General features: G+C 67.8%; 36 protein-coding genes (1 of these 36 running past the window's edge). 5 read left to right on the top strand and 31 right to left on the bottom strand.

The window, feature by feature from the left end:
- From BM199_RS27725 to BM199_RS27635, 19 genes are all read right to left on the bottom strand, one after another.
- Window positions 1–602: acyltransferase family protein (locus BM199_RS27725; protein WP_143101936.1), on the bottom strand; the 602-nt coding region annotated here is incomplete at its 3' end.
- A 123-nt stretch (window positions 603–725) separates the two neighbouring features.
- A complete protein-coding gene (locus BM199_RS27720) occupies window positions 726–1,910 on the bottom strand; it encodes a TetR/AcrR family transcriptional regulator (protein ID WP_177242816.1) in 1,185 nt (394 codons plus the stop codon).
- Window positions 1,911–2,034: 124 nt separating this feature from the next.
- Complete coding sequence (locus BM199_RS27715; RefSeq protein WP_245788801.1) at window positions 2,035–2,931, bottom strand: sugar phosphate isomerase/epimerase family protein; 897 nt, start codon at window positions 2,929–2,931, stop codon at window positions 2,035–2,037.
- The gene (locus BM199_RS27710; protein ID WP_091677554.1) at window positions 2,931–3,950 is read right to left on the bottom strand and encodes a sugar phosphate isomerase/epimerase family protein; all 1,020 of its coding nucleotides are present in this window, start codon (window positions 3,948–3,950) and stop codon (window positions 2,931–2,933) included. Before BM199_RS27710 ends, BM199_RS27715 begins: the two co-directional genes overlap by 1 nt.
- A complete protein-coding gene (locus BM199_RS27705; RefSeq protein ID WP_091677552.1) occupies window positions 3,947–5,374 on the bottom strand; it encodes an alkaline phosphatase family protein in 1,428 nt (475 codons plus the stop codon). Before BM199_RS27705 ends, BM199_RS27710 begins: the two co-directional genes overlap by 4 nt.
- Window positions 5,371–6,501 (bottom strand): metabolite traffic protein EboE, encoded by a 1,131-nt coding sequence (gene eboE, locus BM199_RS27700; protein ID WP_091677599.1) that lies wholly within the window; start codon window positions 6,499–6,501, stop codon window positions 5,371–5,373. The genes BM199_RS27705 and eboE overlap by 4 nt, the downstream gene beginning before the upstream one ends.
- 2 nt (window positions 6,502–6,503) lie before the next feature.
- A complete protein-coding gene (locus BM199_RS27695; RefSeq protein WP_091677550.1) occupies window positions 6,504–7,418 on the bottom strand; it encodes a TatD family hydrolase in 915 nt (304 codons plus the stop codon).
- Between the two features lie 85 nt (window positions 7,419–7,503).
- A complete protein-coding gene (locus BM199_RS27690) occupies window positions 7,504–8,979 on the bottom strand; it encodes an EboA domain-containing protein (protein ID WP_091677547.1) in 1,476 nt (491 codons plus the stop codon).
- Between the two features lie 61 nt (window positions 8,980–9,040).
- Window positions 9,041–9,931 (bottom strand): SCO3242 family prenyltransferase, encoded by an 891-nt coding sequence (locus BM199_RS27685; RefSeq protein WP_245788799.1) that lies wholly within the window; start codon window positions 9,929–9,931, stop codon window positions 9,041–9,043.
- Window positions 9,928–11,085: an inositol-3-phosphate synthase gene (locus BM199_RS27680; RefSeq protein WP_091677543.1), complete on the bottom strand. Its 1,158-nt coding sequence runs from the start codon at window positions 11,083–11,085 to the stop codon at window positions 9,928–9,930. Before BM199_RS27680 ends, BM199_RS27685 begins: the two co-directional genes overlap by 4 nt.
- Before the next feature lie 136 nt (window positions 11,086–11,221).
- Window positions 11,222–15,859: a ThuA domain-containing protein gene (locus BM199_RS27675; protein WP_091677540.1), complete on the bottom strand. Its 4,638-nt coding sequence runs from the start codon at window positions 15,857–15,859 to the stop codon at window positions 11,222–11,224.
- Window positions 15,860–15,979: 120 nt separating this feature from the next.
- Window positions 15,980–17,134, bottom strand: coding sequence for a Gfo/Idh/MocA family protein (locus BM199_RS27670; RefSeq protein WP_245788797.1), 1,155 nt, complete (start codon window positions 17,132–17,134; stop codon window positions 15,980–15,982).
- Between the two features lie 60 nt (window positions 17,135–17,194).
- The gene (locus BM199_RS27665; RefSeq protein ID WP_091677538.1) at window positions 17,195–18,256 is read right to left on the bottom strand and encodes a substrate-binding domain-containing protein; all 1,062 of its coding nucleotides are present in this window, start codon (window positions 18,254–18,256) and stop codon (window positions 17,195–17,197) included.
- The gene (locus tag BM199_RS27660) at window positions 18,253–19,320 is read right to left on the bottom strand and encodes an ABC transporter permease (RefSeq protein WP_091677535.1); all 1,068 of its coding nucleotides are present in this window, start codon (window positions 19,318–19,320) and stop codon (window positions 18,253–18,255) included. The genes BM199_RS27665 and BM199_RS27660 overlap by 4 nt, the downstream gene beginning before the upstream one ends.
- Window positions 19,317–20,804 (bottom strand): sugar ABC transporter ATP-binding protein, encoded by a 1,488-nt coding sequence (locus BM199_RS27655; protein WP_091677593.1) that lies wholly within the window; start codon window positions 20,802–20,804, stop codon window positions 19,317–19,319. The genes BM199_RS27660 and BM199_RS27655 overlap by 4 nt, the downstream gene beginning before the upstream one ends.
- A 237-nt stretch (window positions 20,805–21,041) precedes the next feature.
- Window positions 21,042–22,487 (bottom strand): glycosyltransferase family 39 protein, encoded by a 1,446-nt coding sequence (locus BM199_RS27650; RefSeq protein WP_091677590.1) that lies wholly within the window; start codon window positions 22,485–22,487, stop codon window positions 21,042–21,044.
- A 233-nt stretch (window positions 22,488–22,720) separates the two neighbouring features.
- Window positions 22,721–23,131 (bottom strand): hypothetical protein, encoded by a 411-nt coding sequence (locus tag BM199_RS27645; protein ID WP_177242815.1) that lies wholly within the window; start codon window positions 23,129–23,131, stop codon window positions 22,721–22,723.
- Window positions 23,132–23,148: 17 nt separating this feature from the next.
- Window positions 23,149–23,577, bottom strand: coding sequence for a hypothetical protein (locus tag BM199_RS27640; protein ID WP_091677532.1), 429 nt, complete (start codon window positions 23,575–23,577; stop codon window positions 23,149–23,151).
- Between the two features lie 149 nt (window positions 23,578–23,726).
- Window positions 23,727–24,713, bottom strand: coding sequence for a hypothetical protein (locus BM199_RS27635; RefSeq protein ID WP_091677529.1), 987 nt, complete (start codon window positions 24,711–24,713; stop codon window positions 23,727–23,729).
- A 251-nt stretch (window positions 24,714–24,964) separates the two neighbouring features.
- On the opposite strand from BM199_RS27635, the gene BM199_RS27630 reads away from it, so the two are divergent.
- The gene (locus tag BM199_RS27630; protein WP_218160451.1) at window positions 24,965–26,203 is read left to right on the top strand and encodes a M23 family metallopeptidase; all 1,239 of its coding nucleotides are present in this window, start codon (window positions 24,965–24,967) and stop codon (window positions 26,201–26,203) included.
- Between the two features lie 107 nt (window positions 26,204–26,310).
- Entirely contained in the window at window positions 26,311–27,069 is a 759-nt protein-coding gene (locus BM199_RS27625) for an aminoglycoside adenylyltransferase family protein (RefSeq protein WP_091677527.1), read from the top strand.
- Window positions 27,070–27,097: 28 nt separating this feature from the next.
- On the opposite strand, the gene BM199_RS35030 is transcribed toward BM199_RS27625, so the two are convergent.
- A complete protein-coding gene (locus BM199_RS35030; protein ID WP_143101935.1) occupies window positions 27,098–28,474 on the bottom strand; it encodes an HNH endonuclease signature motif containing protein in 1,377 nt (458 codons plus the stop codon).
- Window positions 28,475–28,646: 172 nt separating this feature from the next.
- On the opposite strand from BM199_RS35030, the gene BM199_RS27615 reads away from it, so the two are divergent.
- Window positions 28,647–29,030, top strand: coding sequence for a VOC family protein (locus BM199_RS27615; protein WP_091677521.1), 384 nt, complete (start codon window positions 28,647–28,649; stop codon window positions 29,028–29,030).
- A 78-nt stretch (window positions 29,031–29,108) separates the two neighbouring features.
- On the opposite strand, the gene lpdA is transcribed toward BM199_RS27615, so the two are convergent.
- From lpdA to BM199_RS27565, 11 genes are all read right to left on the bottom strand, one after another.
- A complete protein-coding gene (gene lpdA / locus BM199_RS27610) occupies window positions 29,109–30,509 on the bottom strand; it encodes a dihydrolipoyl dehydrogenase (RefSeq protein WP_091677519.1) in 1,401 nt (466 codons plus the stop codon).
- 30 nt (window positions 30,510–30,539) lie between these two features.
- Complete coding sequence (locus BM199_RS27605) at window positions 30,540–31,340, bottom strand: lysophospholipid acyltransferase family protein (RefSeq protein WP_091677516.1); 801 nt, start codon at window positions 31,338–31,340, stop codon at window positions 30,540–30,542.
- Between the two features lie 39 nt (window positions 31,341–31,379).
- On the bottom strand, window positions 31,380–31,553 hold the full coding sequence (locus tag BM199_RS34030) for a hypothetical protein (protein WP_177242814.1): 174 nt from the start codon (window positions 31,551–31,553) through the stop codon (window positions 31,380–31,382).
- Between the two features lie 143 nt (window positions 31,554–31,696).
- On the bottom strand, window positions 31,697–32,104 hold the full coding sequence (locus BM199_RS27600; protein ID WP_091677514.1) for a nitroreductase family deazaflavin-dependent oxidoreductase: 408 nt from the start codon (window positions 32,102–32,104) through the stop codon (window positions 31,697–31,699).
- 47 nt (window positions 32,105–32,151) lie between these two features.
- Window positions 32,152–33,126 (bottom strand): threonine ammonia-lyase, encoded by a 975-nt coding sequence (locus BM199_RS27595; RefSeq protein WP_091677512.1) that lies wholly within the window; start codon window positions 33,124–33,126, stop codon window positions 32,152–32,154.
- 103 nt (window positions 33,127–33,229) lie between these two features.
- Entirely contained in the window at window positions 33,230–34,102 is an 873-nt protein-coding gene (locus tag BM199_RS27590; RefSeq protein WP_091677509.1) for a sugar phosphate isomerase/epimerase family protein, read from the bottom strand.
- Window positions 34,099–37,290: a ThuA domain-containing protein gene (locus BM199_RS27585; protein WP_091677507.1), complete on the bottom strand. Its 3,192-nt coding sequence runs from the start codon at window positions 37,288–37,290 to the stop codon at window positions 34,099–34,101. The genes BM199_RS27590 and BM199_RS27585 overlap by 4 nt, the downstream gene beginning before the upstream one ends.
- Before the next feature lie 11 nt (window positions 37,291–37,301).
- Window positions 37,302–38,294 carry a hypothetical protein gene (locus BM199_RS27580; RefSeq protein WP_091677505.1) on the bottom strand — a complete coding sequence of 331 codons (993 nt, stop codon included), beginning with the start codon at window positions 38,292–38,294 and terminating at the stop codon, window positions 37,302–37,304.
- 107 nt (window positions 38,295–38,401) lie between these two features.
- Window positions 38,402–39,235, bottom strand: a complete 834-nt coding sequence (locus BM199_RS27575; RefSeq protein ID WP_091677502.1) for an ABC transporter ATP-binding protein — start codon at window positions 39,233–39,235, stop codon at window positions 38,402–38,404.
- 3 nt (window positions 39,236–39,238) lie between these two features.
- Window positions 39,239–40,258: an ABC transporter substrate-binding protein gene (locus tag BM199_RS27570; RefSeq protein WP_091677500.1), complete on the bottom strand. Its 1,020-nt coding sequence runs from the start codon at window positions 40,256–40,258 to the stop codon at window positions 39,239–39,241.
- 15 nt (window positions 40,259–40,273) lie between these two features.
- Window positions 40,274–41,152, bottom strand: a complete 879-nt coding sequence (locus BM199_RS27565; protein ID WP_091677497.1) for an ABC transporter permease — start codon at window positions 41,150–41,152, stop codon at window positions 40,274–40,276.
- 212 nt (window positions 41,153–41,364) lie between these two features.
- On the opposite strand from BM199_RS27565, the gene BM199_RS27560 reads away from it, so the two are divergent.
- The gene (locus BM199_RS27560; protein WP_091677494.1) at window positions 41,365–42,444 is read left to right on the top strand and encodes a LacI family DNA-binding transcriptional regulator; all 1,080 of its coding nucleotides are present in this window, start codon (window positions 41,365–41,367) and stop codon (window positions 42,442–42,444) included.
- A protein-coding gene (locus BM199_RS27555; protein WP_245788795.1) for a mandelate racemase/muconate lactonizing enzyme family protein crosses the window boundary here: on the top strand, window positions 42,441–43,069 show its 5' portion. Its footprint extends 550 nt past the window's final position; 629 of the gene's 1,179 nt are visible here — the first part of the coding sequence; its start codon is at window positions 42,441–42,443; the stop codon falls past the right edge of the window. The genes BM199_RS27560 and BM199_RS27555 overlap by 4 nt, the downstream gene beginning before the upstream one ends.

Raw genomic sequence — 43,069 nt, 5'->3', positions numbered from 1 at the left:
CCCAACGACCCGACGAACAACACCGCCAGAACCACACCCACCGACCGATGCAGCCCCCACCCAGCCCGCCGCGCCACCAACACCACCACCGCGATCAACACCGGCCACACCACATAAAACTGACCCTGAATCGACAACGACCAGAAATGCTGCACCACACTCGCCCCCGTGTGCTGCGCGAAATAATCCACCGAGTTCGCCACCAGCTGCCAGTTCTCCACATACAACGCCGACGCGAACACCTCACGAATCGTCTGAAACCACCGTGTCTCCGGCAGAAACAACCAACTCGCCACCATCACCACGAACAACACCGTCAACGCCGCCGGGAACAACCGCTTGATCATCCGCGCCCACAACGGCCCGAACTCAATCCGCCCCCGCACCGACACCCGCACCAACTGACCCGTGATCAAAAACCCCGAAATCACAAAAAACACATCCACACCACCGGAAATCCGGCCAAACCACACGTGATACACCACCACCAACAACGCAGCCAACGCCCGCAACCCCTGCAACTCAGGCCGAAAACGCCGAGGCTCTGGTGATGCGGCGCCTGAGCGTGCAGCCGCGGGCATGTCGGCTCGAAGCTGGTTCATCCGTGCGGGTCCTCCGGTAACGCGTGCGGGGGCGCCACCGAAGTGGCGCCCCAACGATGCCATCGCTGGTTCGAAGGGAACCGCACGGGTGGCGGAAAGATCCCCACCACGTCCCCGATGGGCCTACCGGATCCCGCCGAACAGGATCTCCAGCACGAGGTGGGTGGCGCGCGCCACATCCGGGTGGCCTCGGCGGCCCCTGGCGATGTCGGTGACGACGTTCAGTGCGGCGTGTACCCGGAAGCGGACCAGTGCCGAAGAGTCCACTGTGCGGCACTCCCCCGCGAGCCGCACCCACGTGTCGACGTGCCTGCGCTGGGTGTCGCGCAGCCTGTGCCGGTCCGCCGCGGGAAGGTTGGTGTTCTCCGACACGTACACGGCGGCCATATCGGACTGCTCCAGGATGAGCCGCACGTAGGCGGTGACCAGAGCGCGCAGCGCGGTCTCGGCGTCGCCCGCAGCGCCGAGCGCGTCGGCTGTCGCGACGCTGAGCCGCTCCGCCGCCCGGTAGAAGACCGCGGTCAGCAGGTCGGTCTTGCTCGCGAAGTGCCGGTAGACGCTGGACGCGTTGATCCCCGCGGCCGCGCCGATGTCCTCCACGCTCACCCCGTGGTAACCGTGCAGGTGGAACAACCGGACGGCCTCCGCGAGCAGTCGCTCCCGGCGGGGCATCATCGGCCCCGCACTTCGCTCGCGCGGCGCTCCTGCGCCACCCACGTGCGGCAGTCCCCGCAGCTCCAGCACCTCGATGGCGATGGCGTGCACGACGAGTTCGGCCTTACCCCTGGCCAGTTTCGCTCGATGCGTCGAAGGGCTGACCAGAACACTCAGCGCCGCGGCGGTGAGGTACCCGGCGTCGGACCGGCTCAGCTCGGGCCGCACCTGGATCAGCAGGTCACGCAGGCGGCGCGCGCCCTGCTGCATCTGCTCGGTCACACGCAGCCTGTCCGGCTCACTCAGGTGCCGCCCCTCCCACTGGTAGAGCCGTCCTAGTGACCGGCGCTCCACACCCTGTCTGGCCAGACCCCGCACGACCGCGTCCAGGGCCTCAGCGGGCGACCCGGCCGCGTCGCCATGACTGGTGGCGAGCGTGAACGAGTCGCACAGCTCGCTGACGGCATGCGCGAGGATGGCCTGCTTGTTGCGGAAGTGCCGATAGATGGCCGGACCGGTGATCCCCACCTCGTCGGCGATGTCGTCGACGCCGACGTTGTGATAGCCCCTGCTGCAGAACAGTTCGGCCGCGGTGACCACGATCTGCGCCTTGCGGTTCCTCGGCCTGCGCAGCACGGCGGTTCTGGGTGTCACCGGCAGGAGTTTAACGAGATCGCGTTCCGTGTACCCGTGATGGCGTTCCGTGTACCTGTGATCGCGGCCTGCGCACACGGCGAAGCGGCGCGGCGGGAACCCGCCGCGCCGCCGTGGCCCGTGCTCAGAAGCGCAGGTCGGTCAGGTAGTCGTACCCGACCTCGGCCGTCCGCAGTGCGTTCGTGGGCTGGTCGTGCTCCACGATGAAGTGGCTCACGTGGCCCCTGCGGGTGTCCCGGAAAATCCTGCCGAAGTCGATGGTCCCGGTGCCGAGGTCCGCGAAGCCACCCTCCGGCTTGCGGTCCTTCACGTGGAACTGCCGCACCCTGCCGAACTCGCGGTAGTACTGCTCCACCGGGTCGATTCCGCCGTCGACCAGCCAGTACAGGTCGTACTCGAAGTGGACGTTGTGCCTGCTGGTGACCTGGGAGATCACGTCGAACGGGCGTACGCCGTCGATCTTCCGGAACTCGTGGGCGTGGTTGTGGTAGCCGTACTTGATCCCGGCCTTGCGGAATGCCTTGCCCGCCTTGTCGAGCCGATCAGCGAAGTCCCTCCACTCGCCGATGCTGTCGTAGTTCGCCCACGCACAGTCGGCGTAGTGATAGCCGAGGACCTTGGCGTCGGCGATCAGCGCGTCGACGTCCGCGCCGTCGAAACCGACGTGCGCCGATACCGCCCGCAGACCGTAGCGGTCCAGCAACCCACGGAACTCCCGCACGGAACGACCGTACGTACCGGCCAACTCCACGTTGCGATAGCCGATGTCCGCCAGCGCCTCGAGGGTGCCCTCGAGGTCGGCCTGCAGGTCGTTCCTGAGGGTGTAGAGCTGGATGCCGATCCGCTCCTCCGGCACGCGCCTGCCCCTCGACCAGCCGTTCGCGGCCGCGGTTCCGGCCTGCGCGGTTCCGGCCAGCCCGCCGGTCAGCGCTCCTGCCGCCCCGATCGCCGCCGCGGCACCCACCGCGCCTCGCAGCATCGACCTGCGGGACATGGGCCTCTCGTCGCGCTCTTCACTCATCACTGAGTCCCTTCCTTGGATTGGTTGCTGAACGCGGCATCGAACGCCGCCGCCGGCTTGTCGAAGTTGAGGTTGCGGATGTATCCCACCGCCTCGGCAGCGCCGCGCAGCCGGTCCATCCCCGCGTCCTCCCACTCCACCGAGATCGGGCCGGTGTAACCGATGGAGTTGAGCGCCCTGAACGCGCTCTCCCAGTCGACGTCACCGTGCCCTGTGGACACGAAGTCCCAGCCCCTGCGGGCGTCCGCCCATGCCAGATGGGATCCGAGCCTGCCGTTACGGCCGTCGAAGCGCTTCTTCGTGTCCTTGCAGTCGACGTGGTAGATCCGGTCGGCGAAATCCAGGATGAACCCGACCGGATCGAGGTCCTGCCAGACGAAGTGCGAAGGGTCCCAGTTGAGTCCGAAGGCGGGCCGGTGCTCGACCGCGTCCAGCGTGCGCTGCGTCGTCCAGTAGTCGTACGCGATCTCCGAGGGGTGCACCTCGTGCGCGAACCGCACTCCCTCCTCGTCGAACACGTCGAGGATCGGGTTCCACCTGCGGGCGAAGTCCGCGTAGCCGTCGTCGATGACCTCCTGCGACACCGGCGGGAACATCGCGACGTATTTCCAGATCTTCGAACCGGTGAACCCGACCACGGTGTCCACACCAAACTTGGCCGCCGCGCGAGCGGTGTCGGCGAGCTCGGCGGCCGCCCGCTGCCGGACTCCCTCCGGCTCACCGTCACCCCAGATGCGGCCGGGCAGGATGTTGCGGTGACGGTCGTCGATCGGGTCGTCACAGACAGCCTGGCCCACCAGGTGATTGGAGATCGTCCAGGCGTTCAGGCCGTAGGACTCCAGCAGCTTCCGGCGATCACGAACGTAGTTCTCCTCGGCCAGCGCCCTGTCCACCTCGAAGTGGTCCCCGGAGCAGGCGATCTCCAGCCCGTCGTATCCCCACTCGGCGGCCAGCCTGCACACCTCCTCGAACGGGAGGTCGGCCCACTGGCCGGTGAACAGCGTGATCGGTCGGCTCATCGTGACTTTCCCTTCGCCTGCGTCGTGATTCCTTGCAGTTGCAGCAGAAGATCGCGCACCTCGGTCGCGCCGATCCGCCCGCTTTTCTCCACATTGGACGGTATGGTCGAGTCGGAACAGAGCAGCACCGGCCCGTCGTCGGCGGTGTCGGGCAGCCGCCCGTGTGTGCCACGCACATACCGGGCGTCGGTCGGCACGACCTTCATCGAATAGCGCAACCCGGCCATCTTCCGGACCAGGTTCAGTCCCGCTTTCGCCTTGGCCAGCGGATCCGCCGGATCGAAGAACAACTCGGCCGGGTCGAAGCCGGGCTTGCGGTGGATCTCCACTCCCCTGGCGAAGTCGGGAGCGCGATCGTCGTCGAGCCAGTAGTAGTAGGTGAACCAGGCGTCCGGTTCGGCCACCGCCACCAGTTCACCGGCGCGATCGTGATCGAGCCCGTAGCGCTTCTGGCCGTCGCGGTCGAGCACCTCGTCGACGCCGGGCAACGCCGCCACCAGGTCGCGCACCCGGTCCCTGTCCGCCTCGTCGGCGACGTAGATGTGCGCGATCTGGTGATCGGCCACCGCGAAGGCACGCGAGGTCCACGGGTCCAGGTACTCCATGCCGGCCTGTGTGTAGACCTCGAGCAGGCCCTCCTCGCGCAACGCCCGGTTGACGTCCACCGGAGTACGGGCCGGGGTGATGCCGTACTCCGACAGCGCCACCACAGTCGCTCCCGCACGTTCGGCGTCGCCGAGCAGCGGAGCGATCTCGGCGTCCACCGCCCGCGCCGCGGTGACAGCCTGCGGCGAGTCCGGACCGAACCGCTGCAGGTCGTAGTCCAGGTGGGGCAGGTAGACCAGCTGCAGGTCCGGCCGCTCGTCCCAGAAGATCCGCCGGGCGGCCTCGACGATCCAACGGCTGGACTCGATTGACGCGGTCGGCCCCCAGTAGTGGAAGAGCGGGAACGGCCCGAGTTCGGCAGTCAGCTGATCGTGCAGCTCCGGTGGACGGGCGTAACAGTCGGGCGATTTGCGGCCGTCGGCGTGATAGATCGGCCGGGGTGTGATGGTGAAGTCGGTGGTCGCGCCCATGGCGTACCACCAGCAGATGTTGGCCGCGGTGTAGCCGGGCCGGGCGGCCCGCGCCGTCTCCCACACCTTCTCGCCACCGACCAGGCGGTTGTGCTGCCGCCAGAGGTACACCTCGCCGAGGTCGCGGAAGTACCAGCCGTTGCCGACGATGCCGTGGTCGGCGGGCATCAGCCCGGTGAGAAAGGTCGACTGCGCGCTGCACGTCACCGCGGGCAGCACCGTGCCCAACTCGGCCTGCCAGCCCCCGGTCGCCAGCTTGGCGAGGTTGGGCATGTACCGCAACAGTTTCGGGGTGAGCCCGACGACGTCGATCACCAACAGCTTGTTCGCCGTGTTACTGACGCTCACTGGTAAACCTCCTGGTCTGCGAGCGAGGTCCGCGCCCAGCGCAACTCGTCCGCGATCCCGGTGACGAGATCCTCCGGCCGCCACCGCCTGCTGCCGCGCGGCAGCACGTTCCACGTGTAGGTCTCGACCTCGATGTGCGGAAGCCCGTCCGGCTCATGGGCCCGCAGTGCGCTCACCGCCGAGGTGAGCACCTCGGTGGTCGAGGTGAGCGGCGGTTCCGGATCGGCGTGCAGCGGCACATGGAAATGCACTCGCCACGGCCCCTGCGCGGGCAACGTTTCCAGCGCCTCCGGCAGGTCGTCCGCGGCCAGCACCGCGCCCGACGGCGTCAGCTCGCGCACCTGGTGCAGGTAGCGGGGCTCGGCGAACCGGGCGAGGGCGGCCCGCGCCTCCTGCGTACCCGGCTCGGCCACGTGCAGCGCTGCCGACGCCTGCACCTTCACCACCCGCAGGCCGCTGCGATAGATCTGGTCCACCGCCTCGACCGGGTCGGCGAACGACACGGCGAGGTGGCAGGTGTCCAGGCAGAGACCGATGTGCTCCGGCTCGACCCGGTCCGCCAGCCAACCCACCGCATCCGCGACGGTGTCCAGCACGCATCCCGGTTCTGGTTCCACGGCCAGCCGAATGGGTTGCTCGTGCCGTGCCAGCGCGGTGCGCAGCACCCTGGTCACCTCGTCCAGCGCGATGCCGGAACGGAGGTCGTGCGAGCTGCTCCACGGCTCCCGCCAGGCCAACGGCAGGGTCGAGATGCTGCCGTACTCCGCGTCCTCCGGCAGCAGGTCAGCGAGCACCGTGATGCAGTCGAGCGTGTATCGCAGCCTGCGCACGTCGGTCCATTGTGGAACATACACCTTGTGTTTGACCACGTCGTCGTGGAATCCCTGATACGGGAAGGCGTTCATCGTCTGGACAACCAGCCCACGGGTGCGGAGTTCTTCCGCGAGCCGCAGGCGTGCGCTCCTGTCCTCGGCGAGCCCGGAGGCGACCTCCGCCGCCAGCCAGAGCCCGATCCCGAGCCGGTCGACGCCCAGTTCCTCGCGTACCGGAACGGCGTAGGTGTCGAGCTGGTCGAGAATCCCAGCCAGGTCCTCGGCGGGGTGGACGTTGGTGCAGTAGGACAACAAGGTCATGACATCGCCGAGCCCGCTGAATCCGCCGCGTCCGGCCGCGCCCCGCGCAACACCGAGTTTCCGGCGAACGTCTCCCCGGTCGGTTCCGCCTGCCCGGTGTCGTCCAGCATCAGCTTTCCACTCTGGCCGTAGAACTCCACCGGGTTCTGCCACAGCACCTTGTCCACATCGGCCACGGAGAACCCGCCCGCCAGCATCGCGTCGCCGGTCCTGGCTGTCTTCAGCGGGTCGGACCGGCCCCAGTCGGCGGCGGAGTTCACCAGCACCCGGGAGGTGCCGTAATTCCTGAGGATGGCGACCATCCGGTGCTCGTCCATCTTCGTGTCCGGATAGATCGAGAACCCCATCCAGCAGCCGGACTCCGCGACCGGACCGACGGTGACCTCGTTGAGGTGGTCCACCACCACCATCTCCGGGGCGATGCCGGACGCGCGCACCACGTCCAGGGTCCGGCGTGTCCCCGCGAGCTTGTCCCGGTGCGGGGTGTGCACCAGCACCGGGAGTTCGTGCTCGACCGCCATCGCGAGCTGCCGGGTGAACGCGTCCTCCTCGGCCGGAGTCATCGAGTCGTAGCCGACCTCGCCGACCGCCACCACCCCGTCCTTGGCCAGGTACCTCGGCAACACGTCGAGGACCTCGGTACATCGGGGATCGTTGGCCTCCTTCGGGTTCAGCGCCATGGTGCAGTGGTGCCTGATGCCGAACTGCGCGGCGCGGAACCGCTCCCAGCCGATCAACCCGTCGAAGTAGTCGGTGAACGACCCGACGTTGGTACGCGGTTGGCCGAGCCAGAACGCGGGCTCCACCAGCGCCCGCACGCCTGCCGCGTACATCTGCTCGTAGTCGGTGGTGGTCCGCGACGTCATATGGATATGCGGGTCAAAGATACGGCGCTGGTGCTGCTCAGTCATCGTCCTGCCTCCTGTGTCTTTGAGAGAACACGCGATCGCGAACACACCGTGTTCCCGGCGGCCGGCCCCAGTCGGATTCCGCCGTTCATCGTCCTGCCTCCTGGAGAATCCGTACGGCGTCGGCGGGCACGTCCCGCCCCGCCGCTTCGCGCTCGGCCGCGTAGTCGGCCACCATCCGCACCAGTTCACCGTCGGCGCGTTCGGCGAGTCCCGAGACCGCGGCCAGCGGCACGCCGACGAACAGGCATTTCAGCACCCCGTGCCGCCATGCGTGTGCGTCGAGACACCGGGCGGCGAACGGTCCGAGCGCCGCGGCCACCAACCGGAGATCATTGGTCCGCAACGCGTCCTCGACCAACGCCCGCCCCGCGTCGGCCACCGTGTCCGGCAGCAGGTGCAGTGCTCGCAGGACGCCCCTGCGCTCGGCCGCGTCGCCGTAGCGGTACAGCGCGGTGACCTCGCCGGGCAAGCGGTCCGGCGACAACGACTCGCCGAGCACGGCGAGCAGGCGGGCCCTGGCCAGATCGTCGACCGTACCGTGCACGAGCCCGTCGGGGTCGAGTTCCGGCCGCAGTGCCGACCGGCCGACCTTGCGGCCGACCGCGGGGAACAGCCGGCCCACCGCCGACGGATCGGCCCGGACGGCCTGCTCCGCCTCGACCAGCCAAGGATGGTCCACTTCGGACGCCGTAGCCACGGGTGTGCCGGCGGCGGTCGCCAAGGCGGGCAGTGCCGCGCGCAGCGCCTCGATGCTGCGCCGGGCCACTTCTGGTGCGGCGTGACTGTGCCGGGGGAGTTCCACAGCAGCCACCCCCGTGTAGCCGACCTCCATCAGCGCGGCAAGCGTGCCGGCCAGGTCCAACTGCCCCGTGCCGAACTCGAGGTGTTCGTGCACGCCGGGCATCATGTCGTCCAGCTGGACGTTCACCAGCAGTGGCGCCGCCTCCCGGATGCAGTCCGCCGCACTGGCCGGTTCGATCGCGACACAGTGGCCGACGTCGAGGGTGATGCCCAGCTGCTCGGGCTCACCGAGTTCCCTGCGTAGGCGTAGTGCGTCGGCAAGGTGGGCGACGAAGTGCCCCGGTTCCGGTTCGAGCCCGAGGCGCACACCACGCGTGGCCGCCTCGGCGACCACGCTGTCCACTCCGGACAACAGCCGCTGCCAGGCAGTCGTGGCGTCGAGACCCGCGGGCAGTGCTCCCGACCAGAAGGAGACGCACTCCGCGCCGAGCTCGCCCGCGATCAGCACCGCTCGGCGGAGGAAGTCCAGCCGTGGCCCTGGCTCGTCGGAGAGCAGGGTTGGGTGATGCTTGCGGTAGGGATCGAGCAGGTAGCGCGCTCCGGTCTCCACCACCACCCGCAGGCCCAGCCGGCCGAGGCGGTCGCCGACCCGCCGCAACTGGGCGGACAGGTCCGCTGCGAACGGGTCGAGATGGCAGTGGTCCAGTGTCAGCGCAACGCTGGTGTAGCCGAGATCGGCGAGCACGTCGAGCGCGTCGTCGAGTCTGTGATTGGCGAAACCGTTGGTGCCGTAGCCAAGATCGAGCGGGAGACCGTTCACTGCCACCTCCTGGAATGCACGTTCCACTCACGTCGTTTCACGCACGTCGCTGTCTTGCCGGTCAGGTGGGACTCACTCGCCGGGCCAGCTTCCTGGCCACCGGTAGCGCACTCGCCAGCAGCACGGCCGAGCGCACGGAACCGTGCCTGGCCGCGAGGCTCGCCTGCAACGGGACCATGCCGTGGATTCCGGCCACGGTCGCCGTCCGGATCCGGGCTGCCGTCGGATGTTGCGCCGCGGCGAACTGGGCACGGCCGACGGTCGCCGCGAAACCGCCACCGAACACGGCGCCGATCATTCGGTCGCGCCAGGACCTGCTGCGCCCCGTGAGCGCCAGTGCGGTCGAGAAGGCCGTACCGGCGACCGCCGCACTCGCCGTGTCCGACGAGCCGCCCCGCACCTCGCCCGCCGAAACGGCCGTCACCCCCATGGTGTGCACGCCGAACGCCGCTGCCGTGGGCAACGCCGAGCGCAGGGAACCACCTGAAGCGCCGAGCAGGACGTCCAGCATCCTGCAGGTGGCCATCCCCAGCGGGCCCGCACCAGTGCCCTTGAGCCTGGTGTCGTACGCGAGCACCGCGGCGGCAAGCGGGAACGCCAGTTTGAGGCCGCGCTGCCCGCCGCCGAGCCCGGACAGTCCGAGCCCGGCAGCGGTCAGCACACCCCCAGTGGTGAGCGCCGCGCGCGCACTCACCCGGCCGGAAGGGATCGGGCGCTCCGGACGCTCGATCGCATCCAGTTCCCGGTCGGCCCAGTCGTTGAACGCCATTCCCGCCCAGTAGAAGGAAGCCGACGCCAGCGGCAACAGCAGTCGTCTGCCCCGTAGCGGGTTACGTCCCGCTGCCGCACCGGCGACGGTGTCACCGAGCACCGTGAGGGCGGCGGGCGCCCGGACGAGTTGCACGTAGGCGGAAACAGCGGACTTTCTCGTCGTAGCCGGTGTTGTACTCACAGAGCCATCGCCCACTTCCGCAACGCGGCGGCCTGCTCGGCCAGTCGATGCTCGTCGCTGCCCACCGGGTCCTTGAAGAAGAACGCCAGTGACCCGAGCGGACCGCTCTGCCCAGCGGCGTGCGCCGCCGCCGTGAACCGGGCCAGGTCCAGCACCAGCGGTGCGGCAAGGGACGAATCGTAGCCCGTCCAGGTGAACTGCAGGCTCATCCTGGTACCGAGGAAGCCTTCGAAGGACACGTTGTCCCAGGCGATCTTCTGCTCGCCGAGGTCGGGCACGTTGTCGATGTGCAGCGGGGCCGTCACAGCTCCCCCGAGCAGTGTCTCGAGTCCGCGTCCCTTGGAGACCAGCTTGCTGCCCGCGTGTTCGGCGTCGGCGAGCGTGAGGCCGTCGCCGCCACCGAGCAGGTTGGTGCCCGCCCATGACCGGACCGCCAGGGCGCGGGTGGTGAACATCGGGGCGAGTGCGCTGCGCACGAGCGTCTCACCGGTCTTGCCGTCCGAGCCGGCGTACGGCAGGCCGAGTTCGGTCGCCAACCGCTCCAGCGCGGGCAGCCGGACACCGGTGGACGGCGTGAAGTCGACATAGGGACATCCGGAGCGCAAGGCGGCGTACGCGGCAACCGAACTCGGCGGCAGCACCGTCCGTCCCGGCACCGACATCGCCGCCTCCAGTGCTTCCAGCGTGTTGTGCTCCGGCAGTTCGGGAAACACGGGTTCGGTCGAGGAGACGTTGACCACGACCACGCGGCGCAGACCACGCCGCTGTGCGAATTCGGTGATGTCCGCGGACAACGCACGCGCGGCGTCCGCCTGCGAACCGGGATGTGTCGCGGGGTGGTATCCGGCCCGCAGTTCGTTGTCTATTTCGGACAGCCCGGAGCGGACGGCTTGGAAGACACGATGCGGGATGACCCCGGACTCGCTGAGCAGCTCGGCCCGCTTCTCCAGTGGGGTCTGCACGATGTCGTGCCCGCCGATGTGCAGCTCGTCCCAGCCGGGGAGGTCCATGTCCTCGAACGGAGCGGTGGCACTCACACATCCGGTGGGTGCGACGACGCCTGCGCGCAGCGCGAGCAGACCCGTGATCGCCGTGGTGGCCACCGAACCTCTGGCACCTACCAGCCACAGTCCGGTGGGTCCGAACTCTGCCATGAACTACCTTGCCTTCCCGAGTCACCGGGCCGTGAACTCCACTCGCCGCCGGTGGCGAGTGGGTGGGTGGGCACCCGCGAAAACCGCGGGCGCCCACCCTGGTCCGACTCACTTTTCAGCTGAACCAGCCGGGTGGCTAGTCCGATGTACTGGCCTCGGCCAGCCTGACACCTCCCTCGATGTCGCCAACGACCGCCTCGGCGTCCCGTACCAGCGCGGTCCTGACGACCTCGTCGCCGACCAGTGCCTCGTCGGCCGCGAGCTCCGCGAAGGAGTTCAGGTAGCGGACGGCCTTGCCGTCCTTGCCTTTCGCCTCGGCCTTACGAGCCTTCGACAGTTCCTTCGACAACTGCTTGTAGGCCGTCAGGGACAACCGATCGCTCGCCCGGAACCGGTCGACCAGCTGGCCGATCTCCCGCAGCGAAGTGGTCGAGGCGAACGACACCGACTGCTCGACGCGGTTGCCCGCCCGGTCCTCGGCTGCCACCGAAAGGGTGTGCACACCGAGCGGCAGCTGGTGCAGCGGCAGGAGCGCGCCGGACGTGATCGCATCCCCGTCCAGCGTCGCAGACTGACTCGCCACTCCGGACGTACCGTCCGTCGCGCTCCACGAGATCACCAGGTCGGTGGCGTCGCCGTATACCGTGCCCTCGGCGACACCGGCGACCATCAGCGTCGGCTTGGTGGCGTCGATCTTGACTGTCGCCGCCTTGTCCGGCTCGATGTTTCCGGCCTTGTCCACCGCACGATAGAGCAGGGTGTGCTCACCGTCGCCGGTGAGCACCACCGGCTCGGTGTACGTGGACCACGCACCGCCGTCCAGGCTCCACTCGATCCGGTCGACTCCTGAGGCGTCGACCATGCCGCCGGAGTCGGTCGCCTCCAGCACCACCGGCACCTCACCCGCGTGCCAGTCGCCCTGCCCCGGCTCCGGGAAACTCGCCTCGGTCACGGGTGCGACTCCGTCGAGCTCGGCGATCTGGATGTTGCGGAACGAGACGTCATCGGAGCCACCGTGGTTCTGGATTCCGATGAAGCCCTGGGTCAGATCCCGATCCGGGTGCGTGCTGACGAACTCGTTGACCACCGTGCCGTTGAGCACCACCTTGATCGTCTGGCCCTGGACCACGATCTCATAGGAGTTCCACTCCCCTGGCGGCTTCAGCGCCGCGTCACGGGCCTCGATGTCGGCCGACTGGAAGCTGTACACCGATCCCGTTGTCCGGTCCGGTGCGTCGGTGGCATCGATCTGGATCTCGTAGCCCTGGTTGACGGCGACCCACGGGTCGTCACCCGGGTCCGGGAACCCGACGAAGATCCCGGAGTTGTCGTCCCCGGCCATCTTCCAGTCCAGCTTCAGGCTGTACGCGCCGAACTCCTGCTCGTACAGGTACAGGCCCATGCCACCGACCGAGCGAATCGTGCAGTCGCTCTGGTGCTCGAACGACCCGGGACCTGCCTGGCGCCAGCCGTCCATGCTCGCCTCGGTGCCGTCGAAGAGCATGCTGTAGCCCTCCTCCGGTGTCGCGGGCTCACACGTCTGTGTGTCGGGCTGGGCCACGCCCGGCCCTTGGACATTGAGGACATCCACATCGAACAGGCCGCCCGTTCCGGTTCCCTTGAACACCAGGTACAGCGGCTTGGTGCCACCCGGGTCAGAGATGGGGGCGGGGGCGATGTCGGTGTAGTTGTCCCAGCCACCGGTGCTGTCCACCTGCACGGTCTGCACCAGCGGACCGTCGAGCGAACCGGAGCGGACCTCGATCGTTCCACCCGCACCACCGGAGGACACGCGGTAGCCGATCGCTTCGACGCCGGTCAGGTTCACCGGATCGAACTTGATCCAGTCGCCGTCGTCGATGTAACCGACCCGCTTGCCGCCGCTGGCCTCGGCCGCGGCGACGACCTCGATGCCGCTTTGCTCGGTGAAGAACTCGGCCTGCTTCGTCTTCGGCTGCAAGATGGTCTCGTCCGAACCCTCCAGTGCGGGAACGTCGCCCGCTCCGTTGTCGGTGTAGTAGGCGTTGATCACACCGAAGATGTCCGCGTCGAGGCCGTGGCCCTCGTCGGCAGGCGTCCTGATGACACCCGCACAGCCGGTGGCCCGACTCAACGGGTGCCCGTGGTCGTTGTGACCGAGGATGTACTCCACGGTCACCCTGGAGCAGTCGATCTCCCCGTCCTCGGGATCGGTCACCGTGACCGTGAACGGCACGCTGTCCCCGAAGCCGAAGAACCCGCCGTCGACCGGTGTCTCGAGCGTCACCGTTGGAGCGGTGTTGCCCGCGGTGATCACCACGCTGACCGACCCGGTCAGCCCGCTCTCATCGGTGACCGACAACTGCGCGTTGTACTGCCCCGGCTCGTTGTAGATGTGCGACACCGGTCCCGCCTCGGCGGAGTCGGTGGTGCCGTCACCGTCGAAGTCCCACGCGTACGTCAGGGCGCCACCGTCTTCGTCCGCGGTGCCTGCCGGGTCGAAGTTCACCTCGAGCGGAGCCGGACCCGATGTCCTGTCCGTGGCGACCTTGGCCACGGGAGTCCGGTTGCCCTTGGTGTGGTCGATCCGGTAGACGGCCGAGTCCTCCGAGCCGCCGAAGTACCCGCTGCCGTAGTCCAGCACGTACAGCGATCCGTCCGGTCCGAACTCGAGATTCATCGGCCTGGTCAGGTCCATCGACTCGAAGAACGTCTCGATCGCCCCCCGCTCACCGTCGGGGCCGGCTTCGATCGTCTTGATCCAGCTTCGCTCCCACTCGTAGGCAAAGGTCTTGCCGTCGTAGTACTCCGGGAACTTCGTCGGCGAGTCGAGGTCCGGGTCATAGTTGTAAACCGGCCCGCCCATCGGTGATTCGCTCCCGGTGCCGAACTCGGGCACCGATCCACCGTCGTAGGGAATCCATGCCGGCTGTGCGGGAGGAAGATCCACGAGACCGGTGTTGTGCCTGCTCTCGTTCTTCGGCGCCGCGCAGTCGAAGGCCGGGCCCGATTCGCCGGTGGCGAAGTCGTAGTCGCGGTACGCCAGGTTGTCCCCGACACAGAGCGGCCAGCCGAAGTTGCCCGCCTCCTTGATCAGGTTGAACTCGACCGTCCCACCCGGACCGCGCTCGGGGTTGGCCGCTCCCGCGTCGGGCCCGTAGTCGCCGAGGTAGACCCAGCCGGTCTCCTTGTCGACCGCGAAGCGGAACGGGTTGCGGAAGCCCATCGCATAGATTTCCGGAAGAGTCTTCTCCGTGCCGGGTGCGAACAGGTTGCCATCGGGAATGGTGTAACTGCCGTCCTCCTGCACGGTGATGCGCAGCAGTTTGCCCCGCAGGTCGTTGGTGTTGCCGGAGGTACGGCGGGCGTCGAACACCGGGTTGCGGTCGGCGCGCTCGTCGATCGGCGTGTAGCCGTCAGATGCGAACGGGTTGCTGTCGTCCCCTGTGGACAGCAACAGGTTGCCCTGCGCGTCGAAGTCGATCTCGCCACCGGCGTGGCAGCAGATGCCTCGATCGGCGGGCACCCGCAGGATCTGCTGTTCGCTCGCGAGATCCAGGTTGCCGTCCTCGGTCAGCTTGTAGCGGGACAACTGGTTGTGTCCCTTGAACGGCGCGAAATCCGCCTCGGTCCCGTTCTCCGGCGCCGCGCCGGCCGGTGTGTCCAGCGGCGGCGCGTAGTAGAGGTAGACCCAGTTGTTCTCCGCGAAGTCCGGATCGATCGCGATGCCCTGCAGCCCGTCCTCGTCGTGGTTGTACACGTCGAGTTTCGCGGCAAGGGACGTCGTCGCTTCGGGGGTGGTCAGCCAGACCTCACCGTCACGGGAGGTATGCAACACCCTGCGGTCGGGCAGGACGGCCAATGCGATGGGCTCGCCCGTGCGCTCCTCACCCTTGGCCAGGGTGATCTGGTCGAAGTCCTCGTCCGTCGGGTTGCCCGGACCGGGGTCCGGCACCGAGCAGTCGCCGTCGCGCTCACCCGCGGCGTACAGGATTCCGCCGGCCAGGTGGGTCCGGAACTCCGCCTCGGTGTACGACTCCTCGGTGTGCCCGCCGCCGGTGTACCAGGCACGACCACCACTGTTCTCGTGGCACCAGGCGATGGGGTGATCCCCCATCGCACCATCACCCGGCGCATAGCTGGACTCGTCGAGCGAGGCCAGCACGTGCACGTCCTGGCGGGGATTGGCCCGGAAGTTGTACCACTCGTCGGTACGGCTCCACTGGTACGGCAGGTCCGCTGTGGACGGATGTTGACGGTCCTCCACGTTGACCGTCGCCTCCTGAATGTGCGGATGCGACTGGAAGTAGGCGCCCACCAGGTCGCCGTACCAGGGCCAGTCGTACTCGGTGTCCGAGGCGGCGTGCACGCCCGCGTATCCGCCGCCCCCGGCCACGTAACGCTCGAACGCGCCCTGCTGCTCGTCGTTCAGCACGTCTCCGGTGGTGGACAACCACACCACCGCGTCGTAGTTGGCCAGGTTCTCGTCGGTGAAAGCCGCCGCGTCCTCGGTGGCCTCGACCGCGAAACCGTTCTGCTCGCCCAGTTCCTCGATCGTGGCGATCCCGGTGGGGATCGAGCCGTGACGGTATCCGGCCGTCTTGGAGAACACCAGCACGCTGGCCGAATCGGCCGCCTCGGCCCCGGTGTCCGCCGACTGCGCGGTCGCCGACGGCAGGCCGACGCCGAGTCCGGTACACAACGCGAGGACAGCGGCGCCGAAGCGCCTGCCGGATTTGCCTGGTCGCGGGAATCTACCTGACGTTCCTTGTGTGGTACTGCTGCTTCTTCGCACGTGTACCTGCGCTCCTTGCTCGCGAACCGGTGGGGACCGTTTGAGCGGATGTTTCGCTGTCTCCTCCCTTCACGACTGGCGCGGCTTACCTGGACAACTCGTTGAGCCGGCGGCCGCGGGTCAGGTGCCGGGCAGCACGTCCGACCACTGCGAGCCCGCGGCGGCGCTGCTTTCCACCGCACCGAGCACCTGCTGCACCCTGAGCCCGTCGGCGAAGCTCGGGCTGGCCGGCTCGCCGGTGCCGATGGCCGTCAGGAAGTCGGCGACCTCATGGGTGAAGGTGTGCTCGTATCCGAGGAGGTGGCCCGGCGGCCACCACGCGCCGACGTAGGGGTGGTCCTCCTCGGTCACGACGATGCGCCGGAAGCCCTGGGTCTCCGACGGGTCGTCACCGTCGCAGAACCACAACTCGTTCATCGACTCGAAGTCGAAGCTGAGGCTGCCCCTGGTGCCGTTGACCTCCAGCCGCATCGCGTTCTTCCGGCCCAGTGCGTACCGCGTGGCCTCGAAGCTGGCGACGGCACCCGAGGAGAAGCGGCCGATGAAGAGGGCGCAGTCGTCAACGGTGACCTCCTCGGTCCCGCCGGGTGCGGGCCGCTCGCGGACGAAGGTCTCGGTCAGGCCGCTCACCCCGGTGAGCACGTCACCGGTGACGAACTGGGTGGCATCCACGATGTGCGCACCGATGTCGCCGAGCGCGCCGGATCCGGCCTGTTCCTTGCGCAGTCGCCAGGTCATGGGCGACTCGGAGTCGGAGAGCCAGTCCTGCAGGTACACCGCACGCACGTGCCGGAGGGTGCCGAGCCTGCCATCGGCGATCAGCCGTCGCGCCAGCGCGAGGGCGGGCACTCTGCGGTAGTTGAACGCCACCATCGAGTGCACGCCCTCGCGTGCGGCCTTCGCCGCCGCCGCGGCCATCGTCTCGGCCTCGGCGACCGAGTTGGCCAGGGGCTTCTCGCACAGCACGTGCTTGCCCGCGGCCAGCGCGGCGACGGCGATCTCGCAGTGGGTGTGGCCTGGCGTGCAGATGTCGACCACGTCGACATCGTCCCTGGCAATGATCGCCCGCCAGTCGGTCTCCACCGAATCCCAGCCGTACCGCGCCGCCGCCTCCTTGGTCCGCCGCTCGTCCCGGCCGCCGAGCACGGTCAGCCGCGGCGTTCTCGGAACATCGAAGAACCGGTGCACGTTTCGCCACGCGTGCGAATGCACCGCTCCCATGAACGAGTGGCCGATCATGGCGACGCCGACTGCGTCCCCCGACATCTGACTCATCGAGAATCCCCTTGTAGTGAGAGTCATACACAACCGAGCGGCGGCCGAACGGCCGCCGGATTACGAGTCGAAACCGACGTCCATGTAGGAATCGACGTTCTCCTTGGTCACCACGGCCGAGTACGTGGTGAGTTCCGAAGGGATCTCGTGCTCGGCGAGGTCGCCGATGCCCTTGTTCTGTCCGAGCAGCCTGGCCATCGCGACCGCGGAGGACGCCATCGACGGGCTGTACAGGACGGTGGCCTTGACCGGGCCGGAGTCGCTCTTGATCAGGTTCATCATGTTCTTCGAGCCCGCGCCGCCGACCATGAAGAAGTCGCTGCGGCCCGCGTTCTCGATGGCGGCCACCACGCCGATGCCCTGGTCGTCGTCGTGGTTCCACAGGGCGTCGAGCTTCGGCGCTCCCTGCAGGAGGTTCGCCGTCTTCTGCTCACCCGACTCCGGCGTGAACTCCGCCGCGACCCGCGGCCCGACCGAGAAGCCGTGCTTCTGCAGCGCGTCCTTGAAGCCCTTGCTGCGTTCCTGGGTCAGCGGCAGCGCGTCGATCCCCGCGACCTCAGCGATAATCGGGTTGGCCACGCCCTTGCGCTTGAGTTCCTCACCGATGTAGTTGCCGGCGTTGACACCCATGCGGTAGTTGTCGCCACCGATCCAGGTGCGGTAGGCGAGCGGGGTGTCGAACACGCGGTCCACGTTGATCACCGGAATTCCGGCGTCCATCGCCTTCTGCGCGACCGACGTCAGCGCCTTGCCGTCGAACGGAAGGATCACCAGCACGCCGACCTTCGCGTTGATCAGCGACTCGACCTGCGCGATCTGCTGGTTGACGTCGTTGGTGCCCTCGGTCGCGTTCAGCGTGACGTCCGGGTAGTTCTCCGCCTGTGCCCTGGCATTGATCGTGACCGCCGCCATCCAGCCGTGGTCGGCCGCGGGCGCGGAGAACCCGATGGTCACCGGCGGTCCCGGTTCGGCGTTGCTGCCCTGCGCACCGCCGGCCTGCGGCGAGCCCTCGTCCTGTGGCGCCTCGTTCGAGGTACACCCGGCAAGCACGGCGCCTGCGCCGAGCCCGGCCGCGCCCAGCAGGAATCCGCGACGGGCGAGGATCGATCCGTGTTCTGTCATGACTTGCTCCCGGTTGGCACGGTGGGTTGGGGTTCGGAAAGGGGCGAGGACTGGCTATCTCGAGGCTTCCCCTTGCGACGGGTGGACGTGGTGTGCTGCAGCAGCACGGCGGCGACGATGATCGCGCCCTTGGCGATGTTCTGGATGTCGGTGTCCAGGTTGTTCTGGGTGAAGATGCTGTTGAGCACGGTGAAGATCAGGACACCGATCAGCGTGCCGATCAGGCTGCCCCGGCCGCCGGAGAGCAGCGTGCCGCCGATGACCACCGCGGCGATGGCGTCCAGTTCGTAGAACATGCCGTTCGTGGACGCACCGGACGTGGTCCGCGCGACCACCATCATCGCGGCGATCCCGCAGCAGAGACCGCTGATGCCGTAGACGAGCGCTGTGTGCCACTTGACGTTGATGCCGGAGAGCCTCGCCGCCTCGGAGTTGCCGCCGATGGCGTAGGTACGCCTGCCGAACGTCGTCCTGTTGAGGACCACCCAGCCGATCACGAACACCAGCGCCAGCACCCACACCAGCGCGGGGATTCCCAGGAAACTGCCACGGAAGAACTCGATGAAGCCGGATTCGGTGACGACCTGGGTCTGCCGCCCGCTGAGACGTTCGGCCAGACCGCGCGCCGAGGCCATCATCGCCAGCGTGGTGATGAACGGGACCACCTTGCCGTAGGAGACCAGGACCCCGTTGACCAGTCCCGCCCCGAGCCCGACCAGCACGGCGCACAGCACCATCACAAAGGGCCCGTACGCCTGGGTGGCCACAGTCGTCATCCACACGCTGGACAGCGCGACGAGCGAACCGACGGAGAGGTCGATCCCGCCCGCGATGATCACGAACGTCATACCCACGCTGACCACACCGATGGCGGCCCCCGCCCGCAACATCGTGGAAAGGTTCTCCTGCGTCGCGAACGTGTCGGGCTGGGTGATGTAGCCGACCGCGCAAAGCAGGAGGAGCACGCCGGCCAGTCCGAGCAGGCGCACGTCGAACCGGAACGCGCCACGTAGCGCGCTGTCCTGTTTGGGACGAACCGGCGGACGGTCGAGTGTGTCGGTCACGCCGCACTTCCTTCCATGACCAGATCGAGAACAGCAGCTTCGGTGATGTCGTCCGACGCCCGGTCGGCGACGACTTGGCCGTCCCGCAGGACGAGCACCCGGTCGGCGAGGCCGAGGACCTCGGGAATCTCACTGGAGACCAGCACGATGGCCACGCCGTCCGCGGCGAGCTCGTGGATCAGCCGGTACAGCTCCGCGCGCGCCCCGACGTCGACGCCACGGGTGGGTTCGTCGAGCAGCAGCACCTTGCAGCCGTGCACGAGCCACCGGGCGACGACGACCTTCTGCTGGTTGCCCCCGGAGAGGGTGCGACTCAGTCGCGTCGGATCGGCGGGCCGGAGGTCGAGGCGTTCGAGGGTGCTCCTGGCGTCCAGCTTCTCCCTGCCCCCCTGGGTGAACCCGAGGGTGCTGTAGTCGCCGAGGCTGGCCAGCGTGACGTTGTGTGTCACCGACATGTCCAGCAGCAGCGCCTGCGCCTTGCGTTCCTCCGGTGCCAGCCCCACGCCCGCGTTCACGGCGGCGGCGACGCTGCCCGGCCGCAACTGCTTGCCGTCGACCGACACGGTGCCCGCATCAGCCCTGCGCGCGCCGAAGATCGTTTCCAGGATCTCGCTGCGTCCCGCACCGACCAGGCCCGCGATCCCGATGATCTCGCCCGCCCGCGCGGAGAAGGTGATGTCGGAGAACTCCCCCTCGCGCCCCAGCCCGGACACGTGCAGCACCTCGTCGCCGAACACCGTCCTGGCGTCCGCCGCGGCGCGGAACGCGCTCTCGACCTTGCGTCCGGCCATCCGGTCGACCAGTTCCGAGCTGGGGGTCGTGCGTGCGTCCAGGTTGGCCGCGACGGTGCGGCCGTCCTTGATCACGGTCACGCGGTGCCCGATCCGGCGGATCTCGTCCATCCGGTGGGAGATGTAGACGACCGCGACACCGGCCTCGGTCAGCTCACCCACGATGCGGAAGAGGTTGTCCACCTCGTCACCGGCCAGTGCGGCCGTGGGCTCGTCCATCACCATCAACCGGGCGTCATGGGCGAGCGCCCTTGCCATGGAGACGAGCTGCTGCGCGGCGGCCGGCAGCTTGCCCACCTCGGCTCCAGGAGGAATCTCCGCGTGACCGAGCCTGGCGAGCAGGCGTGAGGTCTCCGCGGCAGCGGCGGCCGGGCGAACGAACCCGAACCTGGAGCGCTCGTGCCCGAGGAACACGTTCTCCGTCACCGACAGCGTCGGAATGAGGTCCAGCTCCTGGTACATGGTCGCGATACCACGTTTGAGCGCCGCGACCGGCGAACTGAGCGACACCGGCTCCCCGCGCCAGATGATGTCGCCCGCGTCCGGCTGATGCGCTCCGGAAAGAGTTTTGATCAGAGTTGATTTGCCCGCGCCGTTCTGGCCGAGCAGGCAGTGCACCTCGCCCGCGCGTACTTCCAGGTCAACGCCGTCCAGCGCGCGGACGCCGGGGAAAAGCTTGACGATCCCCCGCATCTCCAGCAACGGTCTGTCTGAGTCGTTCACACCCTCACCACCGTTCGGAGCATGCAGACTTAAATCCACTTCGGCCTCACTTCGTCTTGTGCCATGCAAAAGTAGAGTGACCACGAACACCCGTCAAGATGAACTTTGCTGCACTTGACCACCACGGACCGTGTTTTGCCTGGTTCAGGGACCGAAACTTAGGTCCAAGACATGCAAAAGTGTCCAGTGACCTGGATCACCGGACAATCACCAGTGGAACGTCATATGCCGGAACCGCGGCCAGAGTTCACTCCACGGCGCGGTCCTGTCCGTGCAGAGCCAGATGGGCCTGCCCTGGCTGCCGTTGTTGACCCGCAGACCGTTGTCGATGACGCCGACCTGGCGAACGCCACCAAAGTACTGCTCGAGGCGATGCCGGTCCGCGCCGACGAAGAGGGTGTCCGTCGCGGTCTCCGGTGGCGCCCCGAAGTACCAGTAACCGCGACTGCCGCTGTGCACCTCCGGCAGTCCCCGGCCCCTGGCGAACTTGTCGACGGCGGAGGAGAGCCAGTAGGTGTCGGTGACGATGGTGGTCCGCGCCTGCTGCGCGGGCGGCAACGCCAGGTACGCGTCGGCCACGTCGTCCGCGACCTCGGGCCAGCCGAACTCCTCCAGCGCCATGTTCATCGGGCTGTACGGCTCGCCGGCGTACTCTTCCACCGGTGTAACCGGAAGCCCGCTGATGGCGACGGCGGCGGAGACCGCATAGGCCGGGACCGAGGTCCAGCGCAGCCAGCGGCCGGGCACGCGGCGGACCAGTTCCACCGAAGCGACGGCGAAACACAGGGCGAACAGGCCACCCACGTAGTACGGACGGCCGGAGTTGAGCCAGAAGAGCGCGGTCACCGCGAGCACGGTCCAGCCGAGAAAGCGGTAGGGACGAAGTCGCGGCGCGCGCAGCAACCACCAGGTGCCGAGCACGAACAGGACGGCACCCACGACGACCCCGGCCTGGTGCAGGGCCATCGGCAGGAAGGTGAACCGGCCTCCCGCGAAGGACACCTCCTGGGCGACAGCCTGGTTCATCTCCAGTTGCGGCCAGCCGTTCCCGGCCTGCCAGAGCAAAGTCGGCACCGTGGCGAGGACCGCGAGGACGGCGCCCACCCACAACAGCGGCCTGCGCAGCAGATCGCGCGGACCGAACACGAGTGACGTGATCGCCACGGCCACCCAGAACACGGGGATCAGGAACTTGGTCTGCAAGGCCAGCGCGGTGACCACGCCGGTGATGAGCAGCAGCCGGTCGTCCGGCGTCGCCTGCTCGCGCAGGCGGACCCAGCGCACCAGCAGCCACACGATCACCGTCCAGAGGAAGGCATCGACCGTATGGGTGGCGACGATATGGCCCGCACCGGCCAGCAGGAACGGGGAGCAGGCGAAGGCGCCTGCGGTCATCAGCTGCGGCAGGCGTCCCCCACCGAACTCCCGCGCGGTCAGCGCCGCCACCACGATGCCCGCACCGGTGAGCACGATCGGCAGCAGCCGGAACCCGAGGACGGATTCCGGCGAGATCGTGTCCATCAGCAGCGCGAGCAACGGCAGCATCGGCGGCTGATCGGCGTAGCCCCAGTCGAGGTGCCTGCCCGCGGCGATGAAGTAGAGCTCGTCCCCGTGGTAGCCGTAGCGCCCGGCGAAGGCCAGCAGCACGGCCATGGCCAGTCCGGCGACGGCCAGCACCGGCCAGCGCGCGAAAGCGGGTGTGTCGGATGGCTCGGCGGAGGTGACGCGGCCGTCAGCTCCGCGATTGGTGGCAGCCTCAGTGGCATCGGTCACGATGTCGGCCTGTCCTCCGCTGCTCGGCTACCGCTGGTGGAAGCGGGCAGACCGCGCCCGCTTCCGGAAACCACGGTAGTCGCCAGCGTCGCCGGATCAGAAGACCGGTCAGGCTACCCAGCTGGTTCGGTGTACCACCCGGAGCAGGTGCCTTCGTGGACGACCCGATCCGGTGCGTTCGTGCTGTAGTTGCCGAGGCACACGCGATAGGTGATCGTCTCGCGCTCGGGCATGCTCATGTTGTGGTCGGTCGGGCTGCTGCCCGCGCCCCTCGCATTCCAGGCCCGCCCCAGCTGATCCGCATCCGACCGCTCGTACTCGGCCACCACCGAACGCCCGTCGGCCTTGTTGTCCCACACGTACAGGTGCTCACCGTTGCGCACGAACGAGGCGGACCCGTTGCAGCCCGGAACGGTGCAGACATCGCCGACGTGGGCGACGGCCTGCGACGTGCCCGTCATGACCAGCCCGCCGGCCATGGCCGCGACAGCGGCCGCGGTCGCGGCGGTCTTCGCGATCGTCATGTCACTTCCCCTCCGTTTCAGCTTGCCCGTTCGGTTTTCCACGCGGAGCACGACAAGTAATTGATGTATCGCGTGCCTTCATCCGCGTCGTATACACCGAGACAGACCCGGTACTTGATTGTCGCGTTCTCGGGCATATTCATGTTGTGGTCAGTGGGCTCACTGGCGAACCCGCGAGCGTTCCATGCCTGACCCTTCTGACTGACGTCGGATCGCTCGTACTCAACGGCCACCTGACGGCCCTCGCCCGCGTTGTCCCAGATGTACAGGTGCTCACCATGCCGGACAAAGGACGCGGAACCCGAGCAGGACTGCGACGGCTGCGTACACACGTCGCCGCGGTGCACCCCCGCCGTACCCGTTGCGGCGGCCGCCGCGGTTCCCGCACCGGCCGCGACCAGCAGTGCGGACGCGGCACCCAGAAACACGATTCTCCGATAAACCACAATTCCCTCCAGTTCTTTCGAGAAGCCAGATACTCACGCTTACCCGCAGGTTAACAACGTAGGTAAACAGTCAGGTCGAAAGTGCGAAGTCAGAGAAACGCATATTTTGGAGTTTTTTTAGCTCTCTGTTCGACTGGTAACGCCGTGCGCTACTCCCATTCCCACCGCACGCCCAGCACCCCGGGATTGACATCGCGCGCCACCCTGTGGACCCACCGGCCGGGCGTCAGTGGCAGCTCTCCGTCGACCTCGTCGCACTCGGCCTCGACACCGTCCTGGCGCACACCGTTCTGGGTGAGCGCGAAACACCGCACGGGAACGGCTTCCTCGGCGAATCGGACACCCAGTACGTAGGTGTCGCCGGGGTAGCGAAACCCCCGGCGGTAGTCGGCGCTGGGGATGGGTGAGCTGATCGCGAACTCGTAGTCGAACAGATGTGTCTCGCCGGCCCGCAGCCTGCGGTCGAACAGCAGTTCCATGGCGATGACAGCGGCCTGTGGGTGTCGTCGTACCCGTCCCAGCCTGCAGTTCTCCTCCGCGGTCGGCACGATGTCGCGTGCCTGGCTGCCGGGCTCCGCGCAGTAGACGGCGAGGAACCGGTCCGGGTCGTCGTCGAGGGCGCGCACTACCACCCTGGTACGCACCGAGTAGATCGCCCGGTCCGGGCCCACTCGGACACGATCCTCCTGGCAGAACACCCGCATCTTGCGATCGGAGGGGCCGAGTACGGGCTCGATGGTCTGGGCCAGTGCGGGAGCGGGTTCGAGCAGCCCGTCGTAGCGCCGGGCGACGCTCCCGCCGCGCGTCCACCTTCCGCGCGGCCGGGGTGGGCCGAGCAGTGCCGCCAGTGTGTGCGCGGGGAGGCCGAGAATGTGCTCGATGGCCCGCACCGCCCGCAGGGAGTCCGCCCGCTCCGGACGGCTGCGGCCCTGCTGCCAGTAGCTCAGGCTGGCGCGGCTCACGCGGATTCCGCGCTGGGCCAGCCGATGCTGCAATGCCTCCAGGGTCAGACCGCTCTGCTCGATAGCGGCCCGCAGTGCCGTGTGGAACGGGCCGGCACGCAGCAGCAGATCGACATCCGGCGAACGCGATCCCGCCCCGCCGCGGACCTGCGCCTGCGTCGGTGGATAGGACACGACACCTCCCGGCCATGGGGGAAATTCTGTGGAACAACACAGTTTTCGATTCGGCGTTCACGGTCCCGGACCTGGCTCCCAGCTGCTTCGGCCAGGTCACGTGTGCCCGTCGACCGCAGCGCCGTCAACAGTATTCGGCTCGGCGTTCAGCAGGCACAAGCGCCGTTAGTAGCAGGTATTGACGCGCCGGTAGGTAAGGGATTGCCTGCGTCGATACTCCCTGCTCGTGCTCCCACCTTCGGAGGACAACGATGTTGACGGCGTTGACCGCATTGACGGCAACCAGACGACGACTTCTCGCGGCGGCGGCCGCACTCGTCACCGCGACCGGGCTGCTCGCCATGCCGACGGCCACGGCAGCCACCGAACGCCAGGGCGACCTCGCCGAGTCGGTGCGTTCGACGATGCTCGCCGAGCGCGGCGCGGCAGCCAAGCAGCAGTACGAGGTGACCTCCCTGGACGAGCCGCTGGTGGAACCCACCCGGGTCAGCGCGGCCGGGTGGGCGTTCGGCTCGACCACTATTCCCATGCCCGTTGTCGAGCACGCCTCCCCGGAGTCCGCACTGTTCGTGGCGCGGCAGAACGCCCGAGGCTGGGAGGTCGCACTTGACGGGACGGCCGAGTTCGTTTCACTGGCCGGGCAGGCGCCGGCGGAGGTTGTCAGCGAGGGCGAGAAAACGCTGTTCGCCAAGAACTTCGCAGCTCGGAACACGCAACTGGCCGATACCGGACTCGGCCTGCCCTGGGCGACCGGTGTGGCCTGGTGGATGGGCGGCGGGCCGCACGGCAACAGCGGCAACAGCAGGCCGTTCAGCTCGATCGATTTCAACGGCGGCGACGGACGAGTACTGGCTGCGGGTGAAGGGCGGGTGTACAAGAGCTGCGTGCGTGGTCGCAGCGCCCTGGTGAAAGTGGTGCATCCCAACGGTTACAGCACCACGTACTACCACATGTACAACCTGACGAGCCTGCCCGACGGCAGTGCCGTGCGGGCCGGAACGTACCTCGGCCACATCGGTAACGAGCTGCCCTGCGGCGGGTCGAGTTCGGGCGCCCACGTGCACTTCTCACTGCTGCGCGGCGACACCCACGTCAGTGTGAACAGGATGACGATCGGCGGCTGGACGTTCTACGAGGGCTCGTCGGCCTACGGCGGCTACGCCCTGCGCGGCGGCGACCGGGTCAACCGCGGTGGCAGGCTCACGAACTACGGCGGTGGCGGTGACACACCGAGCCTGCCGACTGGAACGGTGAACGGCGGTCAGTACAGCTCCGTTAACCTGCGCACCGGTCCCGGTCTCGAGCACAGCGTTACCGGCACGGTGGCGAACGGTGTGGTGGTCAGGATTTCCTGCACGGCAAGGGGCGGTGCCGTGAACGGGGTATGGGGCAGCACCGACCTGTGGAACAAGCTGGACACGGGCAACTGGATCAGTGATGGTTTTGTCGACACTGGTTCGAACGACCCGGTCGCACCGGCTTGCCCGTGACGTAGGCGCAGGTGACGCCGGTCTGTCTCCGGTCGGGAGCGTTCCCGACCGGAGGCAGACCTGTCGGTGGGGGCCAATGGTGCGGACCGACTGCGGACACTGGAGCAATGGATCAGATTCGCGAGATCGTGCGGCTGGTCGGCGACGTGCTCGGCCGCGAGGTCATCGGGAGCTACCTCCACGGATCCTCCGTGTTCGGCGGGCTTCAGCCTGCCAGTGATCTGGATGTCCTCGTTGTCACCCAACGACGCATGAACGCCCAGGAGCGAGGGGCACTCCTCGATGGCCTGTTCAGGATCTCCGGTTTCACGGAGGGGATGCGCCCGGTCGAACTCACCGTTGTCGTGCAATCCCAGGTTCGCCCGTGGCGGTTCCCGCCGACCGCCGATTTCCTGTACGGCGAGTGGTTACGTGCTGAACTCGAGATCGACGGACCCCCTCAGCCGGAACGACTGCCGGACCTGGCGCTACTGATCACGATGGTGCTTTCCGGTGACCATCCCCTCGCGGGACCGCCACCGGCACGGGTCCTCGACCCAGTTCCCCACACTGACCTGGTGCGCGCGAGCGTGGCGGGCATCCCTGACCTTCTCGAGGACCTGAACGGCGACACGCGCAACGTCGTCCTGACCTTCGCCCGCATCTGGCACACCCTCGCCACCGGTGAGATCAGCTCGAAGGACGTCGCCGCGGACTGGGCTCTCGGCCGGCTCGCACCGGAGTACCGTCCCGTCCTCGAACACGCCAAGGAGCTGTATCGCAACCGCCGGTACTCCGAGGAGAGCTGGAGCGATGAGCTGAGGGAACAGGTACGTGCCCACGTCGAACAGGTACTCGCCGAGATCGACCGGCTGACGCCGCGCTGAGGTACCCAACGCGCGGGATGAAAGGGACTCAGAACGGTGGAGGAGTCTCATTTGGAGGGTCGAAGGAACGAGCACACCCTCGTGACCGCACGCGCTTGTTCGGCACGGACCGGGCGGGTGGTTCGTTGATGGGTTGGGTGGTTTTGGTGTAGGTGCGTCCGGTGGGGGTGGTGATGGTGGAGGTTCCGGTTTGTGGATCGTGTGTCAGGGTCCAGCCGGGTTGGTCTTTGAGGTAGTGGTGGGGTTCGCATTTGGCGCCGCCGTTGGTGTCGGCGGTCTGGCCGTGGTGGTGCCATTCGCGGAGGTGGTCGTAGTCGCAGCGGTGGGCTGGGCGGTGACAGCCCGGTGCGGTGCATTCGCGGTCGCGGACTGCGATGAGCTCCCGCAGGAACGCGCTGGGCCGTCGCCGGGTCCGGCCGAGGTCCTTGACCGCTCCGGTGGCGGGGTCGGTGAGCACGGTGCGCCAGATGCTGCCGCGACGAGTCATGATCTCCCGGGCGATCGGGGCGGGGATCGGGCCATAGCCGGACAGTTCGCAGCCGGTGTCGGACATCGTCAGGGCGGTGTCGACGGGCATGTGCAGGAACACCCGGGCGGTACCGGGTGGGACGGGGACGCCGGGGTCGCGGCCGTGCAGCAGGTCGGCGGCCACATCGGCGCGGAGCTGTTCCAACGTCCGCTCGTCACCCTGGTTCCGCAGGGCACGGGCCATGGCGTCGATGCGGGCGTAGGCCGACGCGGCGACCTCGGCGGGGAGATCCATCGCCAGGGTGGACATGGTGTCCTCGCCGGGAATCAGCTCCACCTTCCGACCACTGCGGGCCTTCATTGCTCGGGCGGTCTGCCCGTCGGGATCGATCGCGGTCACCAGGCGGCGGGTCGCGCGCACCAGCGAAGCGGGATCGGTGAACCCCAGCCGGCCCGCCGCGAGCTTGCCCGCCAGTCGGTCGTCGACCTCCCGGGCCTGCTCGTCGGTCAACATCGCGGTGACCTCGGCGATCTGCCCGGCGGGGTAGCCCTCGATGTCCCCGGCCTCCATCGCCATTAACACCCGTGGCATCCGTGACACCAGGGCAGTACCCCGGGCGATCCGGTTCGCGGCCCGCTGGCGGGAGATGCGTAGTTCCAGCGACGCCTCCACCGCCGCAGATTTGTCCGCACCCCGCAGGCGGTGCAACCGGTCAAGCGCACGCGCCTCCAACGCATCAGCACGGGCCCGCATCCGCCGCGCCACCGCCAACGCCTCCACCACCTCGACATCGCTCAACTCCGAGAAATCCACACCGGAACGCGCGGTGAAACGGTGGTCGGCCCACTCCTCAGCCGTGAACGGCGGCGGGTTCACCAGATCAGCGGGCAGGAACATGATCCCCGCCTCGCTTCCCGCCTGCACGAACTCCGTCACCACGCCATTCTCTCGAACACCAGTTCGAGATACAATCACTCAACGGAAGGATGAGCCTCACGGTCCGTAATAGAAAATGGCGGATGAACTACCGACATTCTGGCTCACGTTTCGAATGTGGCCAACGCCGAGGCATCGACGGGTACGGGCGCGAGTGGGGCATTATGGCCGGATGGCCCGAATTCGTGATGTGGTGTTCGACTGTCGGCATGCGGCCTCGCTCGCCAGGTTCTGGGCAGCCGCCCTGGAGGACTACGAGGTGGCTCCCTACGACGAAGCCGAACTGGAACGACTACGCGGCATCGGTATCGACGATCCGGAAGATGACCCGAGTGTTCTTGTCGAACCCGCTGCGGGCGGGACTCCGCGAATGTTCTTCAACACCGTGCCGGAAGACAAGACGGTCAAGAACAGGATGCATCTCGATTTGGACAGCAACGATGTCGACGTCGAGATCGAGCGTTTAACGGGTCTTGGTGCGACCGTCCTCGCCGAGCATGAGGGTCAGGTCGTCCTTGCGGACCCGGAGGGAAACGAGTTCTGTCTGATGCGCTGACGTGGTGGTCGCCCAACCCGCCGTACCGGCCCAACCCCTGCTGCAGCCGGGAAACTCCGGCCACAGCAGGGGCTTCCCTCACATGTTGATCATGTGTCCGGCCAGGCCGTGGACTGCTTCCTTCACGGCCTCGCCCAGGGTCGGGTGGGCATGGACGTTGCGGACGACCTCGTGCACCGTGAGGTCCCACTGCTGGGCCAGGGTCAGTTCGGGGAGCAGCTCGGTCACCTCGGGGCCGATCAGATGCGCGCCGAGGAGTTCGCCGTACTTGGCGTCGCTGATGACCTTGACGAAGCCGACGGTATCGCCGAGCCCGTGCGCCTTTCCGTTGGCGGAGAACGGGAACTTCGCCACCTGCACGTCGAATCCCTGGTCCCTGGCCTCTGCCTCGGTCCATCCGAAGCTCGCGATCTGCGGCTGGCAGTACGTCGCCCTCGGGATCATCCGGTAGTCCAGTTCCAAGGTCTCCGCGTCGGCGATGGTCTCCGCCGCCACGATTCCCATCGACTCGGCCGCGTGCGCCAGCATCAGTTTCGCCGTCACGTCACCGATGGCGAAGATGTGCGGCACGTTCGTCCTGCACCGTCCGTCGACGTCGATGGCGCCGCGCTCGGTCAGGCGGACACCAGCAGCCTCCAGGCCGTATCCCTCGACCCGGGGCTGGAACCCGATGGCCTGCAGAACCTTGTCCGTCTCGATCTTCTGCTGCTCGCCGTCCTTCGACACCGTGACGACGACCTTCTCGCCGGTGTCGTCGATCGACTCCACCCGGGTGGAGGTGAGCACGTCGATGCCGAGCCGCCGGTAACGCCGCGCGAGTTCGGCCGAGACCTCCTCGTCCTCCAGCGGCACCATCCGGTCGAGGAACTCGACGATCGTCACCTGCACGCCGTAGTTGTGCAGCACATAGGCGAACTCGACGCCGATCGCGCCCGCACCGGCGATGACAATGCTCTCCGGCAGCTCGGCATCGAGGATCTGCTCCTCGTAGGTCACCACGCGCTCGGACAGCGAAGTGCCGGGCAGCAACTTCGTCGTGGCCCCAGACGCGATGATGCAGTGATCGAAGGTGACCGTCTCGGTCTCGCCGTCGGAGTTCAGCACGGTGATCGTGTTCGCGTCCGTGAAGCTGCCCCAGCCGTTGAACTGGGTGATGGCGTTCTTCTTCATCAGGAAGTTCACGCCCTTGACCCGACCGTCGGCCACCTTGCGACTGCGCTGGTACGCCGCGCCGTAGTCGAATGTCACCTGCCCGTCGACCTGGATCCCGTAGGTCCGCGCCTCATTGTGGAACAGGTGGGCCAGCTCCGCGTTACGCAGCAACGCTTTCGAGGGGATACAGCCCACGTTCAGACAGACCCCGCCCCAGAAGCGGCCCTCGATGATCGCGGTGTCGAATCCCAGCTGCGCGGCTCGCACGGCGGCCGTGTATCCACCCGGACCGGCACCCAGCACCACCACGCCGAAATGTTCGCTCATGTACGCCGATTATGCCGCCTCGGCGAGGGGTCACGCAGCGGGCGGGGTTTCTCCGCGCACCTCGGCGAGCAACTCGGTGACCGCGGCCATGACCCGCACGTTCGCCTCGGCGACCGCGCTGCTGGTCGGACGCGGTCCGGCCAGGTCGGACAGGTCCACGGGCGGCCCCGCCACCAGGGTCACCGTGCGCCTGGGGAACACCTTGGGCAGCTTCGAGTCCGGCGGAAGCAGGTGATGCGTGCCCCAGTTGGCCACCGGCACGACCGGCACACCTGTGGTGAGCGCCACTTTTGCCAGTCCCGCCTTGCCGTCGCTCGGCCAGCCGTCATCCCGGGTGGAGAATCCGGCCTCCGGGAACACAACCACGCACTCACCGTCCCGCACGGCGTCCACCGCGGCCTTGTACGCGAGATAGGCCGCCCTGGCACCGACATCGCGCTGCACCGGGATGTGCTTGCCCGAGCTCATCACCGACCCCACCACGCGGCCCGACCACAGCTCCGATTTGGCGAGATACCGGGGAATCCGGCCGCCGGCGAGGCAGAAGGCCGTCATCGTGACCGGGTCGGCGAAGGATAGGTGATTGGACGCCACCAGCACTCCCCCGTCCTTCGGCAGGTGTTCGGTGCCCCGGAAGCGCAGCCGGGCACCCAGCACCAGCAACGGCCAGATGACGTCGATGGCGACCCCGAACCAGCGACCCCGCCCCCGCCGCGGGAAGCGCGACCCCAGCCGCACCGCCTGTGCCCTGGTCAGCGGGGTGTTTTCGGAAGCGCGGGCGTCGGCGTTCAGCTTGACCCAGCGGAACCGGGACCTGCGGAGCAGCAGCATATGAGGTAATCGTCCGTCGGTGGTGTGGTGGATAGGACGCTATCGGTCGGAGTCGGCCTCGACAGGCCAACCGCCCAGCTCGCGCACGATGCGCTGCGCGCGAACCAGTCCCGGAAGCTCGGCCGGGTCCAGCTCGCCGCGCTCGGCGGCATGCTGCGCCTCGGCGAGTTTCGCCAGCAGGCCCGCGACATCGACCGACGACTGCTGCGACATCTTCCTCATCCCCTCAGACGATTGGGCTGTCGGGCCGTGACGAAGCGGTGGCAGAAGGAGCGACGAGCACGTTCAACGGTAGCGGCCCTGGCAAGCGAACACCCTCCCGGGGCGTGGCCACGGGAGGGTGCTGAAAGGTCCGGTCAGGACGCGCGTTCGAGAATGACCACCGGGATGTCACGCTCGGTCTTCTTCTGGTACTCGTCGTAGTCCGGCCAGACCGTGACCAGCTTCGGCCACACCGCGGCCTTCTCCTCGCCGTCGGCTGTACGGGCCCGCGCGGTGAACTTGTCCGCACCGACCTGCACCCGCACCTCAGGGTTGGCCCGCAGGTTCAGGTACCAGCCAGGATGCGTGTCGGCGCCGCCCTTGGAGGCGACGACGACGTGGTTGCCCTCGTGCTCCTGGTAGATCAACGCGAACTTGCGGTCCTCGCCGGTCTTGCGGCCCTTCGTGGTGAGGATCAGGACCGGCGCGCCCTTCTCCCAGATGTGCCCGACCTCGCCGTCGGTCTCCTCATAACGCCGAACGTGCTCGTCACCGAACAGCATGAACCTTCCCTTCAGACGACTCGTGAGAACTCAACTACCCGGCCACGCTACTGCCGCGAGCCGGAGTCCCGCTGTCCGAGCACATCGGCCAGCAGCGCCGGATCCACGTTGCCGCCCGACACCACCACGACCGTCCGGCCCACGGGCAGTTCGGCGGCGTGATCCAGGTAGGCGGCCAGCCCGACGGCGCCACTGGGCTCGACGACCAGCCTGCCCTTGCGGGCGAGCACGGCCATCGCCGAGCGGATCTGGTCCTCCCCCACGGTCACGATGCCGTCCAGCACGGTGCGCAGGTGCGCGAAGGTCAGCTCGGAGGGCTGCGAGCGCAGGCCGTCGGCCACGGTGCGTGCCCTGTCCTCGATCGGCCAGTCCACCAGGGATCCGGCAAGCAGGCTCTCCCTGGCGTCGCCCGCCAGTTCGGGCTCCACTCCGAACACCGCCGCGTTCGGGCACAACGCCCTGATCGCGGTGCCGATCCCGGACGCGAGGCCGCCCCCGCTGACCGGGATGAGCACGAGTTCCACATCGGGCAGGTCGGTGCCGATCTCCAGCCCTGCGGTCCCCTGCCCGGCGATGATGTCGGGATGATCGAACGGCGGGATCAGCACCGCGCCGGTCCGCTCGACGATCTCCTCGGCGGCCGACTCCCGCTCGGCGATGGGGACGAGGACGACCTCGGCGCCGTACTCGCGCGTCCGGTCGATCTTGACCTGGGGCGTCACATCCGGCATCACAATGCTGGCTTTGACCCCGACGGCACGCGCGGCATACGCGACTGCCTGCGCGTGGTTGCCGCTGGAATAGGCGACCACGCCGCGCGCACGGGCGCTCTCGCTCAACCGGGCGATCGCGTTGGTGGCGCCGCGAAGTTTGAACGCGCCGATGGGCTGGAGGCTCTCGGGTTTCAACCAGAGCGGCCGGTCCGGATCGGCCCAGGGGCACGGCAGGAGTGGGGTGTGGACGACGGCGTGGCGAATGCGCTCAGCGGCGTCCCGGATGTCCTCGATCTTCACCAGTTGCACGAGTACAGTCTGCCCGCTCCGGCAACCGGATGAGCAAGTAAGGGCGGCGCGGGCGTGCCCCGGCAGGCATGCCCGCGCCGCTGACTGTTGTTCTCGGACAAGCTCAGAACCGCATGGTGCGCAGATATCGGTAACTACGTTCCGCGCTGACCAGCGGCTGGGCGGGTTGATCATGCTCGATGACGTACTCGAGCACCCCGGAATCCCGCTGTCCGCGGAAGATCTCCGCGAAGTCCAATGTGCCGTACCCCACATCCTCGAACGAGCCGTCCTGCGCCCTGTCCTTCACATGAAAGACCGGGAACCTGCCTGGATACCGGTCGAAGTAGTCCAGCGGATCCTTGCCACCGTCGACAATCCAGTAGAGATCCAGCTCGAAGTTCACGAACCTGGGATCGGTCTCGTCGAGCAGGATGTCGTAGAGCACCTGACCGTCAACGGCGCGGAAGTCGAATCCGTGGTTGTGGTACAGGAATTTCAGGCCCGCACCGCGTGCTGCCTTGCCCGCCTCGGTGAACTCGGCAGCCAACTGCCGGTACCCGGCCGGATTGTGCAACGAGTCCGGCAGCCAGGGCACCACCACGTAACGGACACCGAGAACGCGGGCGTCCTCCAGTTCCTGCTGCCAGTCTCCGCGGATCGTGTCCAGGCCCACGTGGGTCAGCACGGCACGTAGTCCGGCGCGGTCGAGCATCGCCCTGAACTCATGTGGACTGTGCCCGTACAACCCGCTCACACCGACGGTCGAGTAGCCCATCGCACCAAGCGCGTCGAGTGTGCCCTGTGCGTCCACCGTCATCAGTGAGCGGACCGTGTACAACTGGATTCCGATGTGCCCGGGTGGCACCCGGGTCAGCCCCGCGGCTGCGGCCGCACCTCCGCCTGCCCAGACGCCGGTGCCCGCGACCGCGGCCGCGCCGAGCGCGAGTTTCAGGAAACCGCGCCGGGAACCGGCAAGCCCGATCTGCTCAGTCATCGCCCCACTCCTTCGCCGTTGAAGTCGAGCCGGTCCAGCGACAGCAGATCCGGCTTGTCCTGCGTCCATTCGGGATGGGTGAACACCAGGTACAACGTGATGCTGCGACCTGGATCGGCCAGCTGCACCGTCGGCGTGATCACCTCGCCCCAGCCTCCGGTGTTGGGTACCGCGACGGAGCCGAGCAGTTCGCCGGCAGGCGAATCGGCCCGGAACTCGACGGTCCCGCCGATACCGCCGGAACTCACCGCGAGCGTCACCGAGTCGATGGAGGTCAGGTTGACCGGTTCGTACGCCACCCAGTCACCGTGCTCGATCTCACCGAGTCGTTTACCCGCGGAGGCGTCGGCCCGGTTCAGGACCTGAGTTCCGGAACCGTCGCCGCCGGTGTGCTCGAAGTGCTCGGCCTCCTTGTGCTTTGGCTCGAGGGTCGCGTGCGCGGATCCGGTGAGGCTGGGGACACCGCCCCGGCCACCGCCGTCGGCGTACGTGGCGCTGAGCGCCGCGTAGAGGTTCTGCCCGGGTCCGTGGCTGTCCCCGGAGTCGGTGCGCACCTCACCCCTGCATCCGGCGACGTTGTCCATCGGGTGCAGGTGGTCGTCATGACCCAACTGGGACTGCACGACCACCTTCGAGCAGTCGATCCTGCCGTCCTCGCGATCGGTCACCCGGACGACGAACGGGATGATGTCGCCGAACTCGAACATGCCTCCGTGCGGGGGCATCTCGATGCGCACGTCCGGCCGGGTGTTTCCGGAGGTGATCCGGGTGACCGCGACGGCCGTCAGCCCGCTCTTCTCCCCGGTCACCGTCAGCCGTGCGGTGAACTGGCCCGCCTCGGTGTAGGTGTGCGCCGGATTCGCCTCGGTCGAGTCGACGACCCCGTCGTTCTCGAAGTCCCACGCGTACGTGAGCGCCTCGTCGGGGCCACCTTCGGAGCCCGCACTGGAGAACTCGACGGTGAGTGGCCTGCGGCCCGAGTCGGCCGAGGTGGTGATCTCCGCGGTCGGCGCACGACCGTTGGCCACGTAGTCGATGCGGTAGATCCCGGAACCCTCGTTGCTGCCACCGCGACCGGTGCCGCTGCCTTCGCCGAAGTCGATGACGTACAGCGAGCCGTCCGGCCCGAAGTGCGCGTCGAACGGCTGGATCCACGGTATGTCCGCGAAGACGCCGTTGATCGAGAGCAGGTCGCCCGCCTTCGCCGGATCGAACCGGGCATCGGTGAACGTCTGATCCTCCTGTTGCACCGAGAACGCCTTGAACCACTTCCGGGTCAGCTCGTAGTTGAGCCACTTGCCCTCGAAGTACTCGGGGAACTTCGTGACCAACGGGTTGTCCGGGTCGTGGTCGTAGACCGGTCCGGCCATCGGACCGCCACCACCGGTGCCCAGTTCCGGGAACTGCGCGGACTCCGAGTAGGCATACCAGACCCAGGCGGGCGTGGCGGGCGGCAGTTGGGTCAACCCGGAGTTGTTGGGTGAGTCGTTGACCGGGTTGGCACAGTCGAACTTCGGCCCCGACGTGCCCGTCGCGAAGTCGTAGTCGTTGAACGGGGTGTTGTCCCCGGTGCAGTAGGGCCAGCCGTGGTTTCCCGCCTCGGTGATCCGGTTGAACTCGACCGTCCCCTCCGGACCCCGGTCGGGAACGGCCTGCCTGGCGTCCGGTCCGTAGTCGCCGACCAGCAAGGCGTCGGTGAGCGGGTCGACGGTGATGCGGAAGGGATTGCGCAGCCCCATCACGTAGATCTCCGGACGCGTCTTCGCCGTGCCCGGCTGGAACAGATTGCCCTCGGGGATCGTGTAGGTCCCGTCGTCTTGTGGCGTGATCCGGAGGACCTTGCCCCGCAGGTCGTTCGTGTTGCCCGACGTGCCCTGCGCGTCCCACGCACGCCTCCCGTCACGCTCGTCGATCGGGGTGAAACCGTCCGAGGCGAACGGATCGGTGTTGTCCCCGGTGGCGATGTAGAGGTTTCCCCTCGTGTCGAACGTGATCGAGCCCGCCATGTGCGAGTTGGCCCTGCCCTCGTTGCGGAAGGTCGGGATCTCCAGCAGCCTGCTTTCCGACGACGGGTCCACCACGTCGCCGGTCACCGTGAAGCGGGACAGGTTCAGCCTGTTCTCCACCTTGTCGGAGTACAGCAGGTAGACCCAGTTGTTCTCGGCGAAGTCCGGGTCCAGGGTAAGCCCGAGCAACCCGTCGGACTGGCTGGTCATCTCCGGGGTGTACTGGAAGTCGAGTGCGGTCGTGACCTCGAGCGTGTCCTGGTTCACGATCTTGAGCGCTCCGGTGCGCTGGACGAAGAACACCCGCCGATCCGGTGCGACCGCGAGTTCGAACGGGTCGGCCAGCCCTTCGGTCACCAACGGAATCCGCTGGAAGGTCCCGGTCTGCGTGGCCGAGCAGTCACCCTCGACCGCGCCCGCCGCCCACTCGATGCCCCCGCGCAGGTGCCGCAGGAACAGTTCGTCGGAGAACTTCCCCGCGTCGTGCCCACCCGCGGTGAACCAGGAGCGGCCGCCGTCGTAGTTCTGGCACCACGAGTACGGGTGATCGACACCCTCGTCCAGGCCATCGACCCCGTCCCGCACCTTGATCTGGGCGAGTGTGTGCACCTTCTGCGTCGGGTTGGTCTTCCAGTTGTACCACTCCTCGTGCTGCTCCCACAGCTCCGGAAGATCCTGTGTGGACGGATGCGCACGGTCGAGCACCTTGACCCTGCCGACCTGTGGAGCGGGGTGATAGTCGAAGATCGCCCCGACCAGCCCCTCGTACCAGGGCCAGTCACGCTCACTCGCCGAGGCGGCATGCAGCCCGGTCCAACCGCCGCCGTCGCGGATGTAGCGCTGCAACGCCGCCCGCTGGTCCGAGTCCAGCAGGTCGCCCGACTGAGGCGTCGAGTTGGTGTTGTTGAAGACCACCACGTCGAACCGGTCCAGGTTCTCGTCGGTGAAGGCACCCGCGTCATCGGTGGCCTCGACCTCGAACCCGTGCGTTGCCCCGAGCTGTTCTATCGCCGCGATTCCCGCGGGAATCGAGTCGTGGTAGAAGTTCGTCACCTTGGAGAAGACCAGCACGGAGAACCTCGGCTGGGCGGCGACCGGCGGCGCGAGCGCCACCCCGAGTGCGAGTGCGACCGTGAGCAGGGACGCGAGAAGTGCGGGCAGACGGCGACGCGTGATTCTCATCGTCGGCCCCCTCACAGCTCGACCGGGCCCGCGGCGACGGCGACGGCCTGTGCGGCCGAACGCCGGTCCCGCGTCTGCTCGGCGAGCGCCGCGCCACGGTCCGCCTGCCCGGCACGGTTGTCCGCCATGGCTTCCGCACGGGCCGCCGAGGAGGTGTCGAACTGACCGGAGGCCTCGCCGCGGACGCGGTTGCCGGACACCTCGGGCGCGGGGGCGTTGCCCGTTCCCGACAGGTCACCCCGGATGATGTTGCCACTCACCCGGACGTGGGCCGTGTTGTCGGCGATCCGCACGTCACCGTCCCAGTAGCCGGCGGCGGCACAGCTCGCCACGGGGCCGTCCGCGCCGACCTGGACAGTGCCGGAGTTGTCCGTGAAATGCGCGTCGCCGTACACCTCGCTTCCGCAGACGACGGATCCGAGCTGCGCGTCGCGAACGGCAAGGTCGCCTTCCAGCACGACATCGTAAAGATCCACATAGGACACCTCCGCACCGGAGAGCCCGGACCGCAGGATGGAGTGCTCGGCGTACAGTTCGCCCGCGCGGGAACTCACGTCACCGCCGACCGTGGCTCCGCTGAGGTAGGCGTACGTCGCCCGCTCCGGATGCTCCGGAGCCTCCACGCGCAGGCCACCCCCAGTGGTGAGATCCGCGAGATATGTGCCGTAGGCATCGATCATGCGGACACCGCCGCCGATTCCGGTCAACTCGGCGTCGAAGAACCCGTCGTCGAGCACGGTGACGCCCTGCTCGAACGCACCGCCGGTGATGATCAGGTTGGCCCCCTCGGCGACCGTGACGACCCCGGTTACCGTGGTGCCGTCCAGCACACAGGATTTACCTTCGGGCACCAGCAGATCACCTGGCACGGTGACCGCACCCGCTGTTCCGGCGCAGTGTGTGGTCAGCCCCGCACTCGCGGGCGGAGCCACGAGCACCAGGCCGGCCGTCGCCGCTGCGAGCGCGCCGAGGGATATCGATCGAGCGCATCTGACTTTCGACATGCGATTCTCTCCGTTGAGTAGTCGATGAAAGCGCTTACTCTGGTGATCGCCGGGTTATTCGGTTGTGGGTGCGGCGGTGGTGATTTTTCGGTACTGCCTGCCGACACTCAGTCGGCGGCGGATGCGGCGCCGAGGTGCGCCCGGATCTCCTTCGTGGCCCTGGCGAACTCGGGCTCGGCCATGGTCGCGCCGTAGTCCCTGTCCGCCGGGAGACCGACGTCGACAACCCCGGCCACCGTGCCGGGCCGCGCCGTCATCATGACCACCCGGTCGGCGAGGTAGACCGCCTCCGCGATCGAGTGCGTCACCAGCAGCACGGTCGTACCGGTCTCCTGCCAGATTCGCCGCAGCTCGACGTTCATCTGTTCCCTCGTCAGCGCGTCCAGCGCACCGAACGGCTCGTCCATGAGCAACACCGGCGGCCGGTGCAGCAACGCACGGCACAACGCCACCCGCTGTTGCATGCCCCCGGACAGTTCGTGCGGGTACGCGTCCCCGAAGCCGGTGAGCCCGGTCATCTCGATCAGCTCATCGGTACGGCGTGCCGCCTCCGCGGCGGGCATGTGCCGCATCTCGGCCTGCAGCAGGATGTTCCGACGCGCCGAACGCCAGTCGAGCAGGGCAGCGCGCTGGAACACGTATCCGATGTCCCGCCGGGGGCCGGTTACGGAATCACCGAGTAGCCGCACCTGCCCGTTGGACGGCCGCAGCAATCCAGACGCCAGTTTGAGCAATGTGGACTTGCCGCACCCGGAAGGACCGACGATCGCGACGAACTCGCCCTGCTCAACCCGTAGTGTCACCTCGCTCAGCGCGGTGACGTCCTTCTTCTTCGTGCGAAACCGCACCGCGACGTCGTCCAGTTCGACCGCGGCGGTCGCGCCTGCGAGCGATACTCCGGCGCTCTCGGTCCGTTCGGCAGTGCTGTTTCCCGGCCTCATCCGCTATCCCTTCGGTGCCAGACCGGCGTCCCAGTACGCACTGGGCGCCTCGGGGCTCTCGATCACGCCTGCCCCGGCGAAGATGTCGATCGTCTGCTGCCAGTCGGCCTCGTCGTTGACGCCCGGCGCCATACCTTCGGTGGCCTCGGTGTGCAGCAGCTCCAGCGTGCTGGCGAACTGCTCGGAGAGCACCTGGGTGGAGGGCAGTTGCTCGGAGGCCCCCTGCATCGCCGCGACCGCGGCGTCCTGGTCGCCGGCCGCCGCGGTCCACGCCTCACTGGACGCGGCCACCATTCGCCGCACCAGGTCCTCCCGCTCCTCGAGCGTGTCCAGGGAGGTGAGCAGCCCGTTGCTGAAGAAGTTCAGGCCGTGCTCGGCGAACCGCAGATAGGACACCGGCTTGCCGGCCTTCTCCTGCATCGTCGGCCCCTGGTCCGTGGCATAGCCGAGCAGTGCGTCGGTCTGTCCCGACATGACCGCGGCCATCTTGCCCGCGGCGTCGGTGTTCTGCAACGAGACATCTCCCTCGGCGAGACCGTTGGCCTCGAGGAACGTGGGGAAGGTCCGGCTCAGTGCGTCACCTGCGGTGCTCGCGATGGTCTTGCCCTTCAGATCGGCAGGCGAACTGATGTTCTGCTCGCTGAAGAACTGCACCGAGGACGGCGTCGTCTGCAGGAACACACCGATGCTCTTGACCTCAAGCCCCTGGCTGACTCCGGCGAGCAGCGCGGGAGTGTCTGCCCAGCCGAAGTCGGTTTGTCCCGCCGCGGTGGCCTGAACGGTTTTCTGCGATCCCTGGCCCGCCCTGATCTCCAGGTCGATGCCGTGCTTCTCGAAAATGCCCTCGGACTTGCCGTAGTAGAACGGTGCGTGTTCACCGTACGGGTACCAGTTCAGCGTCAGGGTGACGCGATCGAGCTGCTCGCCCTCGGCATTGGTCGTGGTGGCGGGTTCCGATCCGCCGCACCCGGCCGCCAGCAGCAGCACAGCGGCGGCGCCGGCGATCACTGCACGAACCTTCATGGACGTACTCCTTCTCTACATCGTTGTCGTGACGGAGTCCGTGCGGCGGCTCGCCTGCCACGGGAGCAGCAGATGCTCGGCCCACTCCACCACCACGAACAGCAGGACCCCCAGCAGCGACATCACCAGCAACCCCGCGAAGAGCACGGGGGTGTCAAGATTTCCGTTGGCCTGCAGGATCACGAATCCGAGTCCGGCGTCCGCTCCGACGAACTCGCCGACCACCGCTCCGGTGACCGCCATCGTGGCCGCGACCTTCAGCCCGGAGAACAAGTGTGGCAGCGAGGCGGGAAACCGGATCTTCCAGAACGTCTGCGCGGGCTTGGCGCCCATGGTCGCCGACAACTGCAGCATCTCCGGGTCGATCGACTTCAACCCGGTGACCATCGAGATCACGACGGGGAAGAACGCCATCAGCACCGCGACCACGATCTTGGGACCGAGCCCGAACCCGAGCCACACCACGAACAGCGGCGCTATCGCGATCTTCGGAATCACCTGTGCGAACAACAGCAGCGGGTACAGCGTCTTCTCGATCGTCGAGGAGTACACCATCACGACGGCCGCGAACACGCCGATCGCCGCCGCGATCACGAACCCGAGCAGCGTCTCGTAACCGGTCGTCCAGGTGTGCTCCCAGAAGTACTCCGGGTTGTCGGTGATCGCTCCGATGGTGTCCCCGGGGGAGGGCACAAGATACGGTTCGATCCACTCCGCCGCGGTCACCAGCCACCAGAGCGCGAAGATCCCGAGCAGCAGCGCGACCGGCCGCCATGCCCGCTCTGCCAGTCCGGCCGCACGCTGGGCGATCCCGGGCCGTTGACGTTCGACGACGCCGTCAGGCGCATCGTTCGCCGCGCGGTCGAGACCATCCGCAGGGGTTTGCGTGACCATGACCCTCGCCTCCGCAGGCCCACATTGGCCTGGCACGTTAACCTGATATCCGGCTCGGCCGGGACAAAGTGAACTCAGCTCGTCCGTGTCCGATGAATGCGCTTTCTGAATGCGCTTTCAGGTAGAGTAGGCATACCCGGTGAACCGGTCAAGGACTTCGTCTCCGGGCTCCGACTACAGGCATCCCACCACGCGAACAGAGGACAGGGCGGATGAACGACCGGCCACACGTGACACTCGAGGACGTAGCCCGTGCCGCCGAGGTCTCCCTCGCGACGGCATCCCGCGCCCTCAACGGGACCACCAAGGTCAAGTCCGACCTACGCGATCGCGTGCTCGCCGCGGCGGCCGAACTCGCCTATACGCCGAACGCACACGCGCAGGCGCTGGCCGGCGCCACCCACCGCACGGTCGGCGTCATCTGTCACGACGTCAGCGACCCCTACTTCGCCGGTGTGGCTCGCGGAATCATGCGGGTCGCAGGCGAGAACGGCCTGCTGGTGATGCTCGCCAGCACCTTCAGGGATCCACAGAAGGAGATCGCCTACGTCTCGACCCTGCGAGCACAGCGGGCGTCGGCGATCCTGCTCATCGGTTCCGGTTTCGAGGACCGCGCGTGGGAACGGGCACTGGCCGCCGAGATCGACCCCTACCGCAAGGGCGGCGGACAGGTGGCGGTCGTCAGTAGGCACCGCAGCCTGCGCGTGGACACGGTGCAACCGGAGAACCGGGAAGGGGCCGCGGCACTGGCCCGCGCCCTGCTCGCCCTCGGCCACCGCCGGTTCGCCGTGCTCACCGGCCCGCGGGCGCTGACCACCGTCGTGGACCGTCTCGGCGGCTTCCGGGAAGCACTCGGGGAAGCCGGCGTGGAACTCGACGAGCAGTCCATCGTCGAGGCGCCCTTCACCAGGGACGGCGGGCACGCCGCCATGAGCGAGCTGCTCGCCAGGGGCCTCGAGGCGACCTGCGTCTTCGCCGTCACCGACGTCATGGCCATCGGTGCGCTGACCGCGGCCCGTGAGGCCGGGCTGTCCGTTCCGGACGATCTGTCCCTCGCCGGATTCGACGACATCCCGGTGGTCCGTGACCTCACGCCACCACTGACCACGGTCGCGCTGCCGCTGGAGAAACTCGGCGAGCGGGCCATGGAACTCGCCGTGCGCGACACCACGAGCGCACGGAGCCGGATCCTGCGGATGGCAGGCGAGGTCGTGCTCCGCGAAAGTACCGCGCCACCTCCTCCCGGTGGCACCGGCGCGGCGAAGGGCACCGCGAAGGGGGCCTCCCGGTGATCGGGCCGAACGCGGGCGATCTCAGCGGGCTGACCATCGACAGGGTCGAGACCTTCGCTGTCGCACTGCCGACCCTCCGCTCGTTCGGCGTCTCCGGGGGCGCCGTCGCGACCGTGGGCACCCCGAGCGTCCGGGTACTGGTGAAGGTCAGCGCCGAGGGCGTCACGGGCTGGGGCGAGGCGACGCCGATTCCGGCGTGGACCTACGAGACCAGCGAATCGATCGTCACCACCATCGAGCGGTACCTCGCCCCCGCGGTTCTCGGCAGGCCCTGCTGGGATCTCGACGGAGTGAGCGCGGCTTTCGACCGCGCCATCAACAGGGGCTTCTCCATCGGCGCACCGCTGGCCAAGGCCGCTGTCGACGTCGCGCTGCACGACCTGCTCGGGCGCGCGCTCGGCGTTCCGGTCGGCGTGCTCTGGGGACAGCGCAGGCAGGAGACGGTGGAACTCGGCTGGATGGTGTCCGGCCAGTCCGCCGCCGAGGTCGCCGACCGGGTCGCCGAGGGCAGGGAGCTTGGCTACCGGGCGGTCAAGGTGAAGATCGGCCTGCACGACGAGCGCGCCGACCTCGACGTGGTCCGATCGGTTCGCGAAGCGGCTCCGGACGCGCCGCTGTGGGTGGA

It is taken from the genome of Amycolatopsis marina (assembly GCF_900111885.1).
In the GTDB taxonomy this organism is placed as follows: domain Bacteria; phylum Actinomycetota; class Actinomycetes; order Mycobacteriales; family Pseudonocardiaceae; genus Amycolatopsis; species Amycolatopsis marina.
Note: the sequence above shows the minus strand (reverse complement) of the source record. Positions and strands in the feature narration are given on the sequence as shown.

What these genes read in the sequence shown, in the direction of transcription:
- BM199_RS27715 (WP_245788801.1), bottom strand. Translation starts at nt 2,931, where the DNA reads ATGAGTGAAGAGCGCGACGAGAGGCCCATGTCCCGCAGGTCGATGCTG.
- BM199_RS27710 (WP_091677554.1), bottom strand. Translation starts at nt 3,950, where the DNA reads ATGAGCCGACCGATCACGCTGTTCACCGGCCAGTGGGCCGACCTCCCG.
- BM199_RS27695 (WP_091677550.1), bottom strand. Translation starts at nt 7,418, where the DNA reads ATGACTGAGCAGCACCAGCGCCGTATCTTTGACCCGCATATCCATATG.
- BM199_RS27680 (WP_091677543.1), bottom strand. Translation starts at nt 11,085, where the DNA reads ATGGCAGAGTTCGGACCCACCGGACTGTGGCTGGTAGGTGCCAGAGGT.
- BM199_RS27670 (WP_245788797.1), bottom strand. Translation starts at nt 17,134, where the DNA reads ATGAGTCAGATGTCGGGGGACGCAGTCGGCGTCGCCATGATCGGCCAC.
- BM199_RS27665 (WP_091677538.1), bottom strand. Translation starts at nt 18,256, where the DNA reads ATGACAGAACACGGATCGATCCTCGCCCGTCGCGGATTCCTGCTGGGC.
- BM199_RS27655 (WP_091677593.1), bottom strand. Translation starts at nt 20,804, where the DNA reads ATGCGGGGGATCGTCAAGCTTTTCCCCGGCGTCCGCGCGCTGGACGGC.
- BM199_RS27650 (WP_091677590.1), bottom strand. Translation starts at nt 22,487, where the DNA reads ATGGCCGTGCTGCTGGCCTTCGCCGGGCGCTACGGCTACCACGGGGAC.
- BM199_RS27645 (WP_177242815.1), bottom strand. Translation starts at nt 23,131, where the DNA reads ATGACGATCGCGAAGACCGCCGCGACCGCGGCCGCTGTCGCGGCCATG.
- BM199_RS27630 (WP_218160451.1), top strand. Translation starts at nt 24,965, where the DNA reads ATGTTGACGGCGTTGACCGCATTGACGGCAACCAGACGACGACTTCTC.
- BM199_RS27625 (WP_091677527.1), top strand. Translation starts at nt 26,311, where the DNA reads ATGGATCAGATTCGCGAGATCGTGCGGCTGGTCGGCGACGTGCTCGGC.
- BM199_RS27615 (WP_091677521.1), top strand. Translation starts at nt 28,647, where the DNA reads ATGGCCCGAATTCGTGATGTGGTGTTCGACTGTCGGCATGCGGCCTCG.
- lpdA (WP_091677519.1), bottom strand. Translation starts at nt 30,509, where the DNA reads ATGAGCGAACATTTCGGCGTGGTGGTGCTGGGTGCCGGTCCGGGTGGA.
- BM199_RS27605 (WP_091677516.1), bottom strand. Translation starts at nt 31,340, where the DNA reads ATGCTGCTGCTCCGCAGGTCCCGGTTCCGCTGGGTCAAGCTGAACGCC.
- BM199_RS34030 (WP_177242814.1), bottom strand. Translation starts at nt 31,553, where the DNA reads ATGTCGCAGCAGTCGTCGGTCGATGTCGCGGGCCTGCTGGCGAAACTC.
- BM199_RS27600 (WP_091677514.1), bottom strand. Translation starts at nt 32,104, where the DNA reads ATGCTGTTCGGTGACGAGCACGTTCGGCGTTATGAGGAGACCGACGGC.
- BM199_RS27590 (WP_091677509.1), bottom strand. Translation starts at nt 34,102, where the DNA reads ATGACTGAGCAGATCGGGCTTGCCGGTTCCCGGCGCGGTTTCCTGAAA.
- BM199_RS27585 (WP_091677507.1), bottom strand. Translation starts at nt 37,290, where the DNA reads ATGAGAATCACGCGTCGCCGTCTGCCCGCACTTCTCGCGTCCCTGCTC.
- BM199_RS27580 (WP_091677505.1), bottom strand. Translation starts at nt 38,294, where the DNA reads ATGTCGAAAGTCAGATGCGCTCGATCGATATCCCTCGGCGCGCTCGCA.
- BM199_RS27575 (WP_091677502.1), bottom strand. Translation starts at nt 39,235, where the DNA reads ATGAGGCCGGGAAACAGCACTGCCGAACGGACCGAGAGCGCCGGAGTA.
- BM199_RS27570 (WP_091677500.1), bottom strand. Translation starts at nt 40,258, where the DNA reads ATGAAGGTTCGTGCAGTGATCGCCGGCGCCGCCGCTGTGCTGCTGCTG.
- BM199_RS27565 (WP_091677497.1), bottom strand. Translation starts at nt 41,152, where the DNA reads ATGGTCACGCAAACCCCTGCGGATGGTCTCGACCGCGCGGCGAACGAT.
- BM199_RS27560 (WP_091677494.1), top strand. Translation starts at nt 41,365, where the DNA reads ATGAACGACCGGCCACACGTGACACTCGAGGACGTAGCCCGTGCCGCC.